Raw genomic sequence first — 48,000 nt, forward strand, 5'->3', positions numbered from 1 at the left:
AGTTCACGGCCAGGGCGTAACCCAGCTTGACGTCTTTGGCCTGCTGGGCAAACACGGTTGCGGTGGAAACGGTCAGGGCCGCCAGGGCGCAAGTGGCCACGAAGGTGCGGCGAAGGCTAGTCATCAATGTCATCCTTGTTTTTAGGTGTAGCTACAAATAGAGAAGCGGTATTGTAGGTTTCACATTTGGCTACATCCTGGCCCACGCGCTGAGGCGCGGGCACAGCCAAGCCCTGGCAGCGGCACGCCAGGGGAAAATTTCAAGAAAAAACGAGTCCTAGCCCTTGTGGTACGGGCGCAAATAGCTACTAAAAATATAGCAAATTACGCCCAAAGTAGGTTTTTAGGTGTGCGACATGCTCCAGCCTGGATGGCGGCGATCAGCTCAGGCAGTAGTTGAGCGATGCCTGTTTGTTCTGCGGCACCGGCTCGCCCAATGACTCCAGCAGATTTTGCTCAATGGTGTGGCACAGGGTATCGAGCGGCAAGTCGTTGGACTCCAGGCCAAAGGGCTCCTCGATTTCATCGCCCAGCGCGTCCAGGCCAAAAAAGGTGTAGGCCACGATGGCGACCACAAACGGGGTCATAAAGCCTATGGTGTCGACCAGGCCGAAGGGCAGCAGAAAACAGTAGAGATAGGCCGTTCGGTGCAGCAGCAGCGTGTAGGAAAACGGCACCGGCGTGCCCTTGATGCGCTCACAAGAAGCGGCCGAGGACGTCAGGGCCGACAAGGTGTTGTCTATGGTCGCCGTCAGACAGGGCTCAATCCAGCCTTGTTGCTGGCAATGCCCGAGCTCCTTGCCCATGTTCAGCATCAGCGCATCGTGCTTGCAGGACGCTTTTTGCAGGCTGGCCCATTCGGCCTCGGGCACCCAGCGCTGCAATTCGCCATAGTCGGCATGGTCGCGCAGCTGCAGCCGCAAGGCATGGGCAAAGGCGATAGCGCGGTAAAGCATGCGCCGGCGCGCCTGCGCCGCCTCGCTGGCCTGCCCGGCCAAGGGCTGGATAAAGCTCTGGCATTGCCGGGAGAGCGAACGGCTTCTGAGCACCAGCTCGCCCCACAGCTTGCGCCCTTCCCAGTAGCGGTCATAGGCGGCGGAATTGCGAAAACCCAGAAAAATCGCCAGCGGCAAACCGATCAGGGTGAAGGGAATGGTCGTCAGGGTGATCTTGACCGTGAACAGGTTGCCGTGCGCTAGCGTCACCAAAATCGCGCTCAGCGTGTTGATCAGCAAGGTATTTCGAATCCTCGGCAGGATCGAGCCACGCAGGACAAAAAACAACTTGATGCCGGAAGGTCGATCTCGGACGATCATGAAAAGACAATTAAGGGAAAACCCTTATTTAACCATACCGCCAGGCGTAGAAGGACCTGGATAGCGCATGAATTTCAGCTCAGCAAGCGCGAGGATTTGGGGACATGGGCCATCAAAAACTCCATCTGGTCCGCCAGGATGCGGCGGTTGCGCAAGATGAAGTCTTCCCACAGGCTGGGCACATAAGGCGTGTAGAGCAGCGGCATATGGGCCTGCTCCGGCGTGCGATTGCTTTTTCGGTGGTTGCAGGCGCGACAGGCTGTGACCACGTTCATCCAGCTGTCAATGCCTTGCTGCGCCAGTGGAATGATGTGCTCGCGCGTCAGCACCTCTTCGGCATGGTGGCTGCCGCAGTAGGCGCAGACATTGCGGTCACGCGTGAACAGCTTGCCATTGGTCAACCCCGGCTTGAGGTCAAACGGATTGATATTGGGCACGCCGCGGGTGCCTATGATGCTGTTGACAGTGATGATGGACTGCTTGCCGGTGATGGCATTGTGGCCGCCATGAAAGGTGGCAATCCGCGCTCCCAGCTCCCAGCGCACTTCATCCGCCGCGTAATGTAAAACGGCCAGTTCAAGGCTGATCCACGACTGTGGCAACCCTTGGGCTGAGAGCTTCAAGACCTTCAAAACGAACCTCCATGAAAATGGAAACACGGTGTCGAACTGTCAATAAAACAATATACAGCTAAATCATGAAGGCCACACGACCAAGCGCTTCTCAATTCATGATCCGCCGGTGTCAGCCCCAACTCTTCAGGCCTTAGCGCTATAAAAACGATAATTAGCCCATGAAAGTTTTCCGTGGTTACCTTCATCCCCAATTGCTGCCGCAATGCGCCCTGACGATTGGCAATTTCGACGGTGTGCACCGTGGTCATCAAGCCATGCTGGCCTTGCTGAAAAACGAGGCCCAGCACCGCGGCGTGCCCAGCTGCGTGCTGAGTTTTGAGCCGCATCCGCGGGATTACTTTGCCGCCGTGGCCCGCAAACCCGAGCTGGCGCCCGCCCGCATCGCCACGCTGCGCGACAAGCTGACCGAGCTGGCGCGCTGCGGCATAGACCAGTGCGTGATCCTGCCCTTTGACGCGCCGCTGGCAGCGCAAACGCCGGAAGGCTTTATCCAGGACGTGCTGCTGCAAGGTTTGGGCGCACGCTACGTGCTGGTAGGCGATGATTTCCGCTTTGGCAGCAAGCGCGCGGGCGACTACGCCATGCTGGACGCCGCCGGCGAGCGCCTGGGCTTTGACGTTGCCCGCATGAACAGCTACGAGGTGCACGGCACCCGGGTCTCCAGCTCGGCCGTACGCGAGGCCCTGGCGCATGGCGACATGGAGCGGGTCGCCGGCCTGCTGGGCCGGCCCTACAGCATCTCCGGCCATGTGGTGCATGGCCGCAAGCTGGGCCGCGAGCTGGGTTTTCGCACCCTCAACCTGCGCTTTTCCCACTGGAAGCCGGCCGCCAGCGGCATTTTTGCGGTGCTGGTGCATGGCCTGAGCGAATCGCCTCTGCCCGGCGTCGCCAATCTGGGCATACGCCCCTCCATAGACCCGGACGACGTCAATGGCGGGCGCGTGCTGCTGGAGACCCACTGCCTCGATTGGCCCGCCAGCCTTGGCGCCGAAGGGGCGTACGGTAAAATCATCCGTGTGGAACTGCTACACAAACTGCACGACGAGCTGAAATACGACGGTCTGGAAGCCCTGACCCGGGGCATCACCAAAGACTGTGACGATGCCCGTGCCTTTTTCGCTACGCGAATTTGACGGGGCGCTGCGCCCCGCTCTCACCGTTCGCCCCCTGCCCTGCAGGGGATCATTTGAAGGGGGTCTTGAGGACTGCCCATCATCCCCAAAGTTTGCCCCCCAAGAGTTTCAATATGACCGAAAAAGTCGACTACCGCCAAACCCTGAATCTGCCCGACACCCCCTTCCCCATGCGTGGCGACCTGCCCAAACGCGAGCCGGGCTGGGTCAAGGAATGGGAAGACAAGGGCGTCTACAAAAAGCTGCGCGATGCCCGTTGCGGCGCCCCCAGGTTTGTGCTGCACGACGGCCCGCCCTACGCCAACGGCAAGATCCACATCGGCCACGCCGTCAACAAGGTGCTCAAAGACATGATCGTCAAGGCGCGCCAGCTCAAGGGCATGGACGCCGTCTATGTGCCGGGCTGGGACTGCCATGGCCTGCCGATCGAGAACGCGATTGAAAAACTGCATGGCCGCAGCCTGCCGCGCGATGAGGTGCAAGCCAAAAGCCGCGCCTTTGCCACCGAACAAATCGCCGGCCAGATGGCCGACTTCAAGCGCCTGGGCGTGCTGGGCGAATGGGACAATCCCTATCGCACCATGGATTTCGGCAACGAAGCCAATGAAATCCGCGCGCTCAAACGCATCATGGAGCGCGGCTTTGTCTACCGCGGCCTGAAACCCGTGTACTGGTGTTTCGACTGCGGCTCTTCGCTGGCCGAGTTTGAAATCGAATACGCCGACAAGAAGTCGCAGACGCTGGACGTCGGCTTCAAGGCGGCCGAGCCCGACAAGCTGGCCGCCGCCTTTGGCCTGAAGAGCCTGGCCAAAGACGCCTTTGCCGTGATCTGGACCACCACCGCGTGGACCATTCCCGCCAACCAGGCGCTCAACCTCAACCCGGATCTGGAATACGCGCTGGTAGACACCGAGCGCGGCATCCTGCTGCTGGCCGCCGTACTGGTCGAGAAATGCATGGAGCGCTACCAGCTGACCGGCACGGTGCTGGCCACCACGCCGGGCAAAAAGCTGGCACTGCTGAACTTCCAGCATCCGTTTTACGACGTGGAGGATGACGGCGGGAACCACGGCTACCGGCGCCTGAGCCCGGTGTTCCTGGCCGACTACGCCACCGCCGACGACGGCACGGGCATAGTGCACTCCTCGCCCGCTTACGGCGTGGAAGACTTTAACTCCTGCGTCGCCAACGGCATTGCTTACGACGACATCCTGAACCCGGTACAGGGCAACGGCCGCTACGTCGATGAGCTGCCGCTGTTTGGTGGGCTCAACATCTGGAAGGCCGCACCGCTGGTGATAGACAAGCTGCGCGAGCACGGCCGCCTGTTTGCCAGCCACGACATCGTGCACAGCTACCCGCACTGCTGGCGCCACAAGACGCCGGTGATTTACCGCGCGGCCGCCCAATGGTTTGTGCGCATGGACGAAGGCGAAGGCGTGTTCACCAAGGACAAGGCAGCGCAAACCTTGCGCCAGCTGGCGCTCAACGCCATCGAGGAAACCAGTTTCTATCCCGAAAACGGCAAGACTCGCCTGCGCGACATGATCGCCGGCCGGCCCGACTGGTGCATCAGCCGCCAGCGCAACTGGGGCGTGCCGCTGCCCTTCTTCATCCACACCGCCACCGGCGAGTTGCACCCGCGCACCATGGAGATCATGGACCAGGCAGCTAGCATGGTTGAGGCTGGCGGCGTCGAGGCCTGGAGCAAGGCCTGCGCGGAGTCCATCATTGGCGCCGACGCACCCGACTACATCAAGAGCACCGACATCCTGGATGTGTGGTTTGACTCGGGCACCACGCATTTCCACGTGCTCAAGAACAGCCACGCCGCGCAATCGGCCTGGCCGGCAGACCTCTATCTGGAAGGTCACGACCAGCACCGGGGCTGGTTCCACTCCTCGCTGCTCACGGCTTGCGCCATGTACGACCACGCCCCTTACAAGGGCCTGCTGACGCACGGCTTCACGGTGGACGGCAAGGGCCGCAAGATGAGCAAGAGCGAAGGCAACACCGTGGTGCCGCAGGAAGTCAGCGACAAGCTGGGTGCCGAAATCATCCGCCTGTGGTGCGCCTCCACCGACTATTCCGGCGACCTGGGCATTGACGACAAGATACTGGCACGCGTGGTCGACGCTTACCGCCGCATCCGCAACACGCTGCGCTTTTTGATGGCCAACGTCAGCGACTTTGACCCGGCCCAGGACGCCGTGCCGTTTGACCAGATGCTGGAAATCGACCGCTATGCCCTGAGCCGTGCGGCGCAGTTGCAGGCCGACATCCTGGCGCACTACGAGGTCTATGAGTTCCATCCGGTCGTCTCCAAGCTGCAAATCTATTGCAGCGAAGACCTGGGCTCCTTCTATCTGGACATCCTGAAAGACCGGCTCTACACCACCGGTCCCAAGTCACTGGCACGGCGCAGCGCGCAAACCGCCCTGCACGCGATCACCCATGCCATGCTGCGCTGGATGGCGCCTTTCCTGAGCTTTACCGCCGAAGAGGCCTGGAAGTTTTTCGGCCAGTCGGAATCCATCTTTCTGGAAACCTACGCCGAATTTCCGGCGCCCGATGCCGCCCTGCTCGGCAAATGGTCGCGCATTCGCGACATCCGCAACGCGGTCAACAAAGACATAGAAACCTTGCGTGCCGAGGGCAAGGTCGGCTCGTCGCTGCAGGCCAATGTGGCGCTGCAGCTCAACGCCGACGACCATGCGCTGCTCAGCAGCCTGGGCGATGACTTGAAGTTTGTCTTCATCACATCCGCTATTAATTTAGTAGCTGGAGACGACCTGAAGGCAGGCGTCAGCACCAGTTCCGCCATCAAGTGCGAGCGTTGCTGGCACTACCGCGAGGATGTCGGCATCGACCCGGCCCACCCGGCCATTTGCGGCCGCTGCACCAGCAACCTGTTTGGCGCGGGCGAAGCCCGGCAATTCGCATAATGGCGAAGGCTAGCCTGAAAAAAACCTCGGCCGCCATGCTGCCCTGGCTGGGCCTGGCACTGATTCTGCTGATCGCCGACCAGTTCACCAAGGTGCTGATCCTGGGCTATTACCGCCTGGGCGACGCCACCTATGTGACCAGTTTTTTTAACGTGGTCAGGGTGCACAACACCGGCGCCGCCTTTTCTTTCCTGGCCTCCGCGTCGGGTTGGCAACGCTGGTTTTTCACGGTCCTGGGCCTGGTCGCCGCCGCCTTCATCATCTGGATGCTCAAATCGCATGCGGGACAAAAGCTGTTCTCGTTTGCCATGGCCTGCATTCTGGGCGGCGCGCTGGGCAATGTGATAGACCGCACGCTGCACGGCTACGTGGTGGACTTTCTGGACTTTCATTACGGCAGCTGGCACTTCCCGGCCTTCAACATTGCCGACAGCGCCATCACCGTCGGTGCCGTCTGCCTCATTCTTGACGAGTTGCTGCGCGTGCGTCGCGCCAAGGCATAGGGTTCTGCCGGGCCTCCGGGCGTTCGCGCCGGGGGTATAGTCAGCCAGAAGTCTATGAAGCATTTGTTGAATTTATTGGCGGCCATTGCGCTGCTTGTCTGGGGCACCCATCTGGTCCGTACCGGTGTGTTGCGAGTGTTTGGCGCCAATCTGCGCAACATGCTGGCCCGCAGCATGGCCAACCGCTTCACCGCGGCGCTCTCGGGTATAGGGGTGACGGCCCTGGTGCAGTCCAGCACCGCCACCTCGCTCATGACCTCCTCCTTCGTCGGGCAAGGCCTCATCTCGCTGCCCGCGGCGCTGGCGGTGATGCGTGGCGCCGACATAGGCACGGCCGTGATGGCGGTGCTCTTCTCCTTCGACCTGTCATGGCTGTCGCCGCTGTTTATTTTTGCCGGCGTGGTGCTCTTCCTCTCGCGGCAAGACGGCACAGTGGGACGGGTCGGCCGCGTCTTCATCGGCCTGGGCCTGATGCTGCTGGCCTTGCGTCTGGTGGTCGATGCCACCGAGCCGCTGTTGGCCGCGCCGGCGGTGCGCGCCCTGCTGTCTTCGCTGGGCAGCGACGTCTTGCTGGAAATCACAGTGGGCGCCACCCTGGCGGTGCTGTCTTACTCCAGCCTCGCCGTGGTGCTGCTGATCGCCGCGCTGGCGGCGTCTACGGCGATACCGCTGGATGTGGCGCTGGGCCTGGTCCTGGGTGCCAATCTGGGCAGCGGCATCCTGGCCGTTTTGACCACCCTCAAGTCCTCGGTCGAAGCCCGCCATGTCACCGTCGGCAACCTGGTTTTCAAGGTCATGGGCGTGACCATTGTTGCGCCCTGCATAGGTCTGTGGCTGAGCTACGCCAGGCCCTGGCTGCCTGACATCACCAGCGCCGTGGTGATGTTTCATCTGGCCTTCAATGTGGTGATCAGCCTGGGCTTCATAGGCCTGACCCAGCTGGTCGCCAAATGGGTGCAAAAGCTGCTGCCCAAACCGGAGGCCTCGCCCTCGCAAATCCGCCTGCAGCATCTGGACCCCTCCGCGCTCGCTACGCCCTCCCTGGCCATCTCCTGCGCCGCACGCGAGGCCATGCACCAGGCCGATGTGGTGGAGACCATGCTCAACGGCGTGCTGCCTGTGATCCGCAACAATGACCTGCGACTGGCCGAAGAGCTGCGCAAGCTCGACGACACGGTCGACACCCTGTACTCGTCCATCAAGTACTACCTGACCAAAATTTCCCGCGAGGCGCTGGGCGAGGAAGAAAGCCGCCGCTGGACCGACATCATCAGCTTCACCATCAACATGGAGCAGATTGGCGACATCATTGAGCGCGTGCTGATAGATATCGAGGACAAGAAGATCAAGCCGGGCCGCCACTTTTCCGAAGCCGGCATGGCCGAAATTGTCGAGCTGCATGAGCGCCTGATCAGCAATCTGCATCTGGGCATGAGCGTATTCCTGAACGGTAACGTGCGCGATGCCCAGAAACTGCTGGAAGAAAAAGCACGCTTTCGCGACCTCGAACGCGCTTATGCCACCAACCACCTGAGCCGGCTATCGGCCAATACGCTGCAAAGCCTGGAAACCAGCTCGCTGCATATCGACCTGATCAGCGACCTCAAGCGCATCAACTCACACATCTGCTCCATTGCCTACCCGATTCTGGACTCGGCCGGCGCGCTGGCCCCCAACCGCCTGCGTCCCGAGGCCCTGGCCATGAAGCCCTGAGCCCCCCGAACGGCCTCAAGCCGTTCAGGGCAGGCCCAGCACCTGCAGCAGAATCAGCGCCGCCTCCAGGGTGAATTCATCGCGCTGCAAGGCGGCCAGCAATTGACCTTTATCCATCAGGCAAAACTGCGCCACCTCGCCATCCTGGTTATCTGGCGTCAAACCATCGGGCACGGTGCAGACATACCAGTCGATGTGCTCGCTGACATAACCGGCGCCCCGGCCATCCTGGCTGGGCCGGCAGATGCTCAGGCGCCCGCCGTAGCGCATGGCCTGCAGCTCGACAATCCGCAGGCCGGCCTCCTCCCAGGTCTCACGCGCCAGCGCGGTTTCAAGCGTGTCCGCCGCCGCCACCATGCCGCCCATCAAGGTATCCCACAGACCGGGGTCGTTGGCCTTGTCCAGGGCTCGCTGCTGCACCCAGACGCTGCCCTCAGGCGTTTGCCCCACCAGATGCACGGCCTGCGTCACTATGCCCAACGGCCTGACCGCGGCTCGCTCTACCGTGCCCTGGCGCTGGCCCGACGGATCGGACACCGCGAGCTGCTCGTTGCGCCAGGCGCCGGCCAGGCCGGCTTCATGCAAGGCCGTGGCGACGCGGTTCAGGCCGCTCGTCACATCGCCCAGCAAGCGCCAGCCGGCCTGCTCCGAATACTCTTCTTTTAATAGCGGGTTGCGCCCGTCCAGCAAGGGCTGGAGGGCTATTTGACGTAAAAAATCGGTTTCCACCGAGCCAATCACAGCGTCCCCGGCCCAGAGCGGTACCCGCGGGCGCAACGGCGCCTGGCTGGCAGCCGCCTGCAGACGGCGCAACCATTGGGCATCAAACTCAAGCGGCATGCGGTCTGGCCCTAGAGCGTGAGAATGGTGCAGCCCGTGGTCTTGCGGGCTTCCAGCGCACGGTGGGCGTCGGCCACATCGGCCAGGGCAAAGCGCTGGTCAATGCGAATGTTGATCTTGCCGCTGCTGACCATCGCAAACAAATCATCCGCCATCTCCTGTGTGCTTTCACGCGTGGTGATGTGGCTGAACAAGGTCTGGCGCGTCACATACAAAGAACCCTTGGGGCCCAGGATGCCGGGCGAAAAAGGCGCGACCGGGCCGGAGGCATTGCCAAAACTGACCATCAGGCCGAAGGGACGCAGGCAATCGAGCGAACGGTCGAAAGTGTCTTTGCCGACCGAGTCATAAACCACCTTCACGCCCTGGCCGGCGGTGATCTCCTTGACGCGGGCGACGAAGTCTTCCTTGGCGTAGTTGATGACGAAAGCCGCGCCATGGGCCTTGGCCAGCGCACATTTTTCGTCCGACCCGGCCGTGCCTATCAGCTGCAGGCCCATGGCTTTTGCCCATTGGCAGGCGATCAGGCCGACACCGCCTGCAGCGGCGTGAAACAGCACGAAGTCGCCCGCATTGAGCCCGCCCTGCGGCTGACTACGGCGCAGCAAATATTGCGCGGTCAGGCCCTTGAGCATCATGGCCGCGCCAGTTTCGAAGGAGATCGCGTCGGGCAGCTTGCAGACGCATTTGGCGGGCATCACGCGCAGCTCGCAATAGCTGCCCGGCGGCTGGCTGGCATAGGCGGCGCGGTCACCCACTTTCAGGTGCGTCACGCCCTGGCCCACGGCCTCGATCACGCCAGCAGCCTCCATGCCCAATTGAACCGGCATGACCTGCGGATACAGGCCGCTGCGCTGGTAGACATCGATGAAGTTCAGCCCTATGGCCTTGTGACGTATGCGGATCTCGCCGGGGCCGGGTTCGCCCACGGTCACGTCAACGATCTTGAGTTCTTCGGGGCCACCGTGCTGGTCTATGCGAATGGCTTTGGAAATCATGGCGGTCATAAAGGCTTTCTTGCGCTCTGTCAGCGTATCAATGAAGGGGGAAATCGACTGGCCGCTATCCTGCCATGAATCACAAAAAACTGCTCTTCCAAGCGTTTAAAACCGGTGCGCCGCAGAACGCGTAACTCGCTTGGTAAAGTCCCCCTCATGAATCAAAGACTGACCCCTGCCACCGCCTTTTTGCTGACGCTGGCGCCCCTGCTCTGGGCCGCCAACGCCGTCGTCGGCCGCCTCGTCACCGGGCTGGTGCCGCCCATGACGCTTAATTTTCTACGCTGGGTTTTGGCCTTCGTCATTCTCTTGCCGCTAGCCCACCGCTTACTGAAGCGCGACAGCGCGCTATGGCCAGACTGGAAACGCTTTGCGCTACTGGGCTTGCTTGGCGTGGGCTGCTACAACGCCTTGCAATACCTGGCACTGAAAACCTCCACCCCGCTCAACGTGACACTGGTGGCGTCCAGTGTGCCGGTCTGGATGCTGATAGTTGGCGCACTGTGCTTCGGCCAGCGCGTATCGCGCCAGCAGATTGGTGGCGCCCTGCTGTCGATTGCCGGCGTGCTGGTGGTGCTCACGCGCGGCCAGTGGGCCTTGCTGGCGCAGGTCAGGCTGGTGCCTGGCGATCTCTATGTGCTGCTGGCCACCCTGTCCTGGGCGTTTTATAGCTGGCTGCTGTCCCAGCCCAAGGAGGCGCCCGAAATCCGCAACGACTGGGCCGCTTTCCTGATGGCGCAGATTGTGTTTGGCCTGGGCTGGTCCGGTTTGTTTGCTGCCGGCGAATGGGCTCTGCTGGACGTCCACATCAGCTGGGGCTGGCCGCTGGTGATGGCCTTGCTGTTTATCGCCATCGGCCCGGCGGTGATTGCCTACCGCTGCTGGGGCGTGGGCGTGCAACGCGCCGGCCCGGCAATTGCAGGTTTTTTCTCCAACCTCATGCCGCTGTTTGCCGCCCTGCTGTCAGCGGTCTTTCTGGGGGAGTTGCCCCATCTCTACCACGCATTGGCCTTCGTGCTGATCGTGGGCGGCATCGTGGTATCGGCGCAGCGGTAAAGCACCAAAGCGAGAATTTCGCGAAGTCATTGCCCATCAATCCCGGCCGCCTTGCAAAGGCAATGCGCCAGCTGGCTGACCCCAGGCCGGCTGACCTTTGAGGCGCGCTGAAGAATGCCCACCTCCCGGTAGAAAGTATCTTCACCCAACGAAATGGCCCGCACCTGGGGCGGGAGCGGCAAATGCGCTTGCGCCATCGGCATCAAGGCAACGCCCAGTTCATTGGCCACCATCTGCACCATGCCCTCGATTTCATCGAGCTCGATAGACTCCTGCACGCTCAGCCCCATGGCGCGCAAAAAGCGCTCGACCTTTCTGCCCCCAAACGAGGTTCGCTCGTAACGCAGAAAGGGCTGGGTCTGGATCAGCGCACGCCAGTCGCGCCCCTTCACTGCTGCAGGGACCAGGAGCACATACGGCTCCTGAACCAGCGGCTGCCAGACCAGCTCGGGCGGCATGCCAAAACTCGGGCGAATCATGATGGAGGTGTCAATTTCCCCCGCATCCAACTGGTCCATCAAATGCATGGAGACACCGGGAACGATGCGCATGCGCAGCTTGGGAAACTGCTTGCGAAAAGGCACCAGAGCCCGGGCCAGCAGCGTGGACTGCACCGACGCAATGGCACCTATACGGAGCAAGCCATCGGCACTTTCATCGGCAGCCGGCTCGCCGAGCCTGGAAAAAAGCGCCACGATTTCTTCTGCCCGTTGCAAGGTCATGCCGCCGGCCGCATTCAGCGTCGCGGAACGGCCGGTCCGGTCAAAAAGCTCAAAACCCAAGGACTCTTCCAGGCGCCTGATCTGGCTGCTCACCGCTGACTGGGTCAGCCCTATGTGCTTGCCAGCCGCAGCAAAAGTGCCGTGACGGGCGACGGCCATCAACGTTCGTAATTCAGAAATCATGGTTTATTCATTAATTTTATTTTGACTTAGATCAAATATATATCGCTTTTCATGATCAATGAAACACCCTAAAGTTCAAACACACATCTCAAACCCCACGCCTTCAAGGACACCCCATGACCACGAGCACGCTGCCTCCCTTTCACCTTGCCTTTCCAGTTAACGACCTGGCCGAAGCACGCCGCTTCTATGGCGATCTGCTTGGCTGCCCGGAAGGCCGCAGCTCACCCGAGTGGATAGATTTCAATTTCTACGGTCACCAGATCGTGGCGCATCTGGCCCCCAGCGAAGTCGGCCATCGCTCGACCAGTGCCGTGGACGGCCACAACGTGCCGGTGCGCCACTTCGGTGCCGTGCTGCCCATGGAGCAATGGCTGGCTTTGGCCGACAAGCTCAAGGCTGCCGGCATGCCATTCGTGATCGAGCCGCACATCCGTTTCGTAGGCGAGCCCGGCGAACAGGCCACCATGTTTTTTCTTGACCCGTCCGGCAACGCCGTGGAGTTCAAGTCCTTTGCCGACCTGAGCTCCTTGTTCGCCAAGTAAATCTCACAGCTACGAAGTCGGGGGACGGGGCCTCAAGCCCTGCCCCCTGACGCTGGCTTCCCAGTTCAAACCCACCTCACACATTGCGCCCCATGAAGAAACCACTTTCCGTAAAGTTTGCTGCCCTGATGCTTGCCATGTTGGCCGCGGGCTCTGTCCAGGCGAATGACGCCCTGAAGAAGATGAAGGAAACCGGCACCATCACCATGGGGGTGCGCGAGTCGTCGGGTGCCATGTCTTACACGCTGGGCGCCAACGTCTACGCCGGCTTTCACCATGACGTTTGCCAGCGGGTACTGGCCGACATTCAAAAGCAACTCGGCGTCAAAAAGCTGGACATCAAATACCAGTCGGTGACGCCGCAAAACCGTATTCCCCTCGTGCAGAACGGCACCGTAGACATCGAATGCGGCACCACCACCAACAGCGCCGCACGCCAAAAAGATGTGGCTTTTGCGCCCACGCTTTACGTTGAAGAAGTACGCGTCGCCGTCAAGACCAGCACTGGCTTTAACAGCATTGCCCAGCTCGCCAACAAGACCGTGAGCGCCACCACGGGCACCACCTCGGTTCAGCTGCTGCGCAAACATGAGCGCGCCAACAAGGCCGACATCAAGGCCTTGATGGGCAAGGACAATAGCGAAGCCTTTTTGCTGCTGGAAAGTGGTCGGGCCGATGCCAACATCGCGGACGGCCAGATTCTGGCAACCCTGATTTCGATGTCGAAAAACTCCTCAAGCTACCGTCTGCTGGATGAGGTTTTGAGCATTGAGCCGATTGCCATCATGCTGAACAAAAACGATGTCGGCTTCAAAAAGGCGGTGGATGACAGCATCAAGGCGATGGCGGCAAGCGGTGAAATCGCCAAGCTCTACGACAAGTGGTTCATGCAGCCGATTCCACCCAACAACACCAAAGTCGGTTTGCCGCCAAATGCCCTGACCAAGGCCGCCTGGGCCAATCCAAGCGACAAGCCACTGGAAGACTATTTGCCCAACTGAAGCCGTGCAGCGCTTACAGCATCCACTCTATCGGTAGCAAAGACAAGAACCAGACCGAGCTGCGCAAAAGCCAGCTCGTGCCCGGCTCCTGTTCATGCACCAGCGATTGGCCCTCAAGCTGCTCCACCCATTCAAGCGCGCCGGATTTCCCCAGCCGAACTTCGTAGGAGTGGGCGCTCACCCGCCGGGCAAAGGCATCGGCAATCCCAGTGCCCATGTTGGGGCTGTCGATCACAAAGCCCATCTCCGTGTTCAGGCGCGCGGAACGCGGATCGAAATTAAAAGAGCCTACGAACACCCGGCGGCCATCGACGGCAAAGGTCTTGGCATGCAGGCTGGAAGCCGAGCTGCCGCTTAAACCCAGCTCTTTTTTAACCGTCAGGGGCGAGCTGCGTTTCATCTCAAACAGGCGGATGCCAGCCTCGAGCATGGCCTTGCGTCGCTTGGCATAACCGGCATGCACCACGGCCACGTCGGTGGCCTCCAGTGAATTGGTCAGCACCGACACCTTGACGCCCGCGGCCGTCATGCCGGCCAAGGCCTGCACCCCCACGGCCGTGGGCACAAAATAGGGCGACACCAGCTCCACCTCGCGCGTAGGCGTGCCCAGAATTTCCTTCAGCCGTGGCAGCAGCAAGCTATGTTCGGGCGCCTGACCGAGCCCCTTGGCGGGGTCGTCGCTGACCAGCCGCGTCGGCGCCCACTCGAAAGGCAAGCTGCCGGCCAGCAAGTCGCGCACGAATGGCGACTTGGCCAACGCCTCGACATAGGCACGCGCAGCCGGATTGCGCTCGACTAGCGCCGCCGCCGTGGTGACGCCGGCCACCGTCGCCGGATCGACGCTGGCCAGCAAGCTGGACACGGGATAGGCGGAAGGACTGGACCAATAACGGTCAAAGTCGCGCGACACTTCGCTGACCACCGGACCCACGGCCAACACGTCAAGATCGACAAACAGCAGGTCCTGCCCGGCATCGAAATACTCGTCGCCCACGTTGCGCCCGCCAATGATGCTGGCCAGGTTGTCGGCGGTGAAAGACTTGTTGTGCATGCGCCGGTTCAGGCGCGAAAAATCATTGAGGTAGCCCAAGGCACGCCAGCGGCGGTTCACGAAAGGGTTGAACAAGCGCACTTCGATATGCGGATGGGCATCAAGCGCGGCAAGAATCGGATCCAGCCCGCTGGTGTTGTTGTCATCCAGCAGCAGCCGCACGCGCACGCCCCGGTCGGCAGCACGGTGCAAGGCCTCGAACAGCAGACGCCCTGACATGTCGTTGCGCCAGATGTAGTACTGCACGTCCAGCGTTCGCTGCGCCGCATCGGCCAGCAGCGCCCGCGAGGCAAAGGCATCGCGCCCGTTCCCGAGCGGAATCACGCCGGCCAGTCCGGGGTGGGCCTGGGCATGCGGCGCTATCGCCTTGCCCAGGCGGGTATCGGCGGTATCAAGCCCTGCGGTGGTCACCGCCCAGCCCTGCGCTGGTGGCTGCAGGCCACAGCCGGCCAGGGCACCCATGACCAGCAGCGCGGCGCTGGCCACAAAGCTGGGGCGCAGCCGGCGCCGCAAGTTCTCGCTCAACATGCATCCAGGTCAAAACGCTGCCGAAACTGCTCGGAAAACGCCGGGCTGGCGCTGAGCAACAGCGTGAAAGTGTGGCGCGGCTTGCCGGCCGGCCCGCTCTGCACGGACAGCTGGCGCGTGGCCGCGTCGTAGCTGAGCTGATCAGTGGCGCTGAATTCGCGCAAGCCATGCAGGTCGTAATCCCAGTCGCCGCCCTCGGCCACCGGAGCGCGGGTATCGGGAAAAGCCTGGTGAGCCCAATCGAGCACGCTGACAATTTCAGCCTGCACGGCTGGCACCTGCTCGGCCCAGATCGAGGCCATGGCTTCAAAGCTGCCCGTGCCCTCGGTATCTTCGCTGTAGTCAAAGCTCAGGTAGCGCAGCTCCATGGCATCGGTCTCTGTGCTCAAAACGTTCCGGGATAGGCGCCGCCGTCGGCCAGCACATTCTGACCAGTCATGTAGCCAGCCTGCACACTGCATAAAAAGGCGCAGATGGCGCCGAACTCTTCGGCTGTGCCAAAGCGTTGCGCCGGGATTTGCGCCGCCTGGGCCTGGCGGATGTCATCCAGGCTCTTGCCGGTTTTTTGCGCTGCGGCGCCCATCGTCGAGGCCAGACGGTCGGTATCGAACTTGCCCGGCAGCAAGTTGTTGAGGGTGACGCCGCGCGAGGCCAGCTTGCTGCGCGCCACACCGGCGACAAAACCGGTCAGGCCGCTGCGTGCGCCGTTGCTCAAGCCCAGAATATCTATGGGTGCCTTGACGGCGCTGGAGGTGATGTTGATGACGCGGCCAAAGCCACGCTCCGCCATGCCATCGACCGTGGCCTTGATGAGCTCGATAGGCGTCAGCATATTGGCGTCCACCGCCTTGATCCAGCTGTCCCTATCCCAGTCGCGGAAATCGCCGGTGGGCGGACCGCCTGCGTTGGTGACGACGATGTCGAAATCCTTGCGTAGCGCAAAAACCGCGGCCCGACCTTCGATCGTGGTGATGTCTGCAGCAACATATTGCACTGTAGCGCTTGCTGGACGGTCGCTATCAGCTATTAATTTACTAGCAGCCAGCTGCAGCGCCTCGGCACCGCGGGCGACGATGAGCACATGCACGCCCTCACGCACCAGGGCTTGTGCGCAGCCAAAACCCAGCCCCTTGCTGGCGCCGCATACCAGCGCCCATTTACCGGCAATACCTAAATTCATAACAGTTCCTTAGAGAGCTCGAGCATGGCGAAACCGCCATGATACGAAGTTTGCGCGTCGGGCTAGCGCCCCTAGCGGGCCGAGCGCGTGAAGACAAAAATTCCGGCAATCACCAGCACCGTGCCGGCCGCCACCCAGGCGGTGAACGGCTCGCCCAGAATCCACACTCCCATCAGTATGGTGGACATAGGCCCCACCATGCCGGTCTGCGCGGACAGGCTGGCGCCAATGCGTTCAATCGCCATCATCACCATCAGCACCGGCACGGCGGTGCACAGGATGGCATTGAGCAGCGACAGCCAGATCACCTCTGGCGCCACCGCAGCGGCGCTCAGCGGTCTGAGCAGCAAGAACTGCAGCAGGCACAGCAGGCAGGCGATGCTGGTGGCCAGCCCCACCAGCCGTAGCGAACCCAGGCGCTTGACCAGCTCACCGCTGTAAACCATATAGATCGCATAGCTGACCGCGCTGAGTAGCACCAGCAGCGCACCCCAGGCAACGTCAGGGCCCTGCAGGGTGATTTCGTGGCCGAACACCAGCACCACGCCACAATAGCTGATGGCCATGGCGACAACTTGCCGCCGCGTGATGCGTCGCTGGTACAGCACCAGACCCAACAGCATGACGAGAGTCGGGTTGAGATAGAGAATCAGTCGCTCCAGCGAAGCGCTGATATGGGCCAGCCCGGCAAAGTCCAAAAAGCTCGCCAGGTAGTAGCCGGTAAAGCCAAGCCAGAGCACGCCCAGCCAGTCCTTGCGCGTCAGTGCGGCCTTGCCCCGACTGGCCCACCAGGCCATCAGGGCAAAAATCGGCAGGGCAAACAGCATGCGGTACATGATCAGCGTGACGGCATCGACGCCGTAGCGGTAGGCCAGCTTGACGATGATCGCCTTGCCGCTGAAGGCGATCGCCCCGAAAGTCGCCAGCAACAGCCCGGACGCTATGCTTTTAGTAGCTGCTTGCACCCGCTCCACTTGGGCTAGAGGCCTATTTATATCTAAATTACTGTTCAAAACATACCCTTAAACGCCAAGCGCTCTGTTCACTGCGACAAAGCGCGCCAGCTTCCTGTTGATGAGTTTGGCACAGGAAGCGGCCAGGCGACATCTGACATTGTCGGGGTAGGCACCGCCATTGAAGACGGCTCAAGAGTCCAAAAGAAGAAACACCGTGAACTGCGGCGCCCCACTCGCCCATGAAAAACGGCGCCCTGAGGCGCCGTTGAATCAGAACGTCAAGAGGCGATGATCAGTCCTCGACGAAAGCCTCTTCCCGTTTACTCTTGACGGCGGGCAGCAGCACGATCACCAGCATCAGAGCGGCGGCAACCAGCAGGCCAGCAGACAGGGGACGCGTCACGAACACGCTCCAGTCGCCACGCGACAGCAGCAGCGCCCGGCGCAGGTTTTCTTCCATCATGGGGCCCAGGATGAAACCGAGCAGCAAAGGTGCGGGTTCGCAGCCGAGCTTGACGAAGGCGTAACCGATCACACCAAAAATGCCCACCATCCACACGTCAAACGTGTTGTTGTTGGTCGAGTACACACCAATGGCGCAGAACAGCACGATGGACGGGAACAGATAGCGGTAGGGCACGGTCAGCAGCTTGATCCACATGCCGATCAGCGGCAGGTTCAAAACCACCAGCATGGCATTGCCGATCCACATCGAGGCGATCAGGCCCCAGAACAGTTCGGGGTTGCTGGTCATGACCTGCGGGCCGGGCTGAATGTTGTGAATCGTCATGGCGCCCACCATCAGGGCCATCACGGCGTTGGGCGGAATGCCCAGCGTCAGCAGCGGAATGAAGGAAGTCTGCGAACCGGCATTGTTGGCCGACTCTGGCGACGCCACACCGCGGATGTTGCCCTGACCAAAAGGCACTTCGCCCGGCTTCATCTTCATCTTCTTTTCCAGCGCATAGGCGGCAAAGGCCGACAACAAGGCGCCACCGCCAGGCAGAATGCCCAAAGCACAACCCAAAGCGGTACCGCGCAGCACGGCAGGCGTCATGTCCTTGAAATCCTGCTTGGTCGGGAACAGACCGGACACCTTGGCCGTGAAGACCTCGCGCTCATGCTCTGGCTGCGACAGGTTGCTGATGATCTCGCCGTAGCCGAACACGCCCATGGCAATCACCACGAAGCCGATGCCATCGGTCAGTTCAGGAATGTCAAAGCTGAAGCGAGCCACGCCCGAGTTCACGTCGGTGCCGATCAGGCCGAGCAGCAGGCCCAGCACGATCATGGCAATCGCCTTGAGCAGTGAGCCCGAAGCCAGCACCACGGCGCCGATCAGGCCCAGGGTCATCAGCGAAAAATACTCGGCAGGGCCGAACTTGAAGGCCAACTCGGTCAGTGGCGGCGCGAAGGCGGCCAGGATCAGCGTGCCGACGCAACCGGCAAAGAAGGAGCCCAGGCCCGCGGCAGCCAGTGCCGGCCCCGCCCGCCCTTTTCGCGCCATCTGGTAGCCGTCAATACAGGTGACCGCCGACGAAGACTCTCCCGGCAAATTCACCAGAATGGCGGTAGTGGAGCCGCCATACTGCGCACCGTAATAAATACCGGCCAGCATGATCAGCGCCGACACCGGGGGCAATGCGTAGGTGGCGGGCAGCAGCATGGCGATGGTGGCGACCGGACCGATGCCCGGAAGGACGCCAATCAGCGTTCCCAAAACACAGCCCACCAAGCAGTACAGCAGGTTGATCGGCGTGAAGGCCACGCCAAACCCCAGCGACAAATGTTGAAGCAATTCCATTTTTTTATATCCTTAGCCGGTAATGAAGGTGGGCCATACCACGAACTGCAGCTTTAGCGCCATGACGAAAGCGACGTAACTGCCCACCGCCAAAATAGTGGCCAAAATAAACGTGTTCTTAACTTTCCAACCGGATTCCGCCATGCTGGCGATAAAGGTCAGGAAGTAAATTCCAACAATCATGCCCAAGGCTGGCACGCCAATCGAAGGCAGGCCGCCCAGACATACGCCGAAAACCAGGTTGGCAGCAATAATGAGGATCAGCGGCTTCCAGGCCCACTTACCGACCTTGTCGCCACCTTCGGACTCGACGACCAGCGCATTGAAGGTGATGGCAGCGCCCAGAATGGCCATCAGTATGCCCAACATGAGCGGGAAGTAACCGGGGCCCATGCGGGCACCCTCGCCGACGTTATAGGTCGTTGCGCCCCATGCGAACGCCACCCCGACGCCCATGAACATGAGACCGGAAAAAAAGTCTTTTTGACTCTTGATATTCACGGTTTGTCTCCTCTGCAAAAGATTGAATCCGTGGATTGTGCATTCAATCGTCAAGCCGGGGTATGTGGCTTTCACTTACATGGGGCTTACCCTCATATAACCTGTTGCCCGGATGCAGAAGATTTCAGGCCAAGGGCGGGGTGGCGGCCAGAATTTCCTCTATCGTAGTCAGGCCTTCGGCCACTTTCAGTGCGCCTGCCAGCCGCAGCGGGCGCATCCCCTCCTTGACCGCCTGGTGGCGCAGCGCATCGATGCTGGGCTCTTTGGAAACCTTTTCCTTGAAACCTTCGCTCACCGTCAGCAACTCATACAGGCCCATGCGCCCCCTGAAGCCGGTCATGCGGCAATCCACGCAGCCCACCGGTTTGTAGGGCCGATAGCCGCCGCTGATCTGCCAGGGCTTGACCAGCTCCACCAGCGTGTCGCGGGCGGCGCTGGCGTCCGGCTCGCGGCATTGGCTGCACAGGGTGCGCACCAGCCGCTGCGCCAGCACCCCCAGCAAGGTGGCATTGAGCAAATAAGACGGGATGCCCAGTTCCATCATGCGGGATACCGCCGAAGGCGCATCGTTGGTGTGCAGCGTGCTGAACACCAGGTGACCCGTCAGCGCCGCCTGCACCGCCATTTCCGCCGTCTGCAGGTCGCGGATTTCCCCCACCATGATGATGTCGGGATCCTGCCGCATCAGGGCCCGCAGCCCCTCCGGGAAGCCGAAATCGAGCTGCGGCTGCACCTGCGTCTGGTTGAACGCCGGCTCTATCATCTCGATCGGGTCTTCAATCGTGCTGACATTGACCGCCTCGGTGGCCAGCCTCTTGAGCGTGGAATACAGCGTGGTGGTCTTGCCCGAGCCGGTTGGGCCGGTCACCAGCACAATGCCGTGGGGCCGCTTGACCAGTTGCTCCCAGCGCTCGGCATCGTGCTGCGCAAAGCCCAGCGCATCCAGATCCTTGACCGTGGTGTCGGGATCAAAGATACGCATGACCATTTTTTCGCCAAAGGCCGTGGGCAAGGTCGACAGACGCATTTCGACTTCGTCGCCGCGCGGATTGCGGGTCTTGATGCGGCCGTCTTGCGGCCGGCGCTTCTCCACCACGTCCATGCGGCCCAGCAGCTTGATGCGCGCCGTCATGGCGTTGTGAACGCCCATGGGCAGCTGATAAACCGGATGCAGCACGCCGTCAATACGGAAACGGATCACGCCCTGCTCGCGCCGCGGCTCCAGGTGAATGTCGCTGGCGCGCTGGTCAAAAGCATATTGCCAGAGCCAGTCCACCAGTTGCACCACGCCCTGGTCGTTGGCATCGAGCTGTTTGGTGCTCTTGTTGAGTTCAACCAGCTGCTCGAAACTGGCCGAGCCGTTAGCACCGCCCGCCTTGAGCGCGGCCTTGACCGATTTGGCCAGGGCAAAAAATTCGGCCGTGAACTTGGCAATCTCCTGCGGATTGGCCAGCACCAGGCGCACGCTGCGCTTGGACTGGCGCTCTATCTCGGAAACCCAGTCGTTGATGAAGGGCTCGGAGGTGGCGATCACCACCTCATGGGGCGTGACCTGAACCGGCAAGACCTTGTGCCGCTCGGCATAAACGGCGGACATGCTGTCGGCCACCTTGCCGACATCGACCTTGAGCGGATCTATGCGCAGATACTGCAGGCCGGCGCGACCGGCCAGCCACTGGGCGATGGATTCGATATCCAGCGGCTTGCCGTCGGCCACCCGCGTCATGCCGACGCTGGCCAGCCGGATCAGCGGGTGCTGGGCGCTGTGCACCTGCGCGCAGCGGGTAATGGTGCGCTGCGCCTCGGCCCGGCTGATGACGCCGTCCTCACTGAGCCATTCGACCAGCTTGCGCCAGTCCAGCGGCCCCGAATGCAGCTTGTGAGCCTGGGGATTGACTGGAGATGGTGGGGGGATCACAGCGCTCATGAAAAGCACTTTACCCCATCTGGCACCGGAGAAAACCGTCGCTTCAGCACACCGGTTTGAAAAGCCTCAACCATTTTTTGGCCGGCAAATCCCAGCGCGATTCAATCACGCCGGCCCGCAGCAAGAGCTCGGCGCGCTCCGGGCGCGTCGGTTCGCGCTGGGCCAGCACCACCGTGTTGCCTTCGCGCGTCGGCCTGAAGGCCCACACCGATTCCGGGCCAAAGGCCTCGGCCAGCTTGGTCAGCGACTGCTCATAGCTGGAGTCGCGGCCAAACAGGTTGACGGTCATCACGCCATCCTCGGTCAGCAAGTCCCGGCAATGGGCATAAAAATCAGCGCTATCGAGCACCGGCGCCGCCGCTTCGTGGTCATAAAGGTCAACGTGCAGCAGATCCACCGTGCCCTGGTGCTGTGGCTTTTGTATCTCGATGGCGGCATCCGCCTCTATCACCTGCAACCGGAGATCGTCGCGCGGCAGCTTGAACCAGAGCCGGCAGGCGGTCACCACCTGTGGGTTGATCTCGATCGCCGTGGTTTTCATGCGCAGCTTCTTGTAGCAGAACTTGGTCAGCGCGGCCGAGCCCAGGCCCAACTGCATGGCATGCTTTTTGGCCACCGACGCGGCATCGGTGAAGAGCAAGCCCGCCATCATGCGCTGCACGTACTCCAGCTCGATGTCATAAGGCGCATCGCGCAGCATGGAGCCTTGCACCCACTCGGTGCCCAGATGCAAAAAGCGCACATCGCCGTAATCAGAAAAATTGACTTCCGGCAGATTCATGGTGCTGCTCGCACTCTCTTTTTTCGACATGAAATTCATCTCTGTTGTTCAAGCGGCCCATGCCATGGCCCTAAGTTTTTGCCGCGGCGTTTGCCGCCGGACACCGGACGAGCGGGGCCAGGCCTGCCACGCGACGTCAAGGGCCGCTAGGCAGGAAGCGGCTGCCGGCTTCCTGAATGCCCCAAAACAACTCGACCAGGGCCGGGTTGTTCAGCAGGGGCTCACCACAGAGGATTATCCAGTAACCGACACCATCGACCCAGAACGGTACCAATGACACCTCGGGCAGCAGCATGTCGGCATCGCTGTAAAAAGCCACGTAGCGCTGCGCGCCAGCCCAGCCGCGGCGCGCCTGGCGCAGGGAAAAGTCAGAAAAATCAGCGGCAACCGCGCTCAAGGTCTCGGCCTCATCCTGCGGCACACCGGCGCGTCCTAGGCAAAACCCGGTTTCCGACGCCAGCACGGCGCGCCGCTCGCCCGACAGCGAGGCGATCACATGCTGGCCAAAATCGTCCAGCCTGGCGTTGGGGGCGCTGATGGAGCGTGGCAGGCATTCGATCCAGCCTTGCGCCAGCGCCTGCTCGAACAAAGCCTTGGCGATTGGCAGCGTGGCAAACCATTCTTCTGGCGTCAGCGTGTTCGCCCCTCCCAGCAAGGCCTGCAGGGCGCGCCCGCTCTCGTCGGGCTGCTGGTGGGAAAACGCTTTCAAGGCGCCGGCCGGCGTGAGCGCCAGCCAGCACGGTGCTGGTGTGCTCATGCGCTGACTGTCGGCGCCGCTGCCGCGCCGGCAAACGGGTCTATGCTGAAAAGCAGGGATTTGACCAGCATGGCCACATCCGCCCGGCTGCGGGCATCGGCATCCATCACGCAAGGCGGTATGCCCTGGCGCTGCATTTCCTCGATCAACCGCTGCCTTACCGCAACGCCGCCCTGGTCGGCATGGGTGACACCGACGACGACCGCCGTTTTATCGATCAGCGGCCGAAACGCCTCCAGATAGAGCCGCAGTTCAGCCACAGAATCGGCCGCCGTGGCATTGACCAGCAGCACCATGCCGAGCGCGTTCTCCGTGAGAATGTCCCACATGAAGTCGAAGCGCTTTTGTCCCGGCGCGCCATAAAGCCTGACCTGGTCGCCGTTGTCGAGCTTCATGATGCCGTAGTCCATGGCCACCGTGGTGGTGCGCTTGATCTTGCGCACCTCGTCCGAGGCCTTCGCCTCGGTGCTGACCACGTCGATATCCGACAGCGCCTGAATCGCCGTGGTCTTGCCCGAGCCCACCGAACCTGCAAACACGACCTTGTAATGGGTAGTCATGACGCTTAAAAAAGTTTCTGCAGCATGGAGCGAAAAAAGCCCACGGAAGCCCGTGCCGGCTGCAGCGCGGCGCGAGGGGCCGGCTTGGCGCGCGCGCCCGCCTCCACCAAGCGCAGCTGGCCCAGGCCCGAGGCGGTGGACAGCAGCATGAAGCGGGCGATCTCAGCCGGATCATGGTGAGGGAAAACGGCGCGCAGGCCTGACAGTGTTTGCGGCAGGCGCACACAGATGGCGGCCAGTTGCAGGTAGAGGTTGCCAGCCCCCGGAATGCGGGTGAAGCCCGGCATGCTGTGCAGTTTCAGTTCGGCATCACGCAGCGCGGGCGGCGTCTGCCGGCCCAGGGACAAGTCGGCGATCAGCCACAAAAAGGTGTCCAGGCTGGCGCGTACCGCAGCACTGCGCGTGACGCGCTGCAGCGCCTCCTGGTCACTCAACTCACGCGCACTCATGGTGCTCACCGCGCCGCCGTGCTGGGCCAGCCGCGCCAGCATTTCCGGCACGGCGCTATAAGCCACCCAGCCTTGCGCCGGATGCATCACGATGGCGTGGTGCAGGCTCAGGCGCAGCTCATAGGGTTTATCGGTGGCGAGAAGATCAAGCAGCCGGGCCAGCAACAAGTGCTTTTGGAGTTCGGGAAATATCGTGCGCAGGGCCTGCAGACTGGCAAACAACGGCACCACCGCAAGCTCTTTGGGCACGGTCGCGGCAACGGCGACGGCTGGCGACGATCGCCGCGCAGGCGCGCCGCCCCCTGCCACCAGCCGTGTCAGGGCGGCACGCATGTCTTCCCCACCATAGGGCTTGCTCAAACATGCCAGCACCTGCCTGCCCTTGCCCTGCCCCTTGTCACGCCAGGATTGGTTGGTGGGCGCAGCCAGCAGCAAAGCACTGCGCCCGCCCAGCAAGGTAAGCAGGTCGGCCTCGGCCTTGACCGACCATTGAGCCAGACCGGCACCCGCCAGGTCAACAATAAAGAAGTCGGCGGCTGACAGGACCAGGCCAGACCGCAGCACGACCGGCTCGCAGCGCCAGTCCTTCATTCCGACATGGATGAAAATCGTCAGCGCAGCGGCTTCGCGTGCCGGCAGCCCCACCAGGGAAATTTTCATACGCTGGCGCTCTCAGTTTGCAGCGCCATCTCCACCGCGGCCCATCCGGCCGGCAAAGTGCGCTGGCGCTTGAGGATTTCGCGCCGCACCAGCATGAAGGCCAGCCTGTCCTGGCAACTCAGGCAATAGTGCAAAAACTGCTCTTGCGCCACCAGCTCCTGCTGCTCCCAGGCCCTCAGGGCTTGCGCGGCCATGGCGCGGGAGTCGTCGGCGCCGCAACGACGGGCGCGCGTGCTGACGTCGGCCGAGGCGCGGGTGAACAGGCTCCAGCGCGTGGCCAGCGGCGTGATGCGGGGCAAGGCTTTGGCCGCTACCCAGGCCTGGAAACGGCGAGCATTGCGCGCACCGAGGCGCGGCGTGGCCAGTTGCAAGGCTTGCGCCTTGAGCGCGGCAGCGCTCTCGTCAAAGCTGCCAAACAAGTCTGCCAGAGCGCCCTGCACCGGCTCCACGCCATCGAGCTGCAGCGCGGCATGCAGGCGCGCCAGATGCAGCGCCGCGTCACCCTGATGCTTGAGAAGCGCGCGCGTCCGGCGCCGGAACTCGCTCCGGCCGCTAAGACAGTGATTCGTCATGGCTTAGTCGAGCAAAGTATCCATGAGGTCAATCATGAACTCCACATCTTCTTGCGACATCGCCTCAAAGCCTTCGGTCATGCCCAGCGCGTCCAGCACCGAATGACCAGCGGCATCCGTACGCAAGGCCAGCAAGGCCGCGCTCAAGGCCGGCAAAGAGGCGGCGATGCGCGGGTGCGCCAGGATCACATGGCTGATGTCACCAATCGCGCTTTCCACCAAGGGCCGGATCTGGCTGCGCGTCATGCGCGACATAGCGGCAAAGGCATCGGCCAGGAAAAAAGCCACGTCCACTTCTTTCTTGATCGCCAGACGGGCGGCGGCCTGGTAGCTGGCGACGATGAGCCACTGGGCATCAGCCTCGCCTATGTCAGCGGGCTCCAGCAGGCGCTGGCCTATCAGTTTGATGTCCTGGTTGTCGGTCAGGGCGATGCGGCAACCCGGCTTGAGGTCTTCCACCCGTTGCAGCGGCGAGTCGGCGGCGCAGGCAATCACCATCTCGTCATAGCACTGGCGCGGCCGGGCAAACGGGAGATAGCCCAGCGTTCGCACCATGTGCGCGGCATCGAAAGGATTGGCGTAAATCACGTCGACCTGGCCTTGGGCAAGGATGGCCGCCTGTTCGGCCGCGCTCGCCGGTGTCAGCAGGTGCAGCTGTATGCCCGAGCGCTTTTGCAGCGCGGTGTTCAACATGTGCCAGGCAGCAAAGCGCTCGGGCGCGAAGTCGGGAGCAATCAGAAAATTGATGGTCATGACGCGGCCGCCTCCTGTTGCAACCACTGCGCATAGAGCGCCTCGGCCTCGGCCACGCGGCGGCGCGAGGGCTTGCGGCGAACCGAGGTGTAGCCGGTCACCACGGCGCCGCGCACATTCGGCACCACGGTGGCGTAGACCCAGTAATACCTCCCGTCCTTGCGCAGGTTCTTGACATAGCCATGCCACTTCTCGCCGCGCTGCACGGTATCCCAGAGATCCTTGAAGGCCGCCTTGGGCATGTCAGGGTGGCGCAATATGTATTGCGGCGCACCTATCAGCGCCTCGCGCTGATGGCCACTCATCTCGACAAAGGCCTCGTTGGCATGGGTGATGATGCCCTGCAGGTCGGTGCGCGAGATGATCAACCGCCCTTCCGGAAAAGGCACCTCCACCGCGCTGCAATACACCGTGCGCGCACTGTCGTCGAGGTATACCAGCCTGGCTTGGCGCGCCTGCGGCGCGGCGCTCATCGTCATATCAGGAAGTCCCATGGCCGATCCTCAAATGAGTTGGGAGAGCGTCTCGGTCGCCCTCTTGATGTCAAGGAAAATCAGGCCCAGCTTGGCATTGGGTTTGGCCAGCACCGTCAGCACGGCCTCGGGCCCGGCCGCGCTCATGATGACGTAGCCGCGCTCGCCCTGAATCAGGACGCGTCCCAGGACACCACGCCCCAGCTCGCGTGCCGTGCGGTCACCCAGCGACAGCAAGGCCGCCGACATCGCGCCTATGCGATCCTCGTCCATGTCATGCGGCAGGGCCGAGGCGATCATCAATCCGTCGGTTGAAATCAGCGCTGAAGCCTCGATGTCGGCGCTTGAGCCGTTGAGATCTCCGAGCGCCTGCTGAAACATTTCCGTGCGCACTTGCCATATCCTTTTTGGTTGTCACTGCGCGCCAGCATTGCTTGCGTTTCACACAGTAGCGACCATTAGGCATCGCCCGAAAACCGCCTGCATTGATCCATGTCAAGCAGGGGAAAACTTGTCATCGCCATTGCCTTTTTCGGCAACTCGATGACGAAACTTATGAGAGACGATGTTTTTCAAACACCTCGCGCCAGGCTTGGAGTTTTCTTTCAAACGACCAGGCGGCATGGGCCGGACTGGTGGACGGCAATTTGTAAACCGGCAAGCCCAGCAGCGCAGTGTGGCGCGCATGCTTGAAGCTCTCGCCGCCGTTGTGGGCAATCGCCTCCAGCGCCGGGCAGCGCCGCTGCACTTCGGCAAAGTCGTTCACCACCGCTTGGCGAATCTTGCTGTCCAGGCTGCCTTGGCGCTCGCAACTGGCGTACACGTCCCACACGCCCAGGCCCCGTGCGAGCAGCCAATCACTACGCTTTTGATAGCTGTCTGCGCCCGTCTCAATTGGGCTAGAAGGCCAAATGGCTTGCAAAATTCGCCAGAACTGGTTTTGCGGGTGGCCATAGTACTGCTGCTGCGCCAGCGAGGCCGCGCTCGGAAAACTGCCCAGAATCAGCAAACGGGTTCGGCTGTCGATGATGGGTGGCAAGCCAGTCAGCATGCAATCAAGGCCTGGAGCCTGGGCAAGGCCTGCAGCGCATTGGCGCTGGTGGCAGCCGCCAGTGCTTCGGTCGAAATACCACGCAGCTTGGCCACCTGCTCCGCGATCCGCGGCAACTCGCCCGGCTCATTGCGGCCTTGCGGCTGGCCTGCCGCGCGCTGTGCGGCCGTGGTGTAAAGCCAGTGCGGCGGAATGTCCGGCGCGTCCGTTTCCATCACCAGCGCATCCAATGGCAGCTCGGCCGCCAGCCGCCTGAGCTGCCGGGCCGGCTCATAACTCACAGCGCCACCAAAACCAAGCTTGAAGCCCAGTTTGATGAAGGCCATGGCCTGCTGCTCGCTGCCATTGAAAGCATGAGCAATGCCGCGCCAGCCCCCGCCCTCGGGTGACAAGTCGCGTAAATGCTTGAGCAGCTTGTCGGCCGATCGCCGCACATGCAAAAGCACGGGCAGGCCGTGCTTGCGCGCCAGCTTGAGTTGCTCGCGGTAAAAGTATTCCTGGCGCTCGCGCATGGGACTTTGCAGCAGCGCCGGGACGAAATAGTCCAGACCGATTTCACCCACGGCCACCAGTCGCGGGTCGGACTGCCGGCGCGTCAATTCCTCGTCCAGCGTCTGCAAGTCGCTGTCTTGCGCCGCGGGAACACACAGCGGATGGATGCCCAGGGCATAGCTGTCAGAAAACTGGTGCGCCAGCTGGCGTACCGCGCCGAAGTTGGCCACGTTAACCGCCGGCAGCACGCAATGCGCCACCTGGCTGGCGGCAGCGCGCGCGCGCACGGCCGCAACATCCGGAGAAAACTCGGCGGCATCGAGATGGCAATGGGTGTCAATCCAGAAAGTCATGGAAAAAAGAGAGAGACAAGGAAAAGTATGCGGTCCAGACTGAAGATATTGACACAGAAATGAAATGCGGCCACGCTATGCTTTTTTGGAGGAATGCCTTGCCATTCCTGATCTCTTCCGAGTCAACCGTGAACCCGTCAACAAGGAAAGCCAAATGAAAGCCTCTCGCCTGATCATTGGAGCCAGTCTCATTGCTTCAACCCTGAGCAGCCCCTTGTGGGCCCAGGATCAGAAGCTGCGCTTGATCACCTGGGCGGACTACGTACCGGCCGAGGTCGTGACGCAGTTCAAGAAGGAAACCGGCATTGACGTAGAGATCACCCTGTCAAACAACGAGGAGATGATCTCCAAGCTGCGTGCCACCGGCGGTGCCGGCTTTGACCTGGCCCAGCCCTCGCAGGACCGCATCACCGGCCCGCAGCAGGAGTTTGGCATTTACAAGCCCATGGATCTGAGCAAGATCAAGACCGAGCTCTTCATTCCCTCCATGCTGGACGCCACCAAGAAAAACACCACGCTGGACGGCAAGACCTATGGCCTGCCGCACCTCTGGGGCACGGATGGCCTGGTGGTCAACACCAAGCTCGCCACCATGAGCGACTATCCCGATCTGTGCAAGGCCGATGTCAAGGGCAAGACCGCCGTGCGCCTGAAACGACCCACCTTGCTGGCCTTTGCCTTTGCCTCAGGCAAGGACCCGTTTGCGCTCTACAAGGATCCCAAGGCCTACGGCGCGCTGATGGACGAGGTCGGCAAGACCATGGTGGCCTGCAAGAGCAATATCAAGTTTTACTGGGACAACAAGGACCAGCTGCTTAACGGCATGCGCGCCGGCGAAGTGGTGGGCGCGATGATGTGGGATACCGGGGGCTGGAAACTCAACAGCGAAAAACCGGAAATCCAGTACATCGCACCCAAGTCGGGCGCCCTCGGCTGGATAGACACCTTTGCCCTGCCTGCCAAGGGCCGCAATGACGCCGCCGCCTATGCCTGGATCAACTTCAACATGCGCCCGGACATCGCCGCCAAAGTGGCCGGCTCGGCCGGCAACTTCACCGCCGCCAAAGGCGCTGACCAGTTGATGGACGCCAAGCTCAAGGCCCAGTTTGCCGCCAGCTTCCCCGAAGCCGCCCTGAAAAACATCAAGTGGTATCCCGCCGTTCCCGCCGGCATTGAAGACATAGAGGGCCGGGTACTGGATCGCATCAAGGCCGCACAGTAACTATTGCCCGCGATTTCCCAGCGGTGTCAATCGACCTTCAGGCCGAGCATGTCGGTAAACAGTACGGCGGCCAGCTCGCCGTAAAGGACTTGTCCTTTACGGTGGAGCGGGGCAGCTTTTTCTCCATCCTCGGCCCCTCTGGCTGCGGCAAGACCACCTTGCTGCGCATGATCGCCGGCTTTCTGACCCCAGACACCGGCCAGATCCAAATAGGCGAAAAAGCCATGAACGGCGTGCCGCCCAACCGGCGGCCGGTCAATATGGTGTTCCAGCATCTGGCCCTGTTTCCCATGATGTCGGTGGGCGAAAACGTCGGCTACGGCTTGGCCAGGCGCGGCCTGCCGCGCGCCGAGATCGCCAAGCGCGTGGGCGCCATGCTGGAGCGTGTCAGCCTGCCAGGCATGCAGGACAAGCGGGTCGACCAGCTCTCGGGCGGGCAAAGACAGCGCGTGGCCATCGCCCGCAGCCTGGTGCTGGAGCCCACCTTGCTGTTGCTGGACGAACCGCTGGGGGCGCTGGACCTCAAGCTGCGCGAGCACATGAAAATCGAGCTCAAGCAATTGCAGGCAGACTTCGGCACCACCTTTGTCTACATCACGCACGATCAGTCCGAGGCACTGGTGTTGTCCGACCATGTCGCGGTGATGAACGCCGGCAGCTTTGAGCAGCTGGGCACGCCGCAGCAGCTCTATTACGAACCCCAAACCCCTTTTGTCGCCGGCTTTGTCGGCGCCAACAACCGGCTGAAAGGGCGCGCCATATCGGAACAAGAAGGTCTGCTGGCCTTCACGACCGAGCAAGGCCTGACCATGCACGCCCGCACCATGGGACGAATCGATCACGGGCAGGCCATAGAGGCCTTTGTGCGCCCCGAGGCCGTCAGCCTGGCCCGCCACGCGGCTGAGTTGCCGGCAGGTTACCCCAGCCATGCCGGCCAGGTGCAAAGCCTGCTGTTTGACGGCGCCAACTCCGCCGCCCTGCTGCGGGAAAGCAGCACGCGCACCGAGTTCCGCATTGCCCTGCCGCAGACCGGTCGCTTTGCCGATCTGCGCATCGGCGAAACCGTGGCCTTCAGCTTTGACCCGCAGCACGCCGTTTGTTTTGCGGCCACCGGGACAAGCGCCAATGCAAGCTGAAACCGCACGCGCATCAACAGCAGCGCCGCAAGCCCGGCTCATGTTGCTGCTACTGCTGGCGCCCGCGCTGATCTGGCTGATTGGCCTGATTGTGCTGCCGCATATCGACCTGGCGGTGCTATCGCTGCGCGAACGCGTGGCACCGCGCCAGTACGTGCCCAGCCTGGCGCAGTACCGCACTTTTATTGAGGAGCCGCTTTACTGGCACACCTTTGTGCGCACCGCCACCATGTCGATTCTGGCCACCGGGCTGACGCTGCTCTTGGCCTTTCCCATCGCCTGGACTATCGCCAAGCTGGTGCGCGGCCGTGCCAAATCTCTGCTGCTGGTGCTGTGCCTGATCCCCTTCTGGGTCAGCGAAACCGTGCGTACGCTGGGCTGGATGATCTTGCTGCGCGAATCCGGCGTGCTACCCGCCCTGCTGGTGCAGTTGGGCATCACGGCCATGCCGGTGGAACTGCTTTACCGCGACGCCACCATTTTGGTGGGTCTGGTCTATACCTCCATGCTCTTCATGGTGGTGCCACTGATAGGCGCGCTGGAAAGCCTGGATGACGCCCTGATAGAAGCGGCTTACGACCTGGGCGGCAACGGCCCGTCCATACTGCGTCAGATCGTGATTCCGCACGCCACGCCTGGCATTTTGGCGGGCTGCATGGTGGTCTTCATGCTGACGCTGGGCAATTACCTCACGCCCACTTTGCTGGGCGGCAAAAACTCACTCTGGTTTACCGAGCAAATCTACACCCAGTTCATCACCCGCTTCAACTGGGAACAGGGGGCCGCCTTCGGCTTTTTACTGCTGGGCCTGTCCACCGCCATCGTCTGGCTGGGGCTCAAGCTCACAGGCCAGAAATTCGGTGAAGTGATGAAAAGGTCATGACACACCCCCGTTGCCGCCCTCTTCGTATAGCGTCCTCCCTCCTTGCAGGGGGCGACCACTGCGACCCGGCGAAGCCGGTTCCGCGCGCTCACTTGCACGGAATCCGGGGAGTCATCCGGTGATTGCCTCCCTGCCTCGCCCGACCTGGCTGCGTGTCAGCACAATGGCCTACGCCATTGTTTTTTTCGCTTTCCTGTTTTTGCCGCTCGTGGTGGTGGCCGTGTTCGCCTTCAACGACGCGCCCTACCCCGCGCCGCCATGGCGTGGCTTCACGCTGGACTGGTTTTTCGGCAGCAGGGCCGGTCGCAGCGGGCTGTTTTCAGACGGGCCACTGCTGGCCAGCCTCTGGACCAGCGTGGTGGTCGCCTGTTGGGTCACGCTGCTGGCGGTGGTGGTGGGCACCACCAATGCTTTTTTGATAGAGCGCAGCCGTTTTCCGGGCAAACAGGCCTTGTCACTCCTGATGCTGGCGCCGCTAGTGATTCCGGGCGTGATTCTGGGCATATCGATTTTGGCCTTTGCCAGTCGGCTGGCGCAATTTGCCGACGATATGTGGGGCCTGGAGCTTGACTTCCTGCGCCCCGGCCTGCCGCTGGTGGTGCTGGGGCAGTTTTCCTATATTGTGTCGATTGCCACCCTCATCATCACGGCGCGTCTCAAGCGCTTTGACATCAGCCTGGAAGAAGCCGCCTACAACCTGGGCGCCTCGCGCGCCGCGGTATTTGCCACCATCACCCTGCCGGCCCTCAAACCGGCACTGATAGGTGCTGCGGCGATATCATTTTTGATGTCATTCGAGAACTTCAACACCACGCTGATGCTGGTAGGTTCGGACGCTCCGCTCACCGTCATGATGTATGGCCGCATGCGCGAAGGGGCCACGCCGGTTCTCAATGCTGTCAGCCTGTTTCTCATGCTGGCTTCTGCCGGCCTGGCGCTCAGTTTGCTGCGCCAGCCCGTCAACCGGGAAACATGCTCAAGCCCCTGATAACCGTCTGTTACAACGCCCGGTCACGGATCGTTAAATGGCGTGCAGGGACGCACAAATCGTGATACGGTGCAGCTGTTGATTTGCCTGGTTTTTGACATTTACCTCACAGGTGAACGGATGCGAAGGCCTGCCCTTTACAGTAGCTCCAGCCGCGCCACCAGGCACGACCCCGGTGGCAGTGAGCCCTTGGGCGCAGCCGCTGCCAGTTCCACACCGGTCACCGCACCCACCAGCCACCCATCACGTTTATCACGGCTGATCAGCAAGCCCCATCTGCTCTGGGGCGTGGTCGGTCTGCTGATCTTGATGCTGACCATCAGTTTTACCCTGTTGCTGCGGCCGGCGGCGCGCCCGCTGACCCAGAAAGATATCAACGCGGCGGTGCTCAAAACACTGGAAACCACCCAGCTTCCCTCGCCTGCCGTGAAAGCCTACGAAGCCATCATCCCGTCGGTGGTACGCGTCGTGGGCCTGGGTAAAAGCAGCAAAGGGAAAAATGACAAAGACGATGTCGAGCGCAGCGTGGGCACCGGCGTGGTGATCGTCGACAAGGGCATCATCCTGACCAATTTGCATGTGGTGCGTGACGCCGAAACCATCAAGGTCACCTTTTCGGACGGCCTGGAATCCCTCGCCACCATTACCGGCGTGCAGCCCGAAAACGATCTGGCGGTGTTGCAGGCGCACAAAATCCCCGATGACTTGATGGCCGCAACCATGCGCTCGACTGCGGACCTGGCGCCTGGCGATCAGGTGCTTGCCGTAGGCTACCCCTTTGGCATAGGCCCCTCCGCCACGGCAGGGGTGATTTCCGGACTGCAGCGCACTTTCCGCTCGCCTGAAGGCAAGCAGCAAATGACCAACCTGATTCAGTTTGACGCCGCGGCCAACCCTGGCAACTCTGGCGGCCCGCTGGTCACCATGGACGGCGAGGTGATTGGCATCGTGACCGCCATTTACAACCCCAACCAGCAGCGCACGTTTATCGGCATCGGCTTTGCCGTGCCGATTGAAAATGCAGCCTCGGCTGCCGGCATGCCTCCCTTCTAAAGGATTGCTATGGATTCGACCAGCCCCGATCATGTGCCAGCCACCGGCCACGATACCGCCCAGTTGATGGAGCAAATCCTCTACGAGGTCAAACGCGTGGTGGTCGGACAAGACCGTTTTCTGGAGCGCGTCATGGTGGCCATCCTGGCGCAGGGCCATCTGCTGGTCGAAGGCGTTCCGGGCCTGGCCAAGACCCTCACCATCAAAACGCTGGCCAACACCGTGCGCGGCAATTTCAAACGCATCCAGTTCACGCCCGACCTGGTCCCGGCCGACCTGGTGGGCACCCGCATCTACAACCAGAAAACCGGCGAGTTCAGCACCTCGCTCGGGCCAGTGTTCACCAACTTGCTGCTGGCCGACGAAATCAACCGGGCGCCCGCCAAGGTGCAAAGCGCGCTGCTGGAAGTGATGCAGGAGCGACAGGTCACGATTGCAGGCTTCACGCACAAGGTACCAGAGCCATTTTTGGTGATGGCCACGCAAAACCCGATTGAAACCGAGGGCACCTACCCCTTGCCCGAAGCACAGGTTGACCGCTTCATGATGAAGGTGCTGGTCGACTACCCCACCGACGCGGAAGAATTCGTCATCGTCCAGCGCGTCACCGGCGCTGCGGTGACCGTGTCGGCTGTTGCCACCACCGAGCAACTGGCCGCCCTGCAGGCCGAATGCAGGCGAATTTATGTCGACCCTTCACTGGTGCAGTACGCGGTGCGCCTGATATCAGCCACCCGTACACCCGCCAAATTCGGGCTCACTGAGCTCGAACACCTGATCACCTTTGGCGCCAGCCCCCGCGCCACTATCAATCTGACCGAGGGCGCCCGGGCGCTGGCCATGATGCGTGGCCGTAGCTACGTGCTGCCTGAAGACATGAACGACCTGGTGCCCGACGTGCTGCGCCACCGCTTGGTGCTGTCTTATGAAGCCTTGTCCGAAGGGCTTTCCGCCGATCAGGTGGTCAGCAAGATCATGGCCAAAATCCCCTCACCCGCCAAACCACTTGAGCATGAAAAACTTGCCGCCTAAAAATAGCGCCCCCACGCTTGCCGCTTCGCGTGCTGCGCTGCCCCCCAAGGGGGCTGGCCTTGCTTGGGGCGGCCCGGCGCTGCGGCCCTCAGGAGCAGGCTCATGAGCAAGCCTTCATCCAACGCAGAACAGTTGCTGCGCCACCTCGAATGGACGGTGCTGCGCCGGCTCGAAGGCCTGCTGCAGGGCGACTACCGCACACTGCTGCGCGGCACCGGCATAGACCTGGCAGACCTGCGCGAATACCAGTACCACGACGACGTACGCCACATCGACTGGAACGTCACCGCCCGCCTGCAGCAAACCCATGTACGCGTGTTCACCGAAGACCGGGAAATGAGCGCCTGGTTTTTGCTGGACCTGAGCCCCTCCATGGACTTCGGCTCAGGCGAGCAACGCAAGCGTCAGGTCTTGACCGAGTTCGTCGCCGTACTGGCGCGCCTGCTGGTTCACCACGGCAACCGTGTCGGCGCCATGTTTTACAACGCCGGCGTCGATGCCGTCATTCCCGCACGCGCAGGTCGCCATCACATCCTGCATTTGCTGCATAGCCTGCTGACGCAGCCCGTGACCGAGGGCAAAGGTCCTACCCGCTTGCACGAACTGCTACAGGCGGCGGCCAACCTGATACGCCGGCGCTCTACCGTTTTTGTGGTATCCGACTTCATCAGCGAAGCCGGTTGGGAAAAGCCTTTGGGCCTGCTGGCCCAGCGCCATGATGTGGTGGCTGTGCGCCTGTTGGACCCACTGGAGCTGGAATTGCCCGATCTGGGCCTGATTCCGATACGTGATGTGGAAACCGGCGAGCAATTGCTGGTGGACACCCATGATGCGGGCTTTCGCAAACGTTTCTCTCGTATCGCTGCGCAGCGCGAAGCCGACCTGCGACAGGCTCTGGCACGCGCCGGTGTCGACACGCTGGAGCTCTCCACCGACGACCAGCTGATCGACGCCATCATGCGCTTTACCGATTTGCGCAAGCGCCGCAGCCAATCTAGCGGCGCTCAGGCAACTGGCGGCAAGCTGCCAGGCCACCTGCGGAGCGTCGCCTGAGGCGCAGCCCCAAGGAATTGCCATGACTTTTCTCTGGCCCCAATTTCTCTGGCTGCTGCTGAGCATTCCCCTGCTGGTCGCGGTCTATGTCTGGCTGCTGCGGCGCAAGAAGAAAATGGCCTTGCGTTATGCCAGCCTGTCCATCGTGCGCGAAGCCATTGGCGCGGGTCAAAGCATGCGCCGGCATATTCCGCCGCTGCTGTTTTTGCTGTCACTGGCGGCCATGATGCTGGCGTCTTCGCGTCCATTCGCCGTCGTCACCCTGCCCTCGGAACGGGAAACCATCATGCTGGCCATGGACGTGTCCGGCAGCATGCGAGCCACCGATGTACTGCCCAACCGACTGGTGGCTTCGCAAAATGCCGCCAAGGCCTTTCTGGCCGATTTGCCACGCAACGTTAGGGTCGGCATCGTGGCCTTTGCCGGCACCGCCGCCGTGGTTCAGCCCCCCACCTTGAGCCGCGAAGACCTGACGGTGGCCATAGACAAATTCCAGTTGCAGCGCGGCACGGCCATTGGCAACGGCATTGTGGTGGCACTGGCCGAGCTCTTCCCCGATGCCGGCATTGACCTGGCCTCCATGCAATACGGTCGCGAGCGGCCGCGCGGCGTGTCCCTGGACCAGGCCAGCACGGAGAGCAAGGAGGAGAAAAAAGAATTCACCCCCGTCGCGCCCGGCTCCTACACCTCTGCCGCGATCATTTTGCTGACCGACGGCCAGCGCACCACCGGCGTGGATTCTCTGGATGCGGCCAAGCTGGCGGCTGACCGCGGGGTGCGCGTCTACACCGTCGGCGTGGGCACGGTGGAGGGAGAGACGATTGGTTTTGAAGGCTGGTCCATGCGTGTCAAGCTCGACGAGGAAACCCTCAAAGGCATCGCCAGGGCCACCCAAGCCGAATATTTTTATGCCGGTACCGCGGCCGACCTCAAAAAGGTTTATGAAACCCTTAGCTCCCGGCTGGCCGTGGAGAAAAAAGAAACCGAAATTTCCGGACTGCTGGCCTTGCTGGCAGCGGCACTGGCGCTGCTCTCTGCCGCCTTGTCACTGCTTTGGTTCAACCGGATTCTTTGATGCGCGGGCGCAGCTGGTTTAGCCAGAGTACAAACGCCTGGCCAACAGGCATGACGCCAAAATTCGGCTAAATCAAGCCACCTCTGACAACTTGCCCAGCACCAGCCTGAACTCGCGCCCGCAGCGCGCCGCCAGCGTTTCGTCGTGCGTCACCAGCACAAAGGCCGTGCCATGCTCGCGAGCCAGTCGCAGCATCAGCTCAAACACGCCATCGGCGGTGGTCCGATCGAGGTTGCCGGTGGGCTCGTCGGCCAGTACGCAGGCTGGCCGGGTCACCAGAGCCCTGGCAATCGCGACGCGCTGGCGCTCACCGCCCGAAAGCTCGGACGGGCGATGGTGAATGCGCTCCCCCAGCCCCACCTCGGCCAGCATTTTCATCGCCACCTGCGCGGCGTCCTCACGGGACTGGCGCCGTATCCACAAGGGCATGGCGACGTTGTCGAGCGCGCTGAATTCCGGCAGCAGGTGGTGAAACTGGTAGACAAAACCCAGGTGCTGGTTGCGCAACTCGCCCTGCCGGGCGGGTGACAGCGCGGCCAGGTTCTGCCCCTTGAGCTCGACCTGACCGCTGCTGGGCGCATCCAGCCCGCCCATCAAATGCAGCAAGGTGCTTTTGCCCGAGCCCGAGGCGCCAACGATGGCCAGCGTCTCGCCACGATGCACCTGCAGGTCCACGCCGTGCAGCACGGTCAGGTCGATCAGGCCTTCGTGAAAGCGCTTGGTCAGGCCGCTGGCGCGCAGCACCACCTCAGCGGCGCTAGTGTTAGCTTGCATACTTAAAAACCTCATGAAGCGTTAAATCCTTGCCTGGATCCAGACGGTGCGAGCGCAGCGGCGGCCTCCTCTCCAGCCAGCAGGGGCCGCGGAACCGGCTTAGCCGGGCCGCAGGCGCAGCAGCCCCCTCGGGGGGCAGCGCAGTACGCGAAGCGACAAGCGTGGGGGCCACATCACTCATAACGCAAGGCCTCCGCTGGGTTGACCCGGCTGGCGCGCCAGCTCGGGTAGATGGTGGCCAGGAAGGACAGCACCAGTGAAATAACAACAATCGGCATGATGTCGCTGTACTGCGGCTCGCTGGGCATGCGACTGATCAGGTAGATGTCTTTTGGCAAAAAACTGGCGTTCAGCATGCGCTCCAGCGCCGGCACGATCACGTCGATATTGAAGGCGATGCCCAGGCCCAGCAGCAGGCCGGAAAAGGTGCCAATCACGCCTACCATGGCGCCCTGCACCATGAACACGCCCATGATGCTTTTCGGGCTGGCGCCCAGGGTGCGCAAAATGGCGATGTCGGCGCGCTTGTCGGTCACCGTCATGACCAGCGTGCTGACCAGGTTGAAGGCCGCCACCGCGACGATCAGCGTCAGGATGATGAACATCATGCGTTTTTCCAGCTCCACGGCGGCAAACCAGTTCTTGTTCTGCCGCGTCCAGTCGCGAATCAGCAAGTCTCCGCTCAGGGTCCGGGACAGTTCCAGCGCCACTTCGCGCGCCTGATGCAAGTCCTTGAGCTTGATGCGTATGCCGGTCGGTCCTTCAAGGCGGAAAATCCTGGCCGCATCGTCCTGGTGCAACATCACCAGCGCCGAGTCGTATTCATAGTGACCCGAGTCAAAGGTGCCGACCACCGTCATGGTTTTCAGGCGCGGCAGCACTCCGGCCGGCGTCACCTGGCCGCTGGGCGCAATCAGCGTGACGCTGTCGCCCTCACGCACGCCCAGGCCGCGCGCCAGCTCGCCGCCCAGCACCACGCCAAAGCCGCCGCTGACAAGCTTGGGAAAGGCGGTGTCTTTCAGTTGCTGCGCCAGATCGGTGACCTGGCCCTCCAGCGCCGGATCTATGCCCCGCACCAGCACACCCTTCATGTCTTCGCCGCGCGCCAGCAGGGCTTGAGCCGCTATGAAAGTTGCAGCGCCGACGACGTTCGGGTTGGCCCTGATCTCGGCCATGGTTTTCTGCGGATCGGGCAAGGCGCCGCCACCGGGAGCGAACACCTCTATGTGCGAGATCACGCCCAGCATGCGGTCGCGGACTTCCTTCTGGAAGCCATTCATCACACTCAGCACAATGATCAGCGCAGCCACACCCAGCGCAATGCCCAGCATGGACACGCCCGAAATAAAGGAAATAAAGCCGTTGCGCCGGGTGGCGCGGCCGGCGCGGGTGTAGCGCCAGCCCAGAATCAGCTCGTAGGGGATTTGCATAGCGGCGATTGTGGCATCCCGGACAATAGCCCCATGCCCGACCCCATCCCAACAAGTCATCTGCTGATTCCCGGCGCCGGCTGGCCCGCTGCGGCCGAGCCCGGCGCGCCCGCGCGCCCGCAGCCTCCACTCCCCAATCTGACGCAGTTGCTGCTGCATATGGCACCGTCCGGCCTGATCGAATGCGAGGAGGATAGCCCCGCCATGCCTTACGAGCTGGCGCTGGCGCAACTCAATGGCTTGCCGGCGCAACCCGGCCTGACGCCCTGGGCGGCCTTCGAAACCGGCACCACAGTCACGCCCTGCGCCTGGGTCAAGCCCTGCCACTGGCTGGTGGGCGCCGACTATGTGCAGCTCGACGATCCGGCCAGCCTGGACCTGGATGAGACCAGCTCACGCGTCCTGCTGGAAGCCGCTGCCCCCTATTTTCTGGAGGACGGCATCACACTGAGCTACCGCACGCCCCAGGCCTGGCTGGCCAGCGGCGAGGTCTTTCGCCAGTTGCCCACGCGCTCACTGGATCGCCTGATAGGGAGGCGCATCACACCGGCGGTGTTCGATGCCAGCCGCAGCGGGAGCACCGTGCTGCGCCGCCTGCAAAACGAGATGCAGATGCTGTTCTATACCCATGCCGCCAATGACCGACGCCTGCAGCAAGGCCTGCTGCCGGTCAACTCCTTCTGGATCACCGGTGCCGGTGCGCTGGAGCAGCCACCCACACCGCTTCCCGGCCTGCAAGTCGAAGCGCGCCTGCACGCGCCGGCACTGCAGCAAGACCCGCAAGCCCACGCGCTAGCCTGGCAGGCAGTGGACGCCGACGCCTGCGCCCGTCTGCTGGCCCAGCTCAAACAGGGGCAAGCGGTGCAGCTGACCCTGTGCGGCCAGCGCCTGGCCCGCAGCTATCGCGTCGCCCAGCCCACGCTGGCACGCCGAATCAAGCATTATTTAGGGCTGAAGCCCTTATCCCTAGGGCTAGAAGAGCTATGAAAATAATAGCAAGAGAGATTCCTCCGCGCGCCGTCTGGGCGCTGCAGCAGGCCGGCATTCACCCCTTGCTGGCGCAGCTCTACGCGGCGCGTGGCGTGCATTCGGCGGAGGAGCTCAACGACGGCCTGGCCAGGCTGCTGCCGCCCTCCTCCCTGCATGGCGCCAAAGAAGCCGCCCAGTTGCTGGCCGATGCGATGGATTCCGGCAAAAAAATCTGCGTGGTCGCCGACTACGACTGCGACGGCGCCACCGCCTGCGCCGTGGCGCTGCGCGGCCTGCGCCTGCTGGGTGCGCAGCATGTCAGCTACCTGGTGCCGGACCGGGTGGTGGACGGCTACGGCCTGACCGCGCCGATTGCCGAGCGCGTCAAGGCCAGCGGTGCCGACCTGCTGGTCACGGTGGACAACGGCATTGCCAGCCTGGACGGCGTGGCCCGCGCCAAGGCGCTGGGCCTGCAGGTGCTGGTGACCGACCACCATTTGCCGGCGCTCACGGATGGACAAATCTGGCTGCCGGACGCGGACGTGATCGTCAATCCGAATCAGCCCGATTGCAGCTTTGAGAGCAAGGCCCTGGCCGGCGTGGGCGTGATGTTTTATGTCTTGCTGGCGCTGCGTGCCGAGCTGCGCGAGCGCGGCGTCTTCGATGCTGGCAACCAGCCCAAGCTCGACACCTTGCTGCCGCTGGTGGCGCTGGGCACGGTGGCCGATGTGGTGAAACTTGACGCCAACAACCGCCGCCTGGTGGCGCAGGGCCTCAAGCGCATACGCGCCGGTCATTTGCCCGCCGGCATTGCCGCCCTGTTCAAGGCGGCCGGCCGGCAAGCGCCGATGGCCACCACCTTCGACTTCGGCTTTGCGCTAGGCCCACGCATCAACGCCGCCGGCCGGCTGGCCGACATGACCCTGGGCATCGAATGCCTGCTGAGCGACGACGAGGCACGTGCCGACGAGCTGGCCCAGATGCTGGACGGCATCAACCGCGAGCGCCGCGACATCGAGGCCGGCATGCGCGAGCAGGCCCAGCTGGCGGCCGATGCCATGATTGATGAGGACGAAGAGCCGCCACCGGCGATCGCCATTTTTGATCCGGACTTTCACGAGGGCGTGGTCGGCATCGTCGCCTCGCGCATCAAGGACAAGCTGCACCGGCCCACCTTTGTGTTTGCCGCCAGCCAGGCGCCGGGCAAGGAACATGAACTCAAGGGCTCGGGCCGCTCCATCCCCGGCTTTCATTTGCGCGATGCGCTGGACCTGGTAGCCAAGCGCTGCCCCGGCGTGCTGCTGCGCTTTGGCGGCCACGCCATGGCGGCCGGCTGCACCATTGCCGAGGAGCAGTTCGAGGCCTTTGAATACGCGCTGCAGCAGGTCGCCCGCGAGTGGCTGGACGCCGCCACGCTGACACGCCGGCTAGACACCGACGGCCCGCTACCGGCCGAATACCGGCGCACCGACGTGGTCGACACCTTGCACCAGGAAGTCTGGGGCCAGGGTTTTGCCGCGCCCACCTTTAGCGAATTCGTCGAGGTGGTGTCGCAGCGCCTGGTGGGCGAAAAACACCTGGCGCTCAAGCTCAAGCACCAGGGCCAGCCGGTGGACGGCATCTGGTTCGGCCACACCGAAGCCCTGCCGGCGCGGGTCAAGCTGGCGTTTCGGCTGGATGCCGACGAATGGCAGGGCATCAAACGGGTGCGCTTTCTGGTGGAAGGCGCTGAACTTTAGTCCTAGCCTGTGATGCATCGCCATGCTGCCTTGTCCGACGATTCCTGAGTACGTCGGCCTACAGCAGGCCGCTGGGCGGGCGGCGGAAAATGGATCTCCGAAGGCGCCTACAACTAAGCGCCAAACACCCCGGAGATCACCATGAATTCCATCATTTACATCGTAGGCCTTGTTGTCATCATCGGAGTCATCCTTTCCTACTTCGGTTTCCGCTGAAACGGCATGTGCAGTCGAAATCGTCTGAGTCAAACCAAAGCCCCATGACAGACGGTGGCACCGGAGCCGGCAAACCCAGGCGGCGAACCCAAAGCCAGTTGACAGCCGCACTGCAGCCGCTGGCCATAAAGCCTAAAATGACCCTGTGTACAAAACCATACTCAACGCCGATCTTCATTGCCACTCCGTCGTCTCCGATGGCACCCTGACACCTGAAGTGCTGGCCGAGCGCGCCAAGGCCAATGGCGTGGAACTGTGGGCACTGACCGACCACGACGAGATTGCCGGCCAGCAGCGTGCCGCCGACGCGGCCAAAGCGCAAGGCCTGCACTACCTCACGGGCACCGAAATTTCCGTCACCTTTGCCGGCGAAACCGTGCACATCGTCGGCCTGGGTTTTGACGCCAGCAATACCGCGCTACAGCAAGGCTTGCGCAACACCCGCGGCGGACGCGAGCAGCGCGCCATGGAAATGGCGGAGTCGCTGGCCAAAGCGGGCATACACGGCGCGTTTGAAGGGGCGCTGAAGTTTGTCGGCAACCCTGAACTGATTTCACGCACCCACTTTGCCCGTTTCCTGGTGGAATCCGGCGTCTGCCGCGAAACCCCCGAAGTGTTTCGAAAATACCTGACCGAAGGCAAACCCGGCTATGTGCCGCACCGCTGGGCCAGCTTGCAAAATGCCGTCAACTGGATCACGCAGGCGCAGGGCGTGGCGGTGATTGCCCATCCGGGCCGTTACCGGTTCACGGCCAATGAGGAATACGCGCTGTTTACCGAGTTCAAGGCGCACGGCGGTCAGGGCGTTGAGGTTGTCACCGGCAGCCATACCCCGCAGGAATACCTGAAATATGCCGAAACGGCTAAGGAATTTGGCCTGGCCGCCTCGCGCGGCAGCGATTTCCATAGCCCCGACGAGAGCCACACCGACTTGGGCGCCCTGCCATTTTTGCCGGGTCAACTGACCCCGGTCTGGGAACTGCTGACGGACCGCATCCAGTGATGGCCGGCCCCGCAAGAAGCGCTCCCCACGCACTGACAGGCATCGCACTTTTGGTGGCTGCCGTGGCCTGTTTTGCCGTTTTGGATACCACCACCAAAATCATCTCCCTGAGCGTGCCCTTGCTGATGGCCTTGTGGTTTCGCTACGCCTTCCAGGCCGTCGCCACCACCTTGGCGGTGCTGCCCAAACGGGGCTGGGCGCTGCCGCGCACGGCCCATCCCAAGTTTCAGTGCCTGCGCGGCGTGCTGCTGCTCAGCAGCAGCGTGTTCGCTTTTTTCAGCCTCAAATACATGCCGGTGGGCGAGTTCACGGCCATCGTCATGATCACGCCGCTGCTCATGACCCTGCTGGCCTCCTTCGCCTTGAACGAGCGGGTTTCCTGGCTGCGCTGGTTGCTGGTCATGGGCGGCTTTACCGGCACGCTGATCATCATCCGCCCGGGTGGCGAGGACTTTGACTGGGCCATGCTGCTACCGCTGGGCCTGGTGGTATCCAATGCCTGGTTCCAGATTCTGACCAGCCGGCTGGCCCGCACCGAAGACCCTATCACCATGCACTTCTACACCGGCTGGGTCGGCACGCTGCTGGCCTCGCTGGCCCTGCCCTTTGCCTGGACCTGGCTGGATTCCTGGACGCTGTGGGCCGGCCTGGGGCTGATGGGTTTGATGGGCACGATCGGGCACTTCATGATGATCCTGGCCTATGTCCGCACGCCGGTATCTACCCTCACGCCCTTTCTTTATGCACAGATCGGCTTTGCCATGCTGGGCGGCTGGCTGGCGTTTTCGCATGTTCCCGATCACTGGTCCGTGCTGGGCATGTGCATGATCGCGCTCTGCGGTGCCACCGGCGCCTGGCTGGCGGTGCGCGAGAGCCGGCTCGTGATTCAAGCCACGGAATCCTGAAAGGCGTGTCATGGCCCAATTCTTTGAAGTTCATCCTGAAAATCCCCCACTGCGCCTGCTGAAACAGGCGGCAGCCCTGCTGGCGCGTGGCGGCATCGCCGCCGTGCCCACCGACTCCAGCTACGCCTTGGTCTGCCAGCTCGATGACAAGGCGGCGGCCGACGGCCTGCGCCGCATCCGCGGGGTGGACGACAAACACCACCTGACCCTGCTGTGCCGCGACTTGAGCGAACTGGCCAACTACGCGCGGGTGGACAACAAGCAGTTTCGCCTGCTCAAAGCGGCGACGCCCGGGCCTTACACCTTCATCCTGGAGGCCAGCAAGGAAGTGCCGCGCCGCCTCAGCCACCCCTCGCGCAAGACCATAGGCCTGCGCGTGCCCGAGCACAAGGCCTTGCAGGCGCTGCTGGAATTGCACGGCGCGCCGCTGCTGGCCACCACCCTTATCCCACGCGGCGAGAGCGACCCACTCAACGACGCCAACGACATCCGCGAGCAAATGGAGCGTGAGCTCGCCGCCATCATTGACGCTGGCGCCTGCCCCAAGGAACCCACCACCGTGATCGACCTGACACCCATGGCTGACGGCGGCGAGCCGGTGGTGATCCGGCAAGGCCGCGGCGAGTTGGCGGCGCTAGGTCTGTAACAGGAGACAATCGCAGCATGGATATTGCCAACCTGATTCAAACCGTCGCCATTTACGCCCTGCCCGTGCTCTTTGCCATCACGGTGCATGAGGCGGCGCACGGCTACGCAGCCCGCCATTTTGGCGACAATACGGCGTTCATGATGGGCCGCATCACGCTGAACCCGCTCAAGCACATCGACCCCATAGGCACCATTGCCATGCCGCTGCTGCTGTATTTCGCCACCTCGGGGGCTTTTCTGTTTGGCTATGCCAAGCCGGTGCCGGTGAATTTTGGCGCCTTGCGCCACCCCAAGCGCGACATGGTCTGGGTGGCGCTAGCCGGCCCGGCGTCCAATTTTGCCCAGGCCCTGCTGTGGGCCGTGGTACTGGTGCTGCTGGCCGGGCTGGGCGTGCAGGAGCCCTTCTTCATCAAGATGGCGCAAGCCGGCATTCTGGTCAACCTGGTGATGTGGGCCTTCAACCTCTTTCCCCTGCCGCCGCTGGACGGTGGCCGCATCCTGGTTGGCCTGTTGCCCTGGAAACAGGCCCAGTGGGTGGCACGCATAGAACCCTGGGGCTTCTTCATCGTGATGGGCCTGGTGATTGCCGGCGTGGTCGGCACTTTGTGGTTGCGCCCGCTCATAAGCCTGGGCTACTCCGTCATCGACATCCTGATGACGCCGCTGTTCGCCCTGCTCCGGTAATTACCCTCTTATTTTTGGCATTCCCTGCATGACCCCCGTACCCTCTACCTCCCCCCAGCGCTTTCTGACCGGCATCACGACCACTGGCACGCCCCACCTGGGCAACTTTGTCGGCTCCATCCGCCCCTCGGTGGCAGCCAGCCGCCTGCCGAACGTACAGAGTTTTTACTTCCTGGCCGACTACCACGCGCTGATCAAGTGCGATGAGCCGGCGCGCATCCAGCGCTCCACGCTGGAAATTGCGGCCAGCTGGCTGGCGGCCGGACTGGATCCGGAACGCGTGGTGTTTTACCGCCAGTCCGACATCCCGGAAATTCCCGAGCTGACCTGGCTATTGACCTGCGTCACAGGCAAGGGTCTGCTCAACCGGGCCCATGCCTACAAGGCTTCCGTCGATAAAAACGAAGCCGCTGGCAACGACCCCGATGCCGACGTCACGGCCGGCCTGTTCATGTACCCGGTACTGATGGGCGCCGACATCCTGATGTTCAAGTCGCACAGGGTGCCGGTGGGACGCGACCAGGTCCAGCACATCGAAATGGCACGCGACATGGCGCAGCGCTTCAACCATCTGTATGGCGAGCATCTGGTGCTGCCCGAAGCGGTGATCGAGGAGTCGGTCGCCCTGCTGCCCGGCCTGGACGGGCGCAAGATGAGCAAGAGCTACAACAACACCATTCCCCTGTTCACGCCCCGCGACCAATTGCAAAAGCTGATCGCCAGCATTCTGACCGACTCACGTGCACCGGGCGAGGCCAAGGAAGTCGAGGGCTCAGCCCTGTTCCAGATTTACCAGGCCTTTGCCAGCGAGCCCGAGACCGCAGCGCTGCGCCAAGCTTATGCCGACGGCATAAGCTGGGGCGATGCTAAGCAGATACTGTTCGAGCGCATCGATCGGGAAGTGGCTCCCATGCGCGAGCACTACCAGGAACTCATCGGTAATCCCGGCAAGATCGAAGTTTTGCTGCAAGCCGGCGCCGACAAGGCACGTGCGGTAGCCACGCCCTTTATAGGTGAGTTGCGGCGCGCAGTAGGCCTGCGCAAGCTGGATGCGCAAGCAGTCGCTGCCCCAAAAAGCAAGGCCCCAAAAGCCGCCACACCGACCTTCAAGCAATACCGTGAAAAAGATGGTCTTTTCTATTTCAAGCTGCTGGATGCCAACGCTCGCCTGCTGCTGCAAAGCCAGGGCTTCGAATCACCCAAAGACGCGGCACTGACGATTGCAGCGCTGCAAAAAGAAGGGTTGGTCGCATTGACAGCCCTGCAGGGTCAGCTTGAAACGGCCCAAGGCATTTCGAGCGCTGAACTAGATGCGGCCCTGCAGTTTTTTGCGCCTAACGGGGACTGAGCAGTTCAGCTCGGCGATCCGAGCCAGGCGGCGCGTAAAGCTTACTTTTTGAAACAGGAATTAGAGGGGAAATAGCCCCCGTTCAGCTTAATTCAGGTCTTAAATTCAATGTTCGGCAGTTATGCTCAGCTGCGCCCGGAACGACACTTAGACCTGAATTAATGCGCATTTTTGTCCTCGATAGCCATCCTCTGATGCGAGAGGCTATCGCCATATTGATCCATCGTTTGATCAGCACCGCCACGGTGACCGGCCTGGACCGGTTAGCCAGTGTCATGTCCGCCGAACAGCAAGGCCTGCCCGAGTTGATTTGTATGGAGCTGGAACTGCCCGACAACTCTGGCGTTTCAGGCATTCGAGAACTCAGACAGCGTTATCCCGATACGCCGCTATTGGTTCTGTCGGCTGCCCAGGACGAGGGCGGGAAAGACCAGGCGATATCTGCCGGGGCAAGCGCCTACCTTTCAAAATGGGCAGAAACGGCAGAAATCACCAAGGTGTTGAGCTCATTTCTGAGCCCAAAACTCGAAGCAACACCGGCCACGCCGCCAGAAAAACTGTCCAAACGACAAAAGCAGCTGCTGGTCATGCTTGACAAAGGCATGAGCAATCGGGACATCGCCGAAGCACTTGAAATCAGTGAGCACACGGTCAAAGTGCATTTATGGCGCTTGTTCCGGCGCATCAATGTCAAAAGCCGATCACAGGCCAGCCATCTGGCCCGAACCAAGGGCCTGCTTTAAGGCCTCTGCAAGCATCAGACTCATCGCTATGACTAGGCGCTGAGAAGTGGCCCCGAAAATCTGACGAGAAGACTAGGGCCTTGGTCGGTCATCCAGCCGAGAGCTGGGTACGCATGGCTCCGAATACCCCTATCGCCAAGTCCGAAGTCAATCTATCTGGACTCTTGCGCCCAGAGATGGAATCGCAAATACCCCTTTGGGACTATCGAGCATCCTCAATTACCTTGCCGTCATGGGGCAGGCTGCCAGGCGCCAGCAGCTGCACCGTGCCGCGCAGCTTGGTGACGTCGCGTATGGCTTCACCAATGCGCTGCTCCAGGCCCGCAGGCGACGAGGCGGTTTCGACCTGCAGCGTCATGCTGTCGTTGGCCATCTCGCCGCTGACCACCAGCCTGGCCTTGAGCACCTCGGGAAAGCGCCGGGCGATGTTGGCGATCTGCTCGGGATGCACAAACATGCCGCGCACCTTGGCGGTCTGGTCGGCCCGGCCCAGCCAGCCCTTGATGCGGCTATGGGTGCGCCCGGTGGGACAGGCACCGGGCAGTACCGCCGACAAGTCGCCGGTGCCAAAGCGGATCAGCGGGTAGTCGGGATTGAGCGTGGTCACCACCAGTTCGCCGACTTCGCCGTCGGCCACCGGGTCGCCGGTGCCGGGGCGAAC

The 48,000-nt window shown here is 62.2% G+C and carries 49 protein-coding genes (1 of these 49 running past the window's edge); 23 read left to right on the plus strand and 26 right to left on the minus strand.

What is annotated here, in order from left to right; genetic code table 11:
- From BM160_RS04435 to BM160_RS04445, 3 genes are all read right to left on the minus strand, one after another.
- On the minus strand, positions 1 to 124 hold the 5' end (the start) of the coding sequence (locus tag BM160_RS04435; RefSeq protein ID WP_092001286.1) for a TRAP transporter substrate-binding protein. Its footprint begins 866 nt before the window's first position; only the first 124 of its 990 coding nucleotides appear in the window; the start codon lies at positions 122 to 124; the stop codon falls past the left edge of the window.
- Between the two features lie 256 nt (positions 125 to 380).
- Positions 381 to 1,316, minus strand: coding sequence for a bestrophin family protein (locus BM160_RS04440; protein ID WP_092001078.1), 936 nt, complete (start codon positions 1,314 to 1,316; stop codon positions 381 to 383).
- Between the two features lie 74 nt (positions 1,317 to 1,390).
- Positions 1,391 to 1,948: an HNH endonuclease gene (locus BM160_RS04445; RefSeq protein WP_092001081.1), complete on the minus strand. Its 558-nt coding sequence runs from the start codon at positions 1,946 to 1,948 to the stop codon at positions 1,391 to 1,393.
- Between the two features lie 161 nt (positions 1,949 to 2,109).
- Here BM160_RS04445 and BM160_RS04450 point away from each other — a divergent pair, with 161 nt between their 5' ends.
- The 4 genes from BM160_RS04450 to BM160_RS04465 all read left to right on the plus strand — a co-directional run bounded on the left by BM160_RS04450 (position 2,110) and on the right by BM160_RS04465 (position 8,245).
- A complete protein-coding gene (locus BM160_RS04450; RefSeq protein ID WP_092001084.1) occupies positions 2,110 to 3,084 on the plus strand; it encodes a bifunctional riboflavin kinase/FAD synthetase in 975 nt (324 codons plus the stop codon).
- Between the two features lie 113 nt (positions 3,085 to 3,197).
- On the plus strand, positions 3,198 to 6,029 hold the full coding sequence (gene ileS, locus BM160_RS04455) for an isoleucine--tRNA ligase (RefSeq protein ID WP_092001087.1): 2,832 nt from the start codon (positions 3,198 to 3,200) through the stop codon (positions 6,027 to 6,029).
- Positions 6,029 to 6,532 (plus strand): signal peptidase II, encoded by a 504-nt coding sequence (gene lspA / locus BM160_RS04460; RefSeq protein WP_092001090.1) that lies wholly within the window; start codon positions 6,029 to 6,031, stop codon positions 6,530 to 6,532. The genes ileS and lspA overlap by 1 nt, the downstream gene beginning before the upstream one ends.
- Before the next feature lie 54 nt (positions 6,533 to 6,586).
- Positions 6,587 to 8,245, plus strand: coding sequence for a Na/Pi cotransporter family protein (locus tag BM160_RS04465; protein WP_092001093.1), 1,659 nt, complete (start codon positions 6,587 to 6,589; stop codon positions 8,243 to 8,245).
- A 24-nt stretch (positions 8,246 to 8,269) separates the two neighbouring features.
- On the opposite strand, the gene BM160_RS04470 is transcribed toward BM160_RS04465, so the two are convergent.
- Complete coding sequence (locus tag BM160_RS04470) at positions 8,270 to 9,085, minus strand: NUDIX hydrolase (RefSeq protein WP_092001095.1); 816 nt, start codon at positions 9,083 to 9,085, stop codon at positions 8,270 to 8,272.
- An 11-nt stretch (positions 9,086 to 9,096) separates the two neighbouring features.
- Positions 9,097 to 10,092: a quinone oxidoreductase family protein gene (locus BM160_RS04475; RefSeq protein WP_177218905.1), complete on the minus strand. Its 996-nt coding sequence runs from the start codon at positions 10,090 to 10,092 to the stop codon at positions 9,097 to 9,099.
- 147 nt (positions 10,093 to 10,239) lie between these two features.
- Between BM160_RS04475 and BM160_RS04480 the strand changes: the two genes are divergently transcribed.
- Positions 10,240 to 11,139, plus strand: a complete 900-nt coding sequence (locus tag BM160_RS04480; protein WP_092001098.1) for a DMT family transporter — start codon at positions 10,240 to 10,242, stop codon at positions 11,137 to 11,139.
- Between the two features lie 26 nt (positions 11,140 to 11,165).
- Here the strand turns inward: BM160_RS04480 and BM160_RS04485 are convergent, their stop codons facing one another.
- Positions 11,166 to 12,044 (minus strand): LysR family transcriptional regulator, encoded by an 879-nt coding sequence (locus BM160_RS04485; RefSeq protein WP_092001102.1) that lies wholly within the window; start codon positions 12,042 to 12,044, stop codon positions 11,166 to 11,168.
- Between the two features lie 116 nt (positions 12,045 to 12,160).
- Here BM160_RS04485 and BM160_RS04490 point away from each other — a divergent pair, with 116 nt between their 5' ends.
- Positions 12,161 to 12,589, plus strand: coding sequence for a VOC family protein (locus BM160_RS04490; protein WP_092001104.1), 429 nt, complete (start codon positions 12,161 to 12,163; stop codon positions 12,587 to 12,589).
- Between the two features lie 92 nt (positions 12,590 to 12,681).
- Positions 12,682 to 13,590, plus strand: coding sequence for an amino acid ABC transporter substrate-binding protein (locus tag BM160_RS04495; RefSeq protein ID WP_092001108.1), 909 nt, complete (start codon positions 12,682 to 12,684; stop codon positions 13,588 to 13,590).
- A gap of 13 nt (positions 13,591 to 13,603) precedes the next feature.
- On the opposite strand, the gene BM160_RS04500 is transcribed toward BM160_RS04495, so the two are convergent.
- From BM160_RS04500 to BM160_RS04580, 17 genes are all read right to left on the minus strand, one after another.
- A complete protein-coding gene (locus BM160_RS04500) occupies positions 13,604 to 15,169 on the minus strand; it encodes a phospholipase D family protein (RefSeq protein WP_092001110.1) in 1,566 nt (521 codons plus the stop codon).
- Entirely contained in the window at positions 15,163 to 15,558 is a 396-nt protein-coding gene (locus BM160_RS04505; RefSeq protein WP_369821741.1) for a hypothetical protein, read from the minus strand. Before BM160_RS04505 ends, BM160_RS04500 begins: the two co-directional genes overlap by 7 nt.
- Entirely contained in the window at positions 15,555 to 16,349 is a 795-nt protein-coding gene (locus BM160_RS04510; RefSeq protein ID WP_092001113.1) for an SDR family oxidoreductase, read from the minus strand. Before BM160_RS04510 ends, BM160_RS04505 begins: the two co-directional genes overlap by 4 nt.
- 71 nt (positions 16,350 to 16,420) lie before the next feature.
- Positions 16,421 to 17,314: a DMT family transporter gene (locus BM160_RS04515; protein WP_255368631.1), complete on the minus strand. Its 894-nt coding sequence runs from the start codon at positions 17,312 to 17,314 to the stop codon at positions 16,421 to 16,423.
- 283 nt (positions 17,315 to 17,597) lie between these two features.
- The gene (locus BM160_RS04520) at positions 17,598 to 19,109 is read right to left on the minus strand and encodes a tripartite tricarboxylate transporter permease (RefSeq protein WP_092001119.1); all 1,512 of its coding nucleotides are present in this window, start codon (positions 19,107 to 19,109) and stop codon (positions 17,598 to 17,600) included.
- A 12-nt stretch (positions 19,110 to 19,121) separates the two neighbouring features.
- Positions 19,122 to 19,610 carry a tripartite tricarboxylate transporter TctB family protein gene (locus BM160_RS04525; RefSeq protein WP_092001122.1) on the minus strand — a complete coding sequence of 163 codons (489 nt, stop codon included), beginning with the start codon at positions 19,608 to 19,610 and terminating at the stop codon, positions 19,122 to 19,124.
- Between the two features lie 124 nt (positions 19,611 to 19,734).
- A complete protein-coding gene (locus tag BM160_RS04530) occupies positions 19,735 to 21,537 on the minus strand; it encodes a type IV pilus assembly ATPase TfpB (RefSeq protein WP_092001295.1) in 1,803 nt (600 codons plus the stop codon).
- 43 nt (positions 21,538 to 21,580) lie between these two features.
- Positions 21,581 to 22,348, minus strand: coding sequence for a class I SAM-dependent methyltransferase (locus BM160_RS04535; protein WP_092001297.1), 768 nt, complete (start codon positions 22,346 to 22,348; stop codon positions 21,581 to 21,583).
- A 106-nt stretch (positions 22,349 to 22,454) separates the two neighbouring features.
- Positions 22,455 to 23,075, minus strand: a complete 621-nt coding sequence (locus BM160_RS04540) for a hypothetical protein (RefSeq protein WP_092001125.1) — start codon at positions 23,073 to 23,075, stop codon at positions 22,455 to 22,457.
- Entirely contained in the window at positions 23,072 to 23,635 is a 564-nt protein-coding gene (locus BM160_RS04545) for a GTP-binding protein (RefSeq protein WP_092001128.1), read from the minus strand. The genes BM160_RS04540 and BM160_RS04545 overlap by 4 nt, the downstream gene beginning before the upstream one ends.
- Positions 23,636 to 23,640: 5 nt before the next feature.
- Entirely contained in the window at positions 23,641 to 24,744 is a 1,104-nt protein-coding gene (locus BM160_RS04550) for a hypothetical protein (RefSeq protein WP_092001131.1), read from the minus strand.
- Entirely contained in the window at positions 24,741 to 25,316 is a 576-nt protein-coding gene (locus BM160_RS04555; RefSeq protein WP_092001134.1) for a hypothetical protein, read from the minus strand. The genes BM160_RS04550 and BM160_RS04555 overlap by 4 nt, the downstream gene beginning before the upstream one ends.
- Before the next feature lie 3 nt (positions 25,317 to 25,319).
- Positions 25,320 to 26,069, minus strand: coding sequence for a PhnD/SsuA/transferrin family substrate-binding protein (locus BM160_RS04560; RefSeq protein ID WP_092001137.1), 750 nt, complete (start codon positions 26,067 to 26,069; stop codon positions 25,320 to 25,322).
- A complete protein-coding gene (locus tag BM160_RS04565; RefSeq protein WP_092001140.1) occupies positions 26,066 to 26,563 on the minus strand; it encodes a PAS domain-containing protein in 498 nt (165 codons plus the stop codon). The genes BM160_RS04560 and BM160_RS04565 overlap by 4 nt, the downstream gene beginning before the upstream one ends.
- Before the next feature lie 9 nt (positions 26,564 to 26,572).
- Positions 26,573 to 26,935, minus strand: coding sequence for a roadblock/LC7 domain-containing protein (locus BM160_RS04570; RefSeq protein WP_092001143.1), 363 nt, complete (start codon positions 26,933 to 26,935; stop codon positions 26,573 to 26,575).
- Positions 26,936 to 27,095: 160 nt separating this feature from the next.
- Positions 27,096 to 27,593 carry a DNA-deoxyinosine glycosylase gene (locus BM160_RS04575; RefSeq protein ID WP_092001146.1) on the minus strand — a complete coding sequence of 166 codons (498 nt, stop codon included), beginning with the start codon at positions 27,591 to 27,593 and terminating at the stop codon, positions 27,096 to 27,098.
- Positions 27,587 to 28,438 carry a TatD family hydrolase gene (locus tag BM160_RS04580; protein ID WP_092001149.1) on the minus strand — a complete coding sequence of 284 codons (852 nt, stop codon included), beginning with the start codon at positions 28,436 to 28,438 and terminating at the stop codon, positions 27,587 to 27,589. The genes BM160_RS04575 and BM160_RS04580 overlap by 7 nt, the downstream gene beginning before the upstream one ends.
- A gap of 154 nt (positions 28,439 to 28,592) precedes the next feature.
- Between BM160_RS04580 and BM160_RS04585 the strand changes: the two genes are divergently transcribed.
- The 8 genes from BM160_RS04585 (at position 28,593) to BM160_RS04620 (ending at position 36,880) form a co-directional block, all read left to right on the plus strand.
- Positions 28,593 to 29,660, plus strand: coding sequence for an extracellular solute-binding protein (locus tag BM160_RS04585; RefSeq protein ID WP_092001300.1), 1,068 nt, complete (start codon positions 28,593 to 28,595; stop codon positions 29,658 to 29,660).
- 23 nt (positions 29,661 to 29,683) lie between these two features.
- A complete protein-coding gene (locus BM160_RS04590; protein ID WP_092001153.1) occupies positions 29,684 to 30,796 on the plus strand; it encodes an ABC transporter ATP-binding protein in 1,113 nt (370 codons plus the stop codon).
- The gene (locus BM160_RS04595; RefSeq protein ID WP_092001156.1) at positions 30,786 to 31,679 is read left to right on the plus strand and encodes an ABC transporter permease; all 894 of its coding nucleotides are present in this window, start codon (positions 30,786 to 30,788) and stop codon (positions 31,677 to 31,679) included. Before BM160_RS04590 ends, BM160_RS04595 begins: the two co-directional genes overlap by 11 nt.
- 118 nt (positions 31,680 to 31,797) lie before the next feature.
- Complete coding sequence (locus tag BM160_RS04600) at positions 31,798 to 32,667, plus strand: ABC transporter permease (RefSeq protein ID WP_092001159.1); 870 nt, start codon at positions 31,798 to 31,800, stop codon at positions 32,665 to 32,667.
- A gap of 120 nt (positions 32,668 to 32,787) precedes the next feature.
- A complete protein-coding gene (locus tag BM160_RS04605; RefSeq protein ID WP_092001303.1) occupies positions 32,788 to 33,720 on the plus strand; it encodes a S1C family serine protease in 933 nt (310 codons plus the stop codon).
- A gap of 9 nt (positions 33,721 to 33,729) precedes the next feature.
- Entirely contained in the window at positions 33,730 to 34,752 is a 1,023-nt protein-coding gene (locus BM160_RS04610; RefSeq protein ID WP_092001162.1) for an AAA family ATPase, read from the plus strand.
- Between the two features lie 102 nt (positions 34,753 to 34,854).
- Positions 34,855 to 35,805 carry a DUF58 domain-containing protein gene (locus tag BM160_RS04615; protein WP_092001165.1) on the plus strand — a complete coding sequence of 317 codons (951 nt, stop codon included), beginning with the start codon at positions 34,855 to 34,857 and terminating at the stop codon, positions 35,803 to 35,805.
- Positions 35,806 to 35,827: 22 nt separating this feature from the next.
- A complete protein-coding gene (locus BM160_RS04620) occupies positions 35,828 to 36,880 on the plus strand; it encodes a VWA domain-containing protein (RefSeq protein ID WP_092001168.1) in 1,053 nt (350 codons plus the stop codon).
- A gap of 72 nt (positions 36,881 to 36,952) precedes the next feature.
- Here the strand turns inward: BM160_RS04620 and lolD are convergent, their stop codons facing one another.
- Together lolD and BM160_RS04630 are read right to left on the minus strand one after the other, a co-directional pair.
- The gene (lolD, locus tag BM160_RS04625) at positions 36,953 to 37,654 is read right to left on the minus strand and encodes a lipoprotein-releasing ABC transporter ATP-binding protein LolD (RefSeq protein WP_092001171.1); all 702 of its coding nucleotides are present in this window, start codon (positions 37,652 to 37,654) and stop codon (positions 36,953 to 36,955) included.
- Between the two features lie 173 nt (positions 37,655 to 37,827).
- The gene (locus BM160_RS04630; RefSeq protein WP_092001174.1) at positions 37,828 to 39,084 is read right to left on the minus strand and encodes a lipoprotein-releasing ABC transporter permease subunit; all 1,257 of its coding nucleotides are present in this window, start codon (positions 39,082 to 39,084) and stop codon (positions 37,828 to 37,830) included.
- 33 nt (positions 39,085 to 39,117) lie between these two features.
- Here BM160_RS04630 and BM160_RS04635 point away from each other — a divergent pair, with 33 nt between their 5' ends.
- The 8 genes from BM160_RS04635 to BM160_RS04670 all read left to right on the plus strand — a co-directional run bounded on the left by BM160_RS04635 (position 39,118) and on the right by BM160_RS04670 (position 47,339).
- Positions 39,118 to 40,071 carry a hypothetical protein gene (locus BM160_RS04635; RefSeq protein ID WP_092001177.1) on the plus strand — a complete coding sequence of 318 codons (954 nt, stop codon included), beginning with the start codon at positions 39,118 to 39,120 and terminating at the stop codon, positions 40,069 to 40,071.
- Complete coding sequence (gene recJ, locus BM160_RS04640; protein ID WP_092001180.1) at positions 40,068 to 41,792, plus strand: single-stranded-DNA-specific exonuclease RecJ; 1,725 nt, start codon at positions 40,068 to 40,070, stop codon at positions 41,790 to 41,792. The genes BM160_RS04635 and recJ overlap by 4 nt, the downstream gene beginning before the upstream one ends.
- A gap of 361 nt (positions 41,793 to 42,153) precedes the next feature.
- Positions 42,154 to 43,011, plus strand: a complete 858-nt coding sequence (locus tag BM160_RS04645) for a 3',5'-nucleoside bisphosphate phosphatase (RefSeq protein ID WP_092001183.1) — start codon at positions 42,154 to 42,156, stop codon at positions 43,009 to 43,011.
- Positions 43,011 to 43,916 carry a DMT family transporter gene (locus BM160_RS04650; protein WP_092001185.1) on the plus strand — a complete coding sequence of 302 codons (906 nt, stop codon included), beginning with the start codon at positions 43,011 to 43,013 and terminating at the stop codon, positions 43,914 to 43,916. Before BM160_RS04645 ends, BM160_RS04650 begins: the two co-directional genes overlap by 1 nt.
- Positions 43,917 to 43,926: 10 nt before the next feature.
- Positions 43,927 to 44,562, plus strand: coding sequence for an L-threonylcarbamoyladenylate synthase (locus tag BM160_RS04655; protein WP_092001188.1), 636 nt, complete (start codon positions 43,927 to 43,929; stop codon positions 44,560 to 44,562).
- A 17-nt stretch (positions 44,563 to 44,579) separates the two neighbouring features.
- Positions 44,580 to 45,248 carry a site-2 protease family protein gene (locus BM160_RS04660; protein ID WP_092001191.1) on the plus strand — a complete coding sequence of 223 codons (669 nt, stop codon included), beginning with the start codon at positions 44,580 to 44,582 and terminating at the stop codon, positions 45,246 to 45,248.
- A gap of 28 nt (positions 45,249 to 45,276) precedes the next feature.
- Positions 45,277 to 46,596: a tryptophan--tRNA ligase gene (locus tag BM160_RS04665; protein WP_092001193.1), complete on the plus strand. Its 1,320-nt coding sequence runs from the start codon at positions 45,277 to 45,279 to the stop codon at positions 46,594 to 46,596.
- A gap of 161 nt (positions 46,597 to 46,757) precedes the next feature.
- The gene (locus BM160_RS04670; protein WP_092001196.1) at positions 46,758 to 47,339 is read left to right on the plus strand and encodes a LuxR C-terminal-related transcriptional regulator; all 582 of its coding nucleotides are present in this window, start codon (positions 46,758 to 46,760) and stop codon (positions 47,337 to 47,339) included.
- Positions 47,340 to 47,541: 202 nt separating this feature from the next.
- Here the strand turns inward: BM160_RS04670 and BM160_RS04675 are convergent.
- On the minus strand, positions 47,542 to 48,000 hold a 459-nt coding region (locus BM160_RS04675), incomplete at its 5' end, for a phenylacetate--CoA ligase family protein (RefSeq protein ID WP_143093180.1).

Source organism: Polaromonas sp. OV174 (assembly GCF_900112285.1).
Taxonomy (GTDB): domain Bacteria; phylum Pseudomonadota; class Gammaproteobacteria; order Burkholderiales; family Burkholderiaceae_C; genus Polaromonas.

Excerpts from the sequence above, each read along its gene's own strand:
- BM160_RS04440 (WP_092001078.1), bottom strand. The coding sequence starts at position 1,316 with ATGATCGTCCGAGATCGACCTTCCGGCATCAAGTTGTTTTTTGTCCTG.
- BM160_RS04450 (WP_092001084.1), top strand. The coding sequence starts at position 2,110 with ATGAAAGTTTTCCGTGGTTACCTTCATCCCCAATTGCTGCCGCAATGC.
- ileS (WP_092001087.1), top strand. The coding sequence starts at position 3,198 with ATGACCGAAAAAGTCGACTACCGCCAAACCCTGAATCTGCCCGACACC.
- lspA (WP_092001090.1), top strand. The coding sequence starts at position 6,029 with ATGGCGAAGGCTAGCCTGAAAAAAACCTCGGCCGCCATGCTGCCCTGG.
- BM160_RS04465 (WP_092001093.1), top strand. The coding sequence starts at position 6,587 with ATGAAGCATTTGTTGAATTTATTGGCGGCCATTGCGCTGCTTGTCTGG.
- BM160_RS04470 (WP_092001095.1), bottom strand. The coding sequence starts at position 9,085 with ATGCCGCTTGAGTTTGATGCCCAATGGTTGCGCCGTCTGCAGGCGGCT.
- BM160_RS04475 (WP_177218905.1), bottom strand. The coding sequence starts at position 10,092 with ATGACCGCCATGATTTCCAAAGCCATTCGCATAGACCAGCACGGTGGC.
- BM160_RS04480 (WP_092001098.1), top strand. The coding sequence starts at position 10,240 with ATGAATCAAAGACTGACCCCTGCCACCGCCTTTTTGCTGACGCTGGCG.
- BM160_RS04485 (WP_092001102.1), bottom strand. The coding sequence starts at position 12,044 with ATGATTTCTGAATTACGAACGTTGATGGCCGTCGCCCGTCACGGCACT.
- BM160_RS04490 (WP_092001104.1), top strand. The coding sequence starts at position 12,161 with ATGACCACGAGCACGCTGCCTCCCTTTCACCTTGCCTTTCCAGTTAAC.
- BM160_RS04495 (WP_092001108.1), top strand. The coding sequence starts at position 12,682 with ATGAAGAAACCACTTTCCGTAAAGTTTGCTGCCCTGATGCTTGCCATG.
- BM160_RS04500 (WP_092001110.1), bottom strand. The coding sequence starts at position 15,169 with ATGTTGAGCGAGAACTTGCGGCGCCGGCTGCGCCCCAGCTTTGTGGCC.
- BM160_RS04510 (WP_092001113.1), bottom strand. The coding sequence starts at position 16,349 with ATGAATTTAGGTATTGCCGGTAAATGGGCGCTGGTATGCGGCGCCAGC.
- BM160_RS04520 (WP_092001119.1), bottom strand. The coding sequence starts at position 19,109 with ATGGAATTGCTTCAACATTTGTCGCTGGGGTTTGGCGTGGCCTTCACG.
- BM160_RS04530 (WP_092001295.1), bottom strand. The coding sequence starts at position 21,537 with ATGAGCGCTGTGATCCCCCCACCATCTCCAGTCAATCCCCAGGCTCAC.
- BM160_RS04535 (WP_092001297.1), bottom strand. The coding sequence starts at position 22,348 with ATGTCGAAAAAAGAGAGTGCGAGCAGCACCATGAATCTGCCGGAAGTC.
- BM160_RS04540 (WP_092001125.1), bottom strand. The coding sequence starts at position 23,075 with ATGAGCACACCAGCACCGTGCTGGCTGGCGCTCACGCCGGCCGGCGCC.
- BM160_RS04545 (WP_092001128.1), bottom strand. The coding sequence starts at position 23,635 with ATGACTACCCATTACAAGGTCGTGTTTGCAGGTTCGGTGGGCTCGGGC.
- BM160_RS04550 (WP_092001131.1), bottom strand. The coding sequence starts at position 24,744 with ATGAAAATTTCCCTGGTGGGGCTGCCGGCACGCGAAGCCGCTGCGCTG.
- BM160_RS04555 (WP_092001134.1), bottom strand. The coding sequence starts at position 25,316 with ATGACGAATCACTGTCTTAGCGGCCGGAGCGAGTTCCGGCGCCGGACG.
- BM160_RS04560 (WP_092001137.1), bottom strand. The coding sequence starts at position 26,069 with ATGACCATCAATTTTCTGATTGCTCCCGACTTCGCGCCCGAGCGCTTT.
- BM160_RS04565 (WP_092001140.1), bottom strand. The coding sequence starts at position 26,563 with ATGGGACTTCCTGATATGACGATGAGCGCCGCGCCGCAGGCGCGCCAA.
- BM160_RS04575 (WP_092001146.1), bottom strand. The coding sequence starts at position 27,593 with ATGCTGACTGGCTTGCCACCCATCATCGACAGCCGAACCCGTTTGCTG.
- BM160_RS04580 (WP_092001149.1), bottom strand. The coding sequence starts at position 28,438 with ATGACTTTCTGGATTGACACCCATTGCCATCTCGATGCCGCCGAGTTT.
- BM160_RS04585 (WP_092001300.1), top strand. The coding sequence starts at position 28,593 with ATGAAAGCCTCTCGCCTGATCATTGGAGCCAGTCTCATTGCTTCAACC.
- BM160_RS04595 (WP_092001156.1), top strand. The coding sequence starts at position 30,786 with ATGCAAGCTGAAACCGCACGCGCATCAACAGCAGCGCCGCAAGCCCGG.
- BM160_RS04605 (WP_092001303.1), top strand. The coding sequence starts at position 32,788 with ATGCGAAGGCCTGCCCTTTACAGTAGCTCCAGCCGCGCCACCAGGCAC.
- BM160_RS04610 (WP_092001162.1), top strand. The coding sequence starts at position 33,730 with ATGGATTCGACCAGCCCCGATCATGTGCCAGCCACCGGCCACGATACC.
- BM160_RS04615 (WP_092001165.1), top strand. The coding sequence starts at position 34,855 with ATGAGCAAGCCTTCATCCAACGCAGAACAGTTGCTGCGCCACCTCGAA.
- BM160_RS04620 (WP_092001168.1), top strand. The coding sequence starts at position 35,828 with ATGACTTTTCTCTGGCCCCAATTTCTCTGGCTGCTGCTGAGCATTCCC.
- lolD (WP_092001171.1), bottom strand. The coding sequence starts at position 37,654 with ATGCAAGCTAACACTAGCGCCGCTGAGGTGGTGCTGCGCGCCAGCGGC.
- BM160_RS04630 (WP_092001174.1), bottom strand. The coding sequence starts at position 39,084 with ATGCAAATCCCCTACGAGCTGATTCTGGGCTGGCGCTACACCCGCGCC.
- BM160_RS04635 (WP_092001177.1), top strand. The coding sequence starts at position 39,118 with ATGCCCGACCCCATCCCAACAAGTCATCTGCTGATTCCCGGCGCCGGC.
- recJ (WP_092001180.1), top strand. The coding sequence starts at position 40,068 with ATGAAAATAATAGCAAGAGAGATTCCTCCGCGCGCCGTCTGGGCGCTG.
- BM160_RS04650 (WP_092001185.1), top strand. The coding sequence starts at position 43,011 with ATGGCCGGCCCCGCAAGAAGCGCTCCCCACGCACTGACAGGCATCGCA.
- BM160_RS04655 (WP_092001188.1), top strand. The coding sequence starts at position 43,927 with ATGGCCCAATTCTTTGAAGTTCATCCTGAAAATCCCCCACTGCGCCTG.
- BM160_RS04660 (WP_092001191.1), top strand. The coding sequence starts at position 44,580 with ATGGATATTGCCAACCTGATTCAAACCGTCGCCATTTACGCCCTGCCC.
- BM160_RS04665 (WP_092001193.1), top strand. The coding sequence starts at position 45,277 with ATGACCCCCGTACCCTCTACCTCCCCCCAGCGCTTTCTGACCGGCATC.
- BM160_RS04670 (WP_092001196.1), top strand. The coding sequence starts at position 46,758 with ATGCGCATTTTTGTCCTCGATAGCCATCCTCTGATGCGAGAGGCTATC.